This is a genomic window from Pyrinomonadaceae bacterium (assembly GCA_036277115.1).
In the GTDB taxonomy this organism is placed as follows: domain Bacteria; phylum Acidobacteriota; class Blastocatellia; order Pyrinomonadales; family Pyrinomonadaceae; genus UBA11740.
Genome location: DASUNM010000024.1, coordinates 288,357 through 345,505, shown reverse-complemented (window position 1 = coordinate 345,505; position 57,149 = coordinate 288,357). Strand labels below are relative to the sequence as shown.

The 57,149-nt window shown below is 56.5% G+C and carries 54 protein-coding genes (1 of these 54 only partly in view); 33 read left to right on the top strand and 21 right to left on the bottom strand.

The genetic code is table 11. The features are described 5' to 3' along the window. Positions 1–77: 77 nt before the first annotated feature. The 4 genes from VFX97_15010 to VFX97_14995 are packed head-to-tail and all read left to right on the top strand — an operon-like array spanning position 78 to position 3,801. Positions 78–1,070, top strand: coding sequence for an ABC transporter permease (locus VFX97_15010; protein HEX5704508.1), 993 nt, complete (start codon positions 78–80; stop codon positions 1,068–1,070). Further along, positions 1,067–1,882, top strand: a complete 816-nt coding sequence (locus tag VFX97_15005; GenBank protein ID HEX5704507.1) for an ABC transporter permease — start codon at positions 1,067–1,069, stop codon at positions 1,880–1,882. The genes VFX97_15010 and VFX97_15005 overlap by 4 nt, the downstream gene beginning before the upstream one ends. A 12-nt stretch (positions 1,883–1,894) precedes the next feature. Then, positions 1,895–2,980, top strand: coding sequence for an ABC transporter ATP-binding protein (locus VFX97_15000; GenBank protein ID HEX5704506.1), 1,086 nt, complete (start codon positions 1,895–1,897; stop codon positions 2,978–2,980). Then, complete coding sequence (locus VFX97_14995; protein ID HEX5704505.1) at positions 2,977–3,801, top strand: ABC transporter permease; 825 nt, start codon at positions 2,977–2,979, stop codon at positions 3,799–3,801. Before VFX97_15000 ends, VFX97_14995 begins: the two co-directional genes overlap by 4 nt. 88 nt (positions 3,802–3,889) lie before the next feature. Here VFX97_14995 and VFX97_14990 read toward each other — a convergent pair whose 3' ends face one another. Then, positions 3,890–4,945, bottom strand: coding sequence for a VWA domain-containing protein (locus VFX97_14990; GenBank protein ID HEX5704504.1), 1,056 nt, complete (start codon positions 4,943–4,945; stop codon positions 3,890–3,892). Between the two features lie 261 nt (positions 4,946–5,206). Here VFX97_14990 and VFX97_14985 point away from each other — a divergent pair, with 261 nt between their 5' ends. The 6 genes from VFX97_14985 (at position 5,207) to VFX97_14960 (ending at position 10,785) form a co-directional block, all read left to right on the top strand. Beyond that, positions 5,207–5,962: a transglycosylase domain-containing protein gene (locus VFX97_14985; protein ID HEX5704503.1), complete on the top strand. Its 756-nt coding sequence runs from the start codon at positions 5,207–5,209 to the stop codon at positions 5,960–5,962. Between the two features lie 259 nt (positions 5,963–6,221). Continuing rightward, a complete protein-coding gene (locus VFX97_14980) occupies positions 6,222–8,246 on the top strand; it encodes a hypothetical protein (protein ID HEX5704502.1) in 2,025 nt (674 codons plus the stop codon). 354 nt (positions 8,247–8,600) lie between these two features. Beyond that, positions 8,601–8,813, top strand: a complete 213-nt coding sequence (locus VFX97_14975; protein HEX5704501.1) for a DUF551 domain-containing protein — start codon at positions 8,601–8,603, stop codon at positions 8,811–8,813. 141 nt (positions 8,814–8,954) lie between these two features. Continuing rightward, a complete protein-coding gene (locus VFX97_14970) occupies positions 8,955–9,350 on the top strand; it encodes a hypothetical protein (GenBank protein HEX5704500.1) in 396 nt (131 codons plus the stop codon). Positions 9,351–9,387: 37 nt separating this feature from the next. Beyond that, complete coding sequence (locus VFX97_14965) at positions 9,388–9,852, top strand: ASCH domain-containing protein (GenBank protein ID HEX5704499.1); 465 nt, start codon at positions 9,388–9,390, stop codon at positions 9,850–9,852. A gap of 93 nt (positions 9,853–9,945) precedes the next feature. After that, positions 9,946–10,785: a GNAT family N-acetyltransferase gene (locus VFX97_14960; GenBank protein ID HEX5704498.1), complete on the top strand. Its 840-nt coding sequence runs from the start codon at positions 9,946–9,948 to the stop codon at positions 10,783–10,785. A 47-nt stretch (positions 10,786–10,832) separates the two neighbouring features. On the opposite strand, the gene VFX97_14955 is transcribed toward VFX97_14960, so the two are convergent. The 4 genes from VFX97_14955 to VFX97_14940 form a co-directional block, all read right to left on the bottom strand. Beyond that, complete coding sequence (locus tag VFX97_14955; GenBank protein HEX5704497.1) at positions 10,833–12,074, bottom strand: phosphatase domain-containing protein; 1,242 nt, start codon at positions 12,072–12,074, stop codon at positions 10,833–10,835. Between the two features lie 203 nt (positions 12,075–12,277). Further along, positions 12,278–13,021 carry a hypothetical protein gene (locus tag VFX97_14950; GenBank protein HEX5704496.1) on the bottom strand — a complete coding sequence of 248 codons (744 nt, stop codon included), beginning with the start codon at positions 13,019–13,021 and terminating at the stop codon, positions 12,278–12,280. A gap of 285 nt (positions 13,022–13,306) precedes the next feature. Beyond that, complete coding sequence (locus tag VFX97_14945; GenBank protein ID HEX5704495.1) at positions 13,307–13,558, bottom strand: helix-turn-helix transcriptional regulator; 252 nt, start codon at positions 13,556–13,558, stop codon at positions 13,307–13,309. 74 nt (positions 13,559–13,632) lie between these two features. Next, positions 13,633–18,762: a protein kinase gene (locus tag VFX97_14940; GenBank protein HEX5704494.1), complete on the bottom strand. Its 5,130-nt coding sequence runs from the start codon at positions 18,760–18,762 to the stop codon at positions 13,633–13,635. A 229-nt stretch (positions 18,763–18,991) separates the two neighbouring features. Between VFX97_14940 and VFX97_14935 the strand changes: the two genes are divergently transcribed. From VFX97_14935 to VFX97_14920, 4 genes are all read left to right on the top strand, one after another. Beyond that, on the top strand, positions 18,992–19,807 hold the full coding sequence (locus tag VFX97_14935) for a hypothetical protein (protein ID HEX5704493.1): 816 nt from the start codon (positions 18,992–18,994) through the stop codon (positions 19,805–19,807). Positions 19,808–19,935: 128 nt separating this feature from the next. Continuing rightward, entirely contained in the window at positions 19,936–20,310 is a 375-nt protein-coding gene (locus VFX97_14930; GenBank protein ID HEX5704492.1) for a VOC family protein, read from the top strand. Positions 20,311–20,673: 363 nt separating this feature from the next. Next, positions 20,674–22,230: a PQQ-binding-like beta-propeller repeat protein gene (locus tag VFX97_14925; protein HEX5704491.1), complete on the top strand. Its 1,557-nt coding sequence runs from the start codon at positions 20,674–20,676 to the stop codon at positions 22,228–22,230. A 257-nt stretch (positions 22,231–22,487) separates the two neighbouring features. Further along, positions 22,488–22,967, top strand: coding sequence for a protein tyrosine phosphatase family protein (locus VFX97_14920; protein ID HEX5704490.1), 480 nt, complete (start codon positions 22,488–22,490; stop codon positions 22,965–22,967). Positions 22,968–23,193: 226 nt separating this feature from the next. Here VFX97_14920 and VFX97_14915 read toward each other — a convergent pair whose 3' ends face one another. The 4 genes from VFX97_14915 to VFX97_14900 form a co-directional block, all read right to left on the bottom strand. Further along, entirely contained in the window at positions 23,194–23,712 is a 519-nt protein-coding gene (locus tag VFX97_14915; protein HEX5704489.1) for a hypothetical protein, read from the bottom strand. Between the two features lies 1 nt (position 23,713). Continuing rightward, positions 23,714–24,199 carry a hypothetical protein gene (locus VFX97_14910; GenBank protein ID HEX5704488.1) on the bottom strand — a complete coding sequence of 162 codons (486 nt, stop codon included), beginning with the start codon at positions 24,197–24,199 and terminating at the stop codon, positions 23,714–23,716. Positions 24,200–24,442: 243 nt separating this feature from the next. Then, a complete protein-coding gene (locus tag VFX97_14905) occupies positions 24,443–25,330 on the bottom strand; it encodes a hypothetical protein (protein ID HEX5704487.1) in 888 nt (295 codons plus the stop codon). 264 nt (positions 25,331–25,594) lie between these two features. After that, a complete protein-coding gene (locus tag VFX97_14900; GenBank protein HEX5704486.1) occupies positions 25,595–26,356 on the bottom strand; it encodes a hypothetical protein in 762 nt (253 codons plus the stop codon). Between the two features lie 386 nt (positions 26,357–26,742). On the opposite strand from VFX97_14900, the gene VFX97_14895 reads away from it, so the two are divergent. Further along, positions 26,743–27,024 (top strand): DUF2277 domain-containing protein, encoded by a 282-nt coding sequence (locus tag VFX97_14895; GenBank protein ID HEX5704485.1) that lies wholly within the window; start codon positions 26,743–26,745, stop codon positions 27,022–27,024. A 132-nt stretch (positions 27,025–27,156) separates the two neighbouring features. On the opposite strand, the gene VFX97_14890 is transcribed toward VFX97_14895, so the two are convergent. The 6 genes from VFX97_14890 to VFX97_14865 all read right to left on the bottom strand — a co-directional run bounded on the left by VFX97_14890 (position 27,157) and on the right by VFX97_14865 (position 32,684). Then, complete coding sequence (locus VFX97_14890) at positions 27,157–28,590, bottom strand: amidohydrolase family protein (GenBank protein ID HEX5704484.1); 1,434 nt, start codon at positions 28,588–28,590, stop codon at positions 27,157–27,159. A 189-nt stretch (positions 28,591–28,779) separates the two neighbouring features. Then, the gene (locus tag VFX97_14885) at positions 28,780–29,223 is read right to left on the bottom strand and encodes a nuclear transport factor 2 family protein (GenBank protein ID HEX5704483.1); all 444 of its coding nucleotides are present in this window, start codon (positions 29,221–29,223) and stop codon (positions 28,780–28,782) included. Between the two features lie 135 nt (positions 29,224–29,358). Beyond that, positions 29,359–30,264, bottom strand: coding sequence for a prolyl oligopeptidase family serine peptidase (locus tag VFX97_14880; GenBank protein HEX5704482.1), 906 nt, complete (start codon positions 30,262–30,264; stop codon positions 29,359–29,361). Between the two features lie 70 nt (positions 30,265–30,334). Then, positions 30,335–31,306 carry a hypothetical protein gene (locus VFX97_14875; GenBank protein ID HEX5704481.1) on the bottom strand — a complete coding sequence of 324 codons (972 nt, stop codon included), beginning with the start codon at positions 31,304–31,306 and terminating at the stop codon, positions 30,335–30,337. Positions 31,307–31,611: 305 nt separating this feature from the next. Beyond that, positions 31,612–32,058 carry a nuclear transport factor 2 family protein gene (locus tag VFX97_14870; GenBank protein HEX5704480.1) on the bottom strand — a complete coding sequence of 149 codons (447 nt, stop codon included), beginning with the start codon at positions 32,056–32,058 and terminating at the stop codon, positions 31,612–31,614. A 134-nt stretch (positions 32,059–32,192) separates the two neighbouring features. Next, positions 32,193–32,684 (bottom strand): GNAT family N-acetyltransferase, encoded by a 492-nt coding sequence (locus VFX97_14865; GenBank protein ID HEX5704479.1) that lies wholly within the window; start codon positions 32,682–32,684, stop codon positions 32,193–32,195. A gap of 330 nt (positions 32,685–33,014) precedes the next feature. Between VFX97_14865 and VFX97_14860 the strand changes: the two genes are divergently transcribed. From VFX97_14860 to VFX97_14845, 4 genes are all read left to right on the top strand, one after another. Then, a complete protein-coding gene (locus VFX97_14860; GenBank protein HEX5704478.1) occupies positions 33,015–35,042 on the top strand; it encodes a S9 family peptidase in 2,028 nt (675 codons plus the stop codon). Positions 35,043–35,059: 17 nt separating this feature from the next. Further along, complete coding sequence (locus VFX97_14855; GenBank protein ID HEX5704477.1) at positions 35,060–35,521, top strand: hypothetical protein; 462 nt, start codon at positions 35,060–35,062, stop codon at positions 35,519–35,521. An 18-nt stretch (positions 35,522–35,539) separates the two neighbouring features. Next, positions 35,540–35,968, top strand: a complete 429-nt coding sequence (locus VFX97_14850) for a hypothetical protein (protein HEX5704476.1) — start codon at positions 35,540–35,542, stop codon at positions 35,966–35,968. Positions 35,969–36,126: 158 nt separating this feature from the next. Then, complete coding sequence (locus tag VFX97_14845; protein HEX5704475.1) at positions 36,127–36,876, top strand: DUF2071 domain-containing protein; 750 nt, start codon at positions 36,127–36,129, stop codon at positions 36,874–36,876. Positions 36,877–36,922: 46 nt separating this feature from the next. Here VFX97_14845 and VFX97_14840 read toward each other — a convergent pair whose 3' ends face one another. Continuing rightward, the gene (locus VFX97_14840; protein HEX5704474.1) at positions 36,923–37,711 is read right to left on the bottom strand and encodes a class I SAM-dependent methyltransferase; all 789 of its coding nucleotides are present in this window, start codon (positions 37,709–37,711) and stop codon (positions 36,923–36,925) included. Between the two features lie 6 nt (positions 37,712–37,717). Further along, a complete protein-coding gene (locus tag VFX97_14835; protein HEX5704473.1) occupies positions 37,718–38,872 on the bottom strand; it encodes an ATP-grasp domain-containing protein in 1,155 nt (384 codons plus the stop codon). A 156-nt stretch (positions 38,873–39,028) separates the two neighbouring features. Between VFX97_14835 and VFX97_14830 the strand changes: the two genes are divergently transcribed. The 9 genes from VFX97_14830 to VFX97_14790 all read left to right on the top strand — a co-directional run bounded on the left by VFX97_14830 (position 39,029) and on the right by VFX97_14790 (position 48,655). Next, positions 39,029–40,663 carry a 4-coumarate--CoA ligase family protein gene (locus VFX97_14830; protein ID HEX5704472.1) on the top strand — a complete coding sequence of 545 codons (1,635 nt, stop codon included), beginning with the start codon at positions 39,029–39,031 and terminating at the stop codon, positions 40,661–40,663. Positions 40,664–40,712: 49 nt separating this feature from the next. Further along, positions 40,713–41,105: an SgcJ/EcaC family oxidoreductase gene (locus tag VFX97_14825; GenBank protein ID HEX5704471.1), complete on the top strand. Its 393-nt coding sequence runs from the start codon at positions 40,713–40,715 to the stop codon at positions 41,103–41,105. Between the two features lie 100 nt (positions 41,106–41,205). Continuing rightward, positions 41,206–42,630, top strand: a complete 1,425-nt coding sequence (lysA, locus tag VFX97_14820; protein HEX5704470.1) for a diaminopimelate decarboxylase — start codon at positions 41,206–41,208, stop codon at positions 42,628–42,630. 71 nt (positions 42,631–42,701) lie between these two features. Next, positions 42,702–43,112 (top strand): four helix bundle protein, encoded by a 411-nt coding sequence (locus tag VFX97_14815; protein HEX5704469.1) that lies wholly within the window; start codon positions 42,702–42,704, stop codon positions 43,110–43,112. A 3-nt stretch (positions 43,113–43,115) separates the two neighbouring features. Further along, positions 43,116–44,612 carry an amino acid permease gene (locus VFX97_14810; protein ID HEX5704468.1) on the top strand — a complete coding sequence of 499 codons (1,497 nt, stop codon included), beginning with the start codon at positions 43,116–43,118 and terminating at the stop codon, positions 44,610–44,612. A gap of 24 nt (positions 44,613–44,636) precedes the next feature. Further along, positions 44,637–45,584 (top strand): serine hydrolase, encoded by a 948-nt coding sequence (locus VFX97_14805; GenBank protein ID HEX5704467.1) that lies wholly within the window; start codon positions 44,637–44,639, stop codon positions 45,582–45,584. Between the two features lie 12 nt (positions 45,585–45,596). Continuing rightward, positions 45,597–46,475 carry a phytanoyl-CoA dioxygenase family protein gene (locus VFX97_14800; GenBank protein ID HEX5704466.1) on the top strand — a complete coding sequence of 293 codons (879 nt, stop codon included), beginning with the start codon at positions 45,597–45,599 and terminating at the stop codon, positions 46,473–46,475. 57 nt (positions 46,476–46,532) lie between these two features. Further along, the gene (locus tag VFX97_14795; protein HEX5704465.1) at positions 46,533–47,030 is read left to right on the top strand and encodes a biopolymer transporter ExbD; all 498 of its coding nucleotides are present in this window, start codon (positions 46,533–46,535) and stop codon (positions 47,028–47,030) included. Between the two features lie 113 nt (positions 47,031–47,143). Next, positions 47,144–48,655, top strand: coding sequence for a Do family serine endopeptidase (locus tag VFX97_14790; protein HEX5704464.1), 1,512 nt, complete (start codon positions 47,144–47,146; stop codon positions 48,653–48,655). A gap of 71 nt (positions 48,656–48,726) precedes the next feature. Here VFX97_14790 and VFX97_14785 read toward each other — a convergent pair whose 3' ends face one another. After that, positions 48,727–49,062: a hypothetical protein gene (locus VFX97_14785; protein HEX5704463.1), complete on the bottom strand. Its 336-nt coding sequence runs from the start codon at positions 49,060–49,062 to the stop codon at positions 48,727–48,729. Positions 49,063–49,217: 155 nt separating this feature from the next. Between VFX97_14785 and VFX97_14780 the strand changes: the two genes are divergently transcribed. The 3 genes from VFX97_14780 to VFX97_14770 all read left to right on the top strand — a co-directional run bounded on the left by VFX97_14780 (position 49,218) and on the right by VFX97_14770 (position 52,017). After that, a complete protein-coding gene (locus VFX97_14780; GenBank protein ID HEX5704462.1) occupies positions 49,218–50,243 on the top strand; it encodes a radical SAM protein in 1,026 nt (341 codons plus the stop codon). A gap of 137 nt (positions 50,244–50,380) precedes the next feature. Continuing rightward, on the top strand, positions 50,381–50,803 hold the full coding sequence (locus VFX97_14775) for a CBS domain-containing protein (protein HEX5704461.1): 423 nt from the start codon (positions 50,381–50,383) through the stop codon (positions 50,801–50,803). Positions 50,804–50,850: 47 nt separating this feature from the next. Beyond that, the gene (locus tag VFX97_14770) at positions 50,851–52,017 is read left to right on the top strand and encodes a PQQ-dependent sugar dehydrogenase (protein ID HEX5704460.1); all 1,167 of its coding nucleotides are present in this window, start codon (positions 50,851–50,853) and stop codon (positions 52,015–52,017) included. A gap of 70 nt (positions 52,018–52,087) precedes the next feature. On the opposite strand, the gene VFX97_14765 is transcribed toward VFX97_14770, so the two are convergent. Continuing rightward, positions 52,088–52,741 (bottom strand): class I SAM-dependent methyltransferase, encoded by a 654-nt coding sequence (locus VFX97_14765; protein ID HEX5704459.1) that lies wholly within the window; start codon positions 52,739–52,741, stop codon positions 52,088–52,090. Positions 52,742–52,949: 208 nt separating this feature from the next. On the opposite strand from VFX97_14765, the gene VFX97_14760 reads away from it, so the two are divergent. Next, a complete protein-coding gene (locus tag VFX97_14760; protein ID HEX5704458.1) occupies positions 52,950–53,867 on the top strand; it encodes a hypothetical protein in 918 nt (305 codons plus the stop codon). Between the two features lie 82 nt (positions 53,868–53,949). Here the strand turns inward: VFX97_14760 and VFX97_14755 are convergent, their stop codons facing one another. Further along, entirely contained in the window at positions 53,950–55,371 is a 1,422-nt protein-coding gene (locus VFX97_14755) for a transglycosylase SLT domain-containing protein (GenBank protein HEX5704457.1), read from the bottom strand. After that, entirely contained in the window at positions 55,355–55,789 is a 435-nt protein-coding gene (locus tag VFX97_14750; protein ID HEX5704456.1) for an OsmC family protein, read from the bottom strand. The genes VFX97_14755 and VFX97_14750 overlap by 17 nt, the downstream gene beginning before the upstream one ends. A 284-nt stretch (positions 55,790–56,073) precedes the next feature. Here VFX97_14750 and VFX97_14745 point away from each other — a divergent pair, with 284 nt between their 5' ends. After that, positions 56,074–57,149, top strand: the 5' portion of a protein-coding gene (locus VFX97_14745; protein HEX5704455.1) for a YMGG-like glycine zipper-containing protein. Its footprint extends 484 nt past the window's final position; only the first 1,076 of its 1,560 coding nucleotides appear in the window; the start codon lies at positions 56,074–56,076; its stop codon lies beyond the right edge, outside the window.

The following is a 57,149-nucleotide window of genomic DNA, read 5'->3' as shown; positions in this document are numbered from 1 at the left end:
CTGCTTCTTAGAGCCGAGGGCGCCGTAATCTGCTATTATCCGCGCTCGCTCCAAATTTATTCAGCTTTCTTCCAAGCATGAAGCAGAAACTGTTCGGAGTACTGCGCCGCATTGGCTTCCTCGTACTTGTCGTCTGGACGGTGGTCTCGCTGGTCACGCTGTTGATAGAACTCGTGCCCGGCGACCCGGCGATTGCGGTCCTCGGCGAGCAAGCAACACCCGAACAGCTCGCGCAGTTTCGTTCTAAACACGGTCTCGATCGCCCACCCTTCTTTTTTGGATTTCCCGTCGATCAAAGCGGTCAGCGTCAATTCACCTGGCACGGGCTCAATAACCGTTACGCAGATTACTGGGGCTCGATCCTCCGCGGCGACCTGGGCACGTCCTTTCGCACTGAGCGCCCGGTCTTCGAATTAATAGCTGAGCGCTATCCCGCGACCATTCAACTGGCAATTACGGCGATGTTCATCGCTGTCTGCATCGCCATTCCGCTGGGCGTCATCGCGGGAAAGAATCGGGGCACCTGGCTCGACAACGCGCTCTCGGTGATTGCCCTGGTGGGGATTAGTCTGCCCAGTTTCGTCATCGGCCCGATGCTCGTCTACATCTTTGCCGTGAAACTCGGCTGGCTCGCGCCTTCTGGCCGCTTTGATTGGAGCGACATCATCCTGCCCTCATTCACTTTGGGTGCAGCCTTGTCGGCCATTCTGACACGCATGGTGCGTTCATCAGTGATTGAGGAACTCGGCGAGCCATACGTTCGCACCGCGCGTGCGAAAGGCCTCAGTGAACGAACGGTGGTTTACAAGCACGTACTCAAGAATGGCTTGATTCCGGTGGTGACGGTGCTCGGCCTGCAGCTTGGCGTGTTGTTGGCAGGCGCAATCATCACGGAAAAGATTTTTGGCTGGCCGGGACTAGGACTTCTCTTATTGGAAGACGGAATTAGTAAACGCGACTACAGCGTGGTGCAGGGCTGCGTCCTGGCGATTAGCACGACTTACATCATCGCGAACACTTTGACAGATGTTCTGTATCGCTGGCTGGATCCGAGGATTCGCGTGTCATGAGCAGACTAAGCATTGTTGGTTTGGTTATCGTCGTCTTTGTCGTGATCGTCGCGCTGGCCGCGCCATTGATCGCGACGCATGATGTGGGCGAAACAAACCTTTCAATGCGTTACCTCGGACCGTCGGCGGATCATTGGTTCGGCACGGATTCAACGGGCCGCGACATTTTTTCGCGGGTCGTCTACGGCGCGCAAATTTCGCTCAAAGTCGGAATCATCGTCGTTGCCGTCTCAGCGCTCTTCGGGACTTTCATCGGTTCGATTGCGGGTTTTTACGGCGGCTGGATTGATCGATTTCTCTCCGGCTACGTTTTCAATGTATTTCTCGCGTTTCCCGGATTGTTGCTGGCGATTGCACTAGTGGCGTTTCTTGGCGCGGGTCTCAACAAACTAATTTTCGCGCTCTGCATCATTGGTTGGGTTGGTTACGCGCGCCTAATTCGCGCGCAGGTCCTGAAAGTGCGCGAGTACGATTTTGTGCAGGCCGCGCGAGCGCTGGGTGCAGGTGACTTGCGAATCCTGACCATCCACATTCTGCCCAATGCTATTCAGCCGCTAATCGTGCAGGCCAGTCTCGGGATGGCCGGTGCGGTCCTGTCGGAAGCGGCACTTTCATTTCTCGGCTTGGGCGTCCCGCCGCCATCGCCCTCATGGGGCGTGATGATTGAAGAAGCCCGCGACCTCTCAACCTTGCAGGCCGCTCCCCACGCGCTAATCTTTCCCGGGATCGCCATTGCTTTGACGGTGCTCGCCTTCAACTTTATTGGTGATGGGCTGCGCGAGTACCTCGACCCCAAACAACGGCGCAGATAAACTTTCCGCTTCATGGCCGACCAAAACCTCGTCACCAGCGATCAAGCGAACGGGCCTGCGAGCCGAAGCGTTGCCCTGTCGGTCGATCACATTTCAAAGACGTATCCGGTCTCGTTCCTGCGTCTGAAGAAAGCTTTAAAACGGAAATTCAAGCCGCCTGTCGAAGCCGTCCGGGATGTTTCATTCGAAGTTCGCGAGGGCGAGATCTTCGGTCTCATCGGACCGAACGGAGCGGGCAAAACGACGCTCACGAAAATGATTGCCACGCTGATTCAACCGACCGAAGGCGAAGTCACCGTCAAAGGTTACGACAGCGTGCGCGACGACCAGGAAGTGCGGCGCAATGTTGGCCTGGCCGGAGCGGAAGAACGAAGCTTCTACTGGCGGCTGACTGCCGAAGAGAACCTGCTCTTCTTTGCGCGGCTGCACGGGCTCAGCGGCGCGCAGGCGAAGAAGCGAATTGCCGAGCTGCTTCAGCTGCTGCAACTGGAGGATGCAACCCGCCGCAGATTCGCTGAACTTTCCACGGGCAATAAACAGCGTCTGTCGGTAGCGCGCGCAATGCTGGCTAATCCGCCGGTGCTTCTGCTGGATGAACCGACGCGTTCGTTGGATCCCTTAGCCGCGGCGCGCGTGCGAAATACCATCAAATCGCTGGCGCAAGACGCCGGCCAGCCGGTCACAGTTTTCCTGACGTCACACAACCTCGCGGAAGTGGAAGAGTTATGCGAACGTGTAGCGATCATTAGCGGCGGACAAATCAAGGCACTCGACACCCCCCAAAACCTGCGCGCCACGCACAGCAACAACGAAAAGGTTTCGCTTACATTTGCGGTCGAAGATGCGATGCAGGTTGAAGCGGCCCTGCGCGAAGCCTTCACCGATCAGCCGTTTACCATTGGACGAAGCGATGTGAAAGACCACTGGACGTTAAGTTTCGTGCGCCAGGCCAATGATGACGTGCTCGACAACGTGCTGCGGCTGCTCCACCAAAGCGGCGCCGTCATCCAGACGGTTCAGTCGGAACGGGCCACCTTGCTTGAGGTGCTTGAAAGTTATGAAGCGCAAGACGCTGTGCAGGAGGAAAAGATCGGATGAACCCCCTTCTCTTCCTGCGCAGGATTTGGGCGTTCATCGTGCGCGACTGGCGTTTGGAACTCAGTTACCGGATGCAGTTCTTTATCCGTGTACTCTCAATTCTCATTCTGGTAACAACCTTCTTCTTCATCTCGAAGATCTTTACGGGCGCCATTGATCCGCGTTTTGCGCAATGGCGCGATCCTCTGGCGGCGTGGCTCACGGGCTTGGCGGTGCTGAACTACTTCATGACGGGCTTCTCCAGCCTCGCGAATGCGATCCGGCAGGAACAGGTCCAGGGAACTTTGGAAAGCGTTCTCATGTCACCGATCAGCCTCCCGACTGTGATCGTCGCCAGTTCAGCCTGGGCTTTTGTGCAGGCGACATTCTTCTCGTCGCTTTACCTTCTGTTTGGCTGGCTGTTTTTTAATGTCCACTATCGCGGAAATTTCCTGCTGGCCCTCGCATTCCTTCTGCTGACTACGGTGGTGCTGTCGTGTCTGGGAATTCTGTCCGCCAGCTTCGCGATGGTGTTCAAGCGCGGCGATCCATTTGGCATCTTTCTCGGGGCCGGCTCGGCGCTCTTCTCCGGCGTCTTTTTTCCCACTCAACTTATCAGCGATTACGCCGGCAGCCTCGCGCATATTTCCCGGATATTGCCTGCCACCTACGGTCTCGACGGCATTCGCCGCGTGCTGATTGAAGGACAGGGGTTCAGCCAAGTACGCGAGCCTTTGATTACTCTGCTCGTTTTTCTAGCGGTGCTGCTTCCGTTGTCGCTTTGGGTTTTCGGCCGCGCCGTCCGGCGGGCTAAACGCGAAGGGAGTCTGATTCAGTACTAATGAGATCTCAGATCTGAAATTTGAAATCTCATTACGCCCTCCCGAACGGTAGGGCTACTGCCTCGAACCAATCTGCCTGAATCCGGGGCTAATTTTTGTGTGCCAATGACGACGTCGAGAAGCTATCTCGGGTCCTCACCACCATGTTCGGATAACGCACCTTCACTTTAATCGCGCGCTCACCGCCAGCGTTCGCTGAGTGCTTTGAGTAGTACCCCAGACTGTAATGCACTCCCAATTCAGAAGTGATCGCTTCGAATGCGGGACCGACCTGACGCAGATCATCGGCGCGATAAAACCGTCCGCCAGTCTCTTCAGCCAGCGTGCGCAAGTATGGTTCGCTGAGCGCATAGCCCTTCAAGAGACGCTCGCGCACTTTGCGTCGCGCCTTCTCATCTTTTATCCGGCTTAATCGTTCCGGCAGTTGCGGCAGGGTGTTGTATTGGACCGTGTAGACCAGAATGTCCTGCTCGGCGATGCCTTCGAGCGTAGCTTTCATCGTCACGCGACTGTCCTGATCGACGCCATCAGTCATTAACACGATCGCTTTGCGGCCGGGAATTTGGGCCATTCGTTTGAGCGCAAAATCGACAGTGTCGTAGAGCACCGTGCCGTCGGTCACCGCGGGAATGTGCAGTTTGCCACGACGAATCACGGCGACTCGTTCAGGCTGAGTCAGCACGTTCACTTTTCCGTCGAAAGTAATCGCCATCAGCAGGTCGTTCATGCGCAGGCGGCCCACGAAGGTATTTGCAGCTTCGCGAATCTGCGTGAGCTGAAACTGCGTCGAGCCACTGACATCCAATAACAACGCCACCGTGAAAGGCTTTTCGACGGAAGCAAAGTAAGCCACTTCCTGTTCGACACCGTCTTCGTAAATCTTAAAGTCTTCCTGCCGCAGGTTGCCGATGTAGCGGCCGTTGCGATCCATCACCACCGCGGGCACTGTAATCAGACTCGTGCTGACCTTCGCGACGCTACCTTTTCCGACTTCCTCCGCCTGTGAAACTTTCTCGTTTGCGTCTGATGAGGTGATTGGCCGCGTATTCGTACCGCGCAAGACTGGTGGTTGTCGTTGTTCCTGCGCGAGGGTAACTGCGCAGCAGCTTAAGGAAAGAATGGCTATCGAAATTGGTCTGATCATATGTTGGTCCAGAGAGGAGGCCTCAGTTCCGCTACTTCACCGTGAATTAGTTAAAAACGACGAAACAAGGCCGTATTTCAGGGCGTACGGCTGGCGGGGTGTTTCCCCTCTCCGCTCGCGGAGAGGGTGCAGGGGGAGAGGTTAGCGCGCCGCAACCCCAACCCAACCCTCTCCGCTCGCGGAGGGGGCCAAAAAAGTCGTCGCTCTGGACGTTTGCACGCGCTTTACCGCTTTCCCTTTCAGCTTTACTCTCTTATTCAAATGTGGCGGCTCATCAGATATATCACTTACGCCGTAGTCGGCATCCTCGTCGGCGGTCTCATCTTTCAATTAGTCGTCGTGCCAAGTTTCTCAGAGCTCGCTACGCAGAACCCCGCGACCTCTTCACTGATCGAAGCGCGCAATCGAGAAGCACGCCGCAAAGGTGCTGAGCCGAAGCGTTTCCAGGTCTGGGTCCCGCTCGAACGGATCTCACCGCACTTGCAGCGCGCGGTAATCGCCGGCGAGGACTCGAACTTTGCGACGCATAACGGATTCGATTACGAAGCGATTCAACGCGCCTGGGAGCACGCCCAAAAAGAAGCGGACAAAGAGGCGAAGCAGACCGGCGAGAATGATTCGTGGCTGCCGAACCTGCCTGACTTCAAACGCGGCGCCTCGACCATCTCGCAGCAACTCGTGAAAAACCTCTATCTCTCGAGCGAGCGCTCGTTCATGCGCAAAGGTCAGGAAGCCGTCATCACTTATTTCATGGAACGTAATCTTCCCAAGAAGCGCATCCTTGAGGTCTATCTAAACGTGATTGAATGGGGTGATGGGATTTACGGCGCCGAAGCTGCTTCTCAATATTATTTTCATAAGCCGGCGGCGAACCTTAACGCGCGCGAGGCCGCTTTTCTATCCGCGATGATTCCGAATCCGCGCACGGTCTTTAACCCGCAAGTTAATCCAAAGCGCGTTGCGCGCCGGCAACGCATCATCATGCGAGGAATGCCCAGCGTAAAAATGCCTGCGTGATTCGAGGTGATTAAGCGACTCGCTCAAGTTTAGCAATCAGATAAACCACCAGCGTCGCTTGACGAACATCCCTGCAACAGTGAAATACTTAGCGACTCCCCGCATCCCCGAATTTTAGTTAGCACGAATGTAGCCCCCTTTATAGGCAACCAGACATACATAGCCGGCGGAACGAATTCGGCGCTTGGGTTAAAGATATGGCACGCAGCCGATTCTGAAACTTCCCGCGCGCCAAGGGCCGTCACAGGAGTTATAGACATTGCAACATACACCTCGCAAAGACGTCGCTCTATGCGCCGTCGTGCTCTTCACCACGCTTCTACTTACTCCGGCCGCCGCCGCGCAGCCAGGCATCGAACACCTGGACAGCCGCGAGGCATTCAACGCCGCTTCCTCCGGCCTCTCGACAATAGACTTCGGCTCGGTCGCGCCCGCGAAGGGATTCGGCAAATATCGGCCGGAAGAAGGTCTGACCACGGGCGGCGTGACCTTCCGCGCGCGCGGCGGCGCACGGTTCGGGCCGGGCCTCATCTACGTCATTAGCACGCATTACGGCAGCATGAACCCGATGCACAACACGGGCTTGCTTCCCCAGCTCGCCTGGGCTGCGCCGAACCAGCCCGGCAACGCTTACCTGGACGTGACGCTCCCGTCCGGTACGACGGCTGTGGGCGGTGACCTCTGGACGCAGCAGCCTTACGTCTCGACCATCGAAGTCACGGCCACAACCTCGGACGGGCAGACGCAGACGGTCGTCGTCAACACGCGAAACCGGCCCGCCGCATCCTTCGTTGGCTTCATCTCAGACAAGTCAATCGTATCGATCAGCTTCCGTCCCCCGAAGGGAGTGTCGGGTTTGCTACTCGACAACCTCACGTACGGTCGCAAGGCCGAGGGCCGGAGCGTGCGCGCGTCCACACCGGCTGCTGCGCAGACAACTACATCGTCTCCAATCGGCGCGCAGCCTCCCGCTGCGCAGACGAGTCCACCGGCCGAGCCGGTAACGTTGTCTGCTGCCAATGAGTCGCCCGTTTCACCGAGCGCAACGCCAACGCCCACCGGCCGCCCGCGGGAACAGACTGCGTCTAATAACGCGACAGCTCGCGGCACCATTGCATACATCCGCGGCGGCACTGAGATTCGCCTGATAGAGTCGGATGGCACTAACGACCGGCGGCTTTGGACGCACGAGTTTGCTAAAGAAGGTTCGGCTATCCACGGTCTCGCGTGGCGCCCCGACGGCAAGGAACTCGCCTTCTCAAGTAGCCACCTCAACGTCGCCTCGCTTTACCACGCAGACATCTACGGCGTTGGTCCCGACGGCAAAGGCTTCCGCAAGATCACCAATGCGCCCGACCACAGCGAACTCTCGCGCTATCCGAAAGGAGCTGTCAGTGTCACGGTGCGAAACGAACAGCCGCTCTTCAAGCAGTCGCGCGCGACAACGGGCGTATTCTTCGTTTATGTCGTCGGGGCCGACGAGCCGCAGCCAGTCACGATCCCGCCGGGCTCCTCAAAGACCCTACTGTTTAAGAACGTGGCCGACTACGGCGACCACGCGCAGGCGGTCGTCGCGATGTACGGTCAGTACCGATGGTTCATCCCGGGCGTGGACGTGAAGGCCGGGCGGACGATCAAGTCTCCCGACTTCGGCATCAGTGGTGACGGCTATGAACTCTACGGCGCGTTTCGCCCCACCTGGCGCAGCGACGGCTCGCGCCTGAGCTTCCGCAACGGCTTGTGCCTCGTCAACACCGTACCCGCCAAGCCCAATCCCGGTGAGTTCGTCTACCAGCCGCTATTTTCGGGCAAGCACCCCGATGGCGCGTGCTCATGGGACTGGGGCCCAACTCCTGCGCTCGCCGACCAGATCATCTATAGCGCGAACTCCGACGGCGAAGGCTCGAGCATCCACCGCGTGAAGGAAGGTGGTGCTCACCCCGGCAATAAAGTCCACCCGTTCAGTGAACTCGACCTGCAGCTTGTCACAGATCTGCGCTGGCTGCCTGACGGCTCCGGCTTCCTCTACTCATTCCCCGACCTCGCCTACGAGTTCGGTAACATCTTCCGCTATGACCTCGGGACTAAGCGCGCCACTCAATTGACAAAGTTCGAGGGTGACTACGCGCGGGCCTTCGACATCTCGCCCGACGGGGCATGGGTCGTCTTCGAGCGCGCGAAGAAGTGGGACGATGACAAGGACGTTGACCTCTGGATCATGCGAACCGACGGGAGCGAACCGCGCCTGCTTGTGCGCGGCGGCCTCGCACCATCGTGGCGTTGACGGCCAGATTTAGTAGCCTTGATTAGTTCTGCACACGAGTAAAATCCAAGTGATCTCAGGTAGGGCGAAACGGGTTCTGGTCTACACAACTTCGTTATTAACTGCGCCCATGCCGATCATGCCTTTCGAAAAGGGCACGCGTGAGTTTGCCCTTGCGGTTGTCGCATGCGGCGTAGTTTTATCCCTGTCGAGTTTCTATGTAGTGAGCGGTGAGAAAAGGCTTCAATCCCGAAGCCTACTGGGTAAGAAGTTACTGGCTGCGGCAACCATGACACTCTTGTTTGGGCTGTCTATGACTGTCGGCGCAATAATTTATCTTATCCAGTATTAAAGCTGCCTGGTAACAGTCTAACTATGGCATGGATAAAAGTAGCCGACTCGGTGCCACCCGAGAACGAACTCGTCTTGATCTACGATAACCGGAACAACAAGATGGAGATTGGACGCACCATTGACGGCAAATGGTATGTCGAAGATACGGCGGATGGTCAGCTGCGAGAAATTGCAGAAGTCACCCATTGGAGCTGGGTCCTCGATTCCGAAACGTATGACAGCGCAGAGGATTAGCGGGGTCAATGCCATAGCGCCCAACAACTCATGGGGCGGGAGCGGCTGGTTTGATAATTTCGAAATTCGAATTGCGAAATTCGAAATTCTATTGTGGAACACCCTGCAAGATGAGTTCGTAGGTCCTTGAAAGGGGCACAAATGCGAGATTTGACCATTAGTTTGGAGAATCGTCCCGGAGCTTTAGCCGAAATGGGTGAGGCATTGGGAGCGGCCGGCGTGAGCGTCGAGGGCGGTGGGGCTTGGGTCAGCGACGGCCAGGCGATTGCGCATTTTCTGTTTGCAGACGGGGCAGCGGCCCGGAGAGCTCTCGAAGAAAAAGGGATTGAAGTTCTTTCGGACCGCGAGGTTTTGGTACAAAAACTCAAACAGGATCAGCCCGGACAATTAGGAAAACTTTCGCGGCTGATGGCAGAAGCCGGCGTCAATATCGAGGTCATCTACAGCGATCATCAAAATCAACTCATCCTTGTCGTTGATGATCTGGCAAAAGGTCGCGCGATTTCTGAGGCGTGGAAACGAAATGCGAATCTATAACGGCGCTCTGGTTTATAGATTCGTTTGAGGCGAGCGAATGGACGCCCGAGTACACGATTACTGGCAACGATTTCTCTCCACGCGCGAGGATGCGGCCGACCTTCAATCGCGCGGATACGTAGTGGATACCTTTGGCGACAGTCCGGAAATGGCCAGTGAACTCGCCTCGCTAATTGTGGCCGGGGTAAAGACCGCGACGTGCTGGAGCGTTTGGGAGTGGGACGATACGGCCAACCCGATGCCTCGGGAAGGACTGCTTACGGTCGTGGTCGACGGAGCAGGTGCGCCAAGATGCATCATTGAGACGGTCAGCGTCGAAACGGCTACATTCGAGGCCGTGAACGCCGAGTTCGCCTACGCGGAAGGCGAGGGCGACCGCTCACTCGAGTATTGGCGGCGCGTGCATTGGGACTACTTCTCGCGAGTATTACCAAAACTCGGACACGAGCCATCGTTAACCATGCCGGTCGTGTGCGAACACTTCCGTGTGCTGTACCGGTAGGTGTGCGGTACCAGCCGATCGAGTTGAGATCTTAAGGCGGACTTCGCCCTGATTACGAGCGGTCAACTCAACCCTTAGAGCGCTAAGCGACTTATGTCTCCTGACGTGCGCATCGGCTATCTAGTAGATCATCCGGAGGCATTGCCTACTCTGGAACGGTTGTTTGAAAGCGAGTGGACCACGTACTACGGCACTGCCGGCCCAGGCGACGCACACAGGGACCTCGTAGCTTATTCAAACCGCGATCAACTACCAGTCGGACTGGTTGCGTTTTTGGGCTCTGAGCCATGTGGTGTCGCTGCGCTCAAAGCCGATTCAATCTCTACCCACAAGCATCTCACTCCGTGGATCGGTGGCGGCATGGTGGCGCCGCAGTTCCGGCGTCACGGCATCGGCGCGCGGCTCGTATCCGCCCTTGAAGATGTCGCCCGCAATCTCGGCTTTACCACTGTGTACTCGGGCACAAGCACTGCGAATAGCCTGCTGATCCGGGAAGGCTGGCAGCTCATGGAAGTGGTCCAATACGACGGTGAGGCGGTCTCGGTTTATGAAAAGGCGCTCTCACACCCCGGAGGAATGACAATGTCTAACCATCACATTTTCGCGATGAAATTTGCGAAGGTCTATCCGCTGTATGTGCAAAAAGCGGAACGTAAGAATCGTACGAAAGAAGAAGTTGACCAAATCATCTGCTGGTTGACTGGCTATGACCAAGCGGGTCTAGAGCAGCAAATCGAACAAGAAAATAACTTTGAGACGTTTTTCGCGCAAGCGCCGGAGATTCATCCAAATACTTCGCTCATCAAAGGCGTGGTGTGTGGTGTGCGCGTGGAAGAAATAGAAGATCCGCTGATGCAAAAAGTACGCTATTTAGACAAGCTGATTGATGAGCTCGCCAAAGGAAAAGCGATGGAAAAGATTCTCCGGCAGTAAGTCGTTAAACCGGACTCGCCATCAGCGAGCCTTCGGAAGTCGTTGCGTCAACTCCGGGGGCAAGCCGGATTCCGTACGTATTCCTCTTTGTGATGCTCCTGCATCTTTTCCAACAGTTTTTCGAAATGCTTGTCGTCAACGCAGACGATGGGGTTAACCGGGATCACGGTCATCCCCGTCAGCCTGAAGTTATTTACGGCGTTATCGTTGATGAGGTCTCGAATCCGGATTTCCTGAACCTGGGCCGGCCGTTTCTTTCTGATTTCGTTGTAGACCTCCGGGTCAATTTCTCCTGAGTCTCCGACCAGGATGAATTTTCTCTCGGGAAATCTGTTCATCAGTTCGGTGATCTCGCTGAGCTTGTGTCTATAAGTCACCTCCAATGAGCTCCCCAGAAACTTCATGAGATTATTCGTCGATTCCAGCGAAGGATGGGTCGAGAAAAATTTCAGATGAAACGTCCCTTCCGGAAAGGCGCCCGGACCAGTGATCAGAAAATCATAGAGCGGCCCAAACAACTGCTCGGGTCCGCCCGAAACGTAGTGGACGGGAATATCGCCGAGCGCTTTGTACGCCGCGGCCATGTCGGGGACCACGACGCTTTTGAAATCAAGACAGAAAGTATTGTGTAAGACCGTGTCCTTACCAGCAGGGACTTCGGTTGCCTTGATCGTATCGTCGATGTCAGAGATGAGGGAGATTCCATTTGGATCAGATTCGATTAACCTGACTCGTCCCAAACCGGTATGGTCCTGCGACACGGCGCGAAAGGTTAACCAGCCATTGGGTGATTTCTGTTGTTCGAGCAACCGCTTCGCCTCGTCGTCAGTCAGCACCAAATCAAGTCTGACGATTCCATCAGACGAGCTCCTGGTGAACTCATAGGCTCTGTCCTCAGGATCAGAGTCGAACTTCACCAGAACCCTTTCCGAGGTTTTGTTGTCATCGACAAAGTCGGCTGAGCGCGATCGAACCGTAGTCACTTCGGCGTCGTTGCATTTGGCGGCCAGTTTCAGGAGCTTAACCACGCCCTCTGCCCGATGTTCCCGGTCTTCATGAACCCAACCACGTAATTGCGCATTCCAGTTCGTGCCGGCCCGGTAGCCGTAAGTTGGATAGAAGGTGACCTCTTTTTCCGTTTGCACTTGCAGCCTGGCCGGCGCGGCCGGCTTCAATGACTCCGCCGGCGTGAGGTTTGGCGTTGGTGATGGCCCACCGTTACCACACCAACCGGAAATCAGCGCGGCCATGAAAATGACAAGAGACGCCAGGTGAGTATGTAATCTCATCGATGACCTTCTTTCGGAAAACCAAAGGGCCTCACGGTTATATTCAGTCAGGAAGAGCGGCTTGCCGCCGCTTGAACATTAGGCGGGGCAAGCACGGGGTCCCCAACCGACATCTCGGCTGGGGTGGAGTCCACATTCATGACATTTACCTTCAGATGGCTGACTAGACGCCTAATTGAGATGACTTAGTCCGCAGGAATATTTCACACCCACTGCGTAATCCACGTGGCGAACGCGAGCCAGGCTTGCGTGCCACCGATGACCATTCGCAGCGGGTGCGAGATCACGATGAGCGCGCCGCCTACCAAAGTCGCTCGATGCGGCTTTCCGCGGGTGATGATGTCGAAGATGAGCAACGGCAGGATGAAAAGATCGCTGACGCCAAAAAAGACCAACGGTCCGCCGGTTTCGATGAACCTGAACGGCAGCCGCGCCACCGCGGCCGGAAGGATGGCGATCGTCGACAGTAACATCAATCTTTTGTGAGTGTCGGCGCGCCGTCGAAAATACAATGCGGCGCCGACCAGAATCCCGAACAACAGCATGTCGCCCAGCGGTATCGTCAGGAACGCCAGCGGATTTACGTCAGGAATGGGTGACGGTCCCTTGGCGCGCACGAGTGATGTGTACACGCCAATAATAAACATGAGACCCGCCAGCACGCCTCCCGCGATTCCTAAACGCATGTGGATTCGCGTGCGCTTCGCCGCAACGAGCGTCGTCTGCGTCAAGAACAGAATGATCCAGGAAGAGAAGATAATTCCGTGCGCGATCAACAGCGGGAGTAGGGGTTGCGTCTGAAAATACGGTCGCAGAAAAAACGTCCGCGAGAAGCCGGCAAAGACTGTGATCAGAAATAGAACCGACATCGCCGTGTAGAAGATCCGTTCGGCGCGTCTCTTATCGATTGAGGTCCGGGTGTTAAAGACTTCGGCGCGTGCAGCCATTCTTCTTTTCTCCTCTAAACTCCTGACTATGCCCAGCTCAATCCGTGCTTCGACAACGGGAGCGAACGGATTGCTTGCCTTTCTGTGGCTGCTTCTTTAACTCAGGCGAACGAGAAATTCAATAGCAAAACCCGCTGCGAGCGTACCTGTGCTCCCGGAGGTTGGAGCAGCATAGAGCGAGGCCTTCTATGAATCTGCGTTTGTCATCCCAAGGCATTCGCTTCCGCTCGTTGAGACAATTTCAACGTCTCCGCGCTTGTGAACTTTTGGTACCCGTCCCAGGCTTTACGGCAACTTCGCAGGCAGATCCAATTCATCATCAATCAACACATCAACCGGGACCCCCGCCACACGCGCGTAACGTAAGAGGATCAGCAAGGGCGGCTCGCTTTGACCGATCTCATATTCTGAAATGTATGAACGTGTGATGGCGTCTTCAACGTCCAATCGCCTAAGCATCTCGCTCTGCGATAAGCCAAGACTCGCCCGGACCTGGCGTAGCTTTTCCGCCAGCCGCTTCGGTTTGTTTGCTTCCATTTTTCGCCTCCAACGAAAGAGATTCGCTAGACATTTCCAGCACCAGATGCGGGCAGGATGCCCGCGCTCCCGGGCTACGGAATTGTTCGATCGGTGCCGCGAATTAGATCTCTAAAGCGCGGATCGGAACGGAGGTTCTCAAGATGAGGATCGACGCGGACAAACGTGAAGCCGACGGCGTGTTCCTGCTCAGCCTGCGCCAGCCACTCAAATCCTTTATCGCGGTCTCCTAACAACGAGTAAATGATCGCAATCTCATATGCCGTCACCCATTGCTCGTCGCGTTTCGCAATAATCTCTTCGAGAATCCGGCGCGCTTCTTCCTGATGACCGGTCGCCGCCAGCACGTGAGCTCGTTTCGCGCGCGTCGTGGGACTGTCGCCGGCAAAACTGCGTTCCTGTTCATATGCCGCCAAAGCTTCGGCGACCATTCCCTTCCGCTCATAAGCCCAACGCAGCACGGTGTGCGCGGCCACGGCGCCGGGATCGAGTTCGAGCGCCTTGCGACACTGGGCAATCGTGTCGTCGAAACGACCGGCGAGAAACAACACGTTGGCCAGCGCCGTCGCGATCACCGCCGACTGTGGCGTTATCTCTCGGGCGCGTTCAACCTCGCGGTAAGCTTCGTCGTGCCGCCCCATCGCCGACAAACTGTACGCATACCACCGATGCGAAACCTGGTTGCGCGGATTCAACACAATGGCTTTTTGAAGTTCGCGTTCCGCGCCTTCCCAGTCTCGGTCGAAATGCAGCCGGACAAAGCCGAGCGACGCGTGCGCTTCCGCCAGATTCGGATCCGCTCTGACTGCGCTTAAGGCCGCGTGCTTCGCGCGTTGCCACGCGTGGGCCGGTGGCGGCTCGACGTACCAGTTCAGCAACGCGTAGCAATCAGCCAACTCAGCATAAGCGACGGCGTAATCCGGTTTGAGTTCGACTGCGCGCTCGAGCCTCTGAATCGCTTGCCGCAGGCCTTCGGCGGTGCGGCGAGTCGCGTAGTAGCGGCCCGCAGTAAAAAGCTGGCGCGCTTCTTCGTCTTCGCCGGGTGATGTTTCCGGAGCGGGCGTGGCCACTGCCGATGTTTCCAATGAACGCGCCGCGGCGGCGCCTTTCGCGCGTCGCGCAATGACCGTTTGCTCGCTGAGGGATGTTTGCGGCGCCGGGTTCCTGGTCTTGCTGAGCAAGTCTTCGAAGACCGGATCGCCGCGCACAACGTCCCACGCCGGTTCCACTCCGATCCAACACAACCAGCCGTCGTTGACACTATGCGCTTCTTGCAGCAGGGCGAGGGCCTTGTCGTATTCGCCCAGGTGCACATGGACTAGTGCGGTGTGATACGGCGATACATATGCCCGCGCCGACATCTCTTTCAACCGACGCAACGCCGCGCGCGCATCATCGACGCGACCCGCGGCCGCATATGACTGGCCGAGGCCCGAGACGAAAAATTGTCCGCCGCCGGATACCTGCAAAGCTTTCTCGGAGACTGCGACGGCCTCAGCCGCGCGACCGGCGGCGCGCAAGGCCCACGCGTAAGTCGCCACTCCAACCGAAAAATCCGGGGCGACCTCGAGCAAGTTTTCATGCGTGGCAATCGCTTCTTCGTATCGACGCGACTGGTAATAACACCAGCCCGTCGCCTGCACCACGCTCGGCGACAGCGGATCGAGTTCGCGCGCACGCAGAATTTCGCGCAGCGCGTCATCGAACCGCCCGGTCATGGTCAAATGAAAGCTGTACCAGTGATGCCCCGTGGCGTAATTCGGATTAATTTCGATGGCGCGGCGGTGATGCGCTTCAGCGACTGACCAGTCAAAGTCGTGCGCAATCGTGGCAAACCCGAGCGCGCTGTAGGCTTCCGCAGCTGACGGATCGAGATCGACGGCCTTTTGCGCTGCCTCCTTCGCCGCGGCTGTACATTCGTCGAACGACTTTACGCCGAACACGCCGAGCCAGTTGTAGTAGTCGGCGATGCCGGTGTACGCGAGCGCATAGTTAGGATCGAGCTTGATGGCGTGGTGGTAGCATTCAATCGCGCGCGCCAACCCTGATTCGGTGTACGTGTTCCAGTGATAACGGCCGCGCAGATACCATTCAAACGCTTTCGGATTTACGGTGCCGCGTTTCGAAAGCTGCACGCGATCGTCGCCAGTCAGTTGCGGCAACAGCGCTTTCGTCACGCGCTCAGAGATCGAATCTTCGATTTGCAGCACGTCCTTCGATTCTTCATCGAACTGATCGGCCCAGCTGGTGACGCCTTCGGCAACGTTCATCAGTTGCGCCGTCACGCGCAAGCGCTCGCCGACGCGACGCAGACTTCCATCGATAACGTATTCGACGTGCAGATCGCGACCGGCTACCAGCGGGTCAACCGCGACGCCGCGATAGCGCATGACGCTGCTCGTCGGCCGCACAACCAATCTCCGCACGTTGCTCAGACGGGTGATGAGCGCGTCAGCCAAACCTATGCCTAGATACTCGTCGCCCGTGTTTTCAGTCGGTTGCGTCAGAATTTTGAACGGCAACACCGCGATGGACTCCTGCCCGAGGTGCGTTTCAATCGGCAGCGTCGGCAGCGTCGCGAGGCGGTGATTCAACTTCCGCAGCAATGCGTCGAACCGCGGATGGCCGTGCAGACGGTCCAACTCAGGATCGACCGCGGCATAAAGGACCCAGGCGTCTTTGATTTCTACCGCGCGCTCCAGCATTTCAAGGGCGGCTTCAGTGCGACCCAGCGCGCTATGAACCAGCGCGAGGTGATAAGGCGAGATAAAGCGACGCCCGGCAACTTCACCCATCTCTTTCAGAATGGCTTCCGCTTGCTCGATCTGTCCGGCTTCGGCGTAGGCGGTGGCGAGGCGCCCCAGCGTGCGCGACGCTTTTCCTACTGACGCGACGCAGCGCTCTGCGTTGGCAATCGCTTGTTCGTGCTGGCCCTGGGCGCTCAACATGAAGCTGGCCATGTAGACCAACATCAGGTTGTCCGGGTCTGCGGTCAGATACTCACGGCACAGCTCAAGTGCGGCTTCGAATTGACGGGCGTGGTAGAGACACCAAACCCGGCAAAAGCGCGTGATGATTGAAAAGGGGTCAAGCAAAGCTGCCGCCTGCGCTTCGCGCGAGGCCTCAGTGAAACGCCCTTCCATGGCCAGTTGAAACGCATACCAGGTGCGCGCCGGGGCATAGTTCGGATTCAGTTCAATAGCCCGGAAGAGTTGCCGTTCGGCTCCGTCCCACGCAAAGTCGCGACAAAGCTTCGCCTGGCCCAGGGCGCAGTGAGCTTCGGGAAGGAGCGGGTCGATGGCCACCGCCGTCGCGGCTGCCTCATAGGCGGCGATGCCACACTCATTCGAAGGCAGGACAGAATAGATTCCGAGCCAGTTGTAATACTCCGCGATAGCGGCGTGCGCAACGGCGTAATCCGGATCGATGGCCGTTGCCTGGTGATAACAAACGATTGCCTTCGCGAATCCTTCTTCCGTGAACTTGTTCCAGTAAGAACGACCGCGCAGATACGCCTCGTGCGCCTGTGGATCATTCGTGCCGCGCTTGGCCAGTTTCAACTTCTCGTCCGCGCTCAGGTGCGGCAAGATGGCTTCAGCGACGTGCGAAGAGATCGTGTCTTCCAGCGCCAGCACGTCTGTGAAGTTCTCGTCGAACTGACCGGCCCACGCGGTAGTGCCGTCATTGACGTCCAACAACTGCAAAGTCACGCGAATGCGCTCTCCGGAGTGACGCACGCGCCCGTCGAGCACGAATGCGACGCCAAGTTCCCTTCCCGCCTGCAACGGATCAGCTTCCGCGCTGTAACGAAGGACGCTGCTCGTCGGACGCACCGCAAATCTTTGAATTGTGCTTAACCGCGTAATCAGCGCGTCCGTGAGTCCCGCACCGAGGTAGTCAGAGCCTGAGTCGGAGCCACCGGGTACCTCGATCAACTTCAAAGGCAGAACCGCGAGCGCCGTGTCGGACGAAGCCGGACTCGGCCTCATCTGACTCGCATACGGCGCGTCGGGAAGACTGGAAAGCGGCCGGCCCTCCAAAAACGAAGTGACGTCTTCCCCCAACTGCTCGGCGGACGGGTAACGCCACTGCGGTTCTTTCCGCAACGCACGCGACACGATGTCTTCCAGGACACCCGACAGGTCGCGACGCAAAATCTCGACGGTTGCTCCGCGCGCGAGATAAACGTTCTCGAGCGTCGTCGCCTCATTCCCTGAAGGCAGCAGATCGTGCGGACGCGTGATGATGATGCTCAGCGGCGCGGGCGGCTCTTCACAAATCACGCGCGCAATCTCATGCGGCGCGCGATTGAACAAACGATAGGGCCGATGACCACTCAGTAATTCATAAAGCAGAACGCCAAGCGAATAAACGTCGGTCGACGGCGTGATCGGCGCGCCCTGCACTTGCTCCGGCGAAGCGTATTCCGGCGTCATCAAGCGCATCGCCGTGGCGGTTGGATCGTGAGTGATGTCGCCGGCCAGCTCCGGATTCAAAAGCTTCGCAATACCAAAGTCGAGCAGCTTCGGCACGCCGTCGTTTGTCACCAACACATTCGAAGGCTTGATGTCGCGATGGACGACCTGTTTCTGATGGGCGTAATGAACGGCGTCGCAGACCGCGCTAAACAGCTTCAGGCGTTCGCTTATGCTCAGCTTCCGGTTGTCGCAGTATTGGTAGAGGGGCTGGCCGCCTTCGATGAACTCCATGACGAAGTAAGGCAGTCCGTCGTCGGTCGTGCCGCCATCCAGAAGCCGCGCGATGTTTGAATGGTCCAGGGCGGCGAGAATCTGTCGCTCTTTGCGAAAGCGCCGCAGGATAAAATCGGTGTCCATGCCACGCTTGACCAGCTTGATTGCCACGCGCCGCGTGAATTCTTTGTCCACGCGCACGGCTTCATAAACCGCACCCATGCCGCCGCGGCCGATCTCGCGCACAATCTCATACGCGCCGAGCCGTTTCCCGATTAAAGGATCGACATCTTCACCGAAAGGATCGAAACGCTTTGCTTTGATTTCTTCGGGCACGAGGTCTTCGAACGAGTAATCGCCGGTTTCATGACTGGCGAGCAGACTGACAACTTCCTCGTGCAGGGTGGAATCGGCGCCGCAAGCGTCAGACAGATACGTGGCGCGTCTTTCCACAGGCAGATCGAGCGCGGTCTGGAAAATGTCTTCAACTTGTCGCCAGCGTTCGGGGGTCATAACTCACCAGTGGCAAGCGTTTACGAACTTCGATTGTTTGGGAGAACCCGTTAGATTCGAGGATGCACGCCTCACAACAAATTTCGACGCAAACTGGGTTTCGCAATCCTAGACGACGAGCAGAAAAAGATCAACGCAACTAATCGGCAAGTTTTTGGATTTGCGCCGTCAGCAACATTGGGTTTAGAAAAGTAACGCTCGCAGAATTCAATTCACCGATCGGAGAGATATGTCCCGCTCAATAAAAATCCTTTGCCTTTTCGTTCTGCTCTTTTCGGGCCTCGTCTCAGGCTGCAAAACAACCGTCAGGAACGGCAACGTAAATACATATCCCGTTGGCGCAAACTCAAACGCTTCGACTGTTTCATCGGGCAAGCCCGATAAGGACGGTCTAATTCATTCGGGGACCGGCGTCGAGAAAGAAAAGCCCGCCGCCGGCACCGCGAATGTGCAGGGGAAGGTCCTGTTCAATGGCAAGCCCGCGCCTGATATCGAGGTGAAGTTATGCGAGAAGTTCAATCGTTACCTGGGCGGGTGTCAGGGCCGGACGTTCACCACAAAAACCGGTGACAACGGCGAATATTTGATTAAGAACGTGCCGCCCGGGCTGTACGAAGGATTGACGGCCAAGGTGTTCGACACTCCGTACTACGTCTTTGCGACGTCAGGCATCATCACCGCAGCCAAGTACCAACTGGAAGCCGACCAGACGTTCTTTGCGCCCGATTCAAATCTCTTCAAGAGTGATTTGAAAGTTGCTAATCCAAAAGCCGGTGCGAAAGTAAGGCCGGACAACATCGAAGTGAAGTGGGCGGACTATCCCGACGCGGCGTACTACAAGTTCAGCATTCACGGTGACAGCGCGAGCGGTGCGGAAACGAATTATGACTACATTAACAAACGCGTCGATGGGACATCGTATGCTTTGGACAAGCCACTCGCGCCCGGGTCGTATCGCGTGATCGTCACCGCATTCAACGGCAACGACATCAAACTGGCGGAAAGCGCAAACGACCTGAAGTTCACGGTCACAGCTGGAAAATGAGTGGAGTAAGCGGCCTTATTTGTGATCACGAAGTTGCTCCAGCACCGCGACGAATCGAGAAGAAAATTGTAATCGCGACACGATGTACTCCGGCTCGTCATCAGGTATCAATAATGCGGAGGTGTTTCATGTTAACGACGAGCAAGGCTTTTTCGAGTTTCTCAGTTGATGATCTTTCGAAAGCGAAGGATTTCTACGGCCAGACATTAGGGGTGAAAGTATCTGAGTCCGACGAAGGGCTGGAACTGAAACCGTCAGGCGACGCCAGCGTGTTTCTTTATCCCAAACCAAACCACAAGCCTGCGACGTTTACGGTGCTGAATTTCATGGTGGATGACATTGAAGCCGCCGTCGACGAACTTAAGAAAAGCGGCGTAACTTTTGAGCAGTATGAAGGCGAAATTAAGACGGATGAAAAGGGCATTCATCGTAACGGCGGTCCGACAATCGCCTGGTTCAAAGATCCCGCGGGCAACATCCTGTCGGTGATTGAAAACGAGTAGCCCGTATTGCAACCCGAAGGGTTGACAGAAAGTAGCCGGAGGTCGGAGCGAAGTGGAGACCTCCGGATCGGCGCGTTCGTTAGTTGCACCCTGTAGGGGTGCCAGTTAAATCCGCGAATTCTTGCATCCCTTCAGGATGCCCAAATCACTCGGGCGCGGTTCCGGTGGTCTTCGACCACCGGCTACTATCTATCAGCCCTCCGGGCTGAAGAAGTAGTCCAACCTTAAAGGAACCTTTGAGTCAAAGCATGCCCACCCACTATTGATTTTCTTTAAGTTGAACTAAAATCCCGCCGTCTCTTCATTGTTGTTTCTCTGGATCCGAATCGCCTGGGCTCAAGCCCGTCAGAATTAACAACAGCCATGCCAACAAACAAACTATTCGCCGGCTTAATCAGCGCCGCCGTTGCTTCGCTGCTCGTCTTAACACACTCGTCTGCCGCAAAGCCCACGCTACTTTCCAAAGCGGCCACTGAGTGGTCTCAATTTCGGGGACCGAATGGTACCGGTGTCGCCGAAACTACCGGGCTGCCCGTCGAGTTCGGACCAACAAAGAACGTCCTGTGGAAGACTAATTTGCCGCCGGGTCATTCGTCACCTGTGCTTACGCGCGACCGAATCTTTCTCACGGCTTACAGCAAAATTCCCACGGCCACCGCCAACCGGCGGGCCCATGCCTTCCAGGCGAGTCCGATTGAAAAGGAGAATTACAAACTCCTGGTGATCGCACTCGACCGCAAAAGCGGAAAAATTGTTTGGCAGCGCGAGGTGCCGCGCGCGAGTAAAGGCCGTTTGCAGAACGTGAATAATCCGGCTTCGCCCAGTCCGGTCACTGACGGCGCCAATGTGTATGTTTTCTTCCAGGAATTCGGTCTCATCTCTTACGACCGTGCGGGCAAAGAGCGTTGGAAGCTGCCGCTGGGGCCTTTCAGCATGTTCTACGGTTTCGGCGCTTCCCCGATTCTGGCTGACGACAAGATCGTCCTGCCTGTCGATCAGGATAATCCCGTCTCATACCTAATCGCGGTCGACAAAAACACCGGCAAAGTAAGTTGGAAAGTTGACCGGCCAGGCGTCATCTCGGGTTACTCAACGCCAATCGTCTACCAACCCAAACAAGGTGCGAAGCAGATCATCGTCCCTGAATCATTTCAGCTCTCAGCTTATTCAGTAGCCGACGGCAAACGAGTCTGGTGGGTTAAGGGTCTGGCGTGCGAAATGAAATCGATTGCCAGCCATGATGCCGAATATCTCTACATCAACGGCTGGGGCTTTCCGCAGAACCAGCAAGGTCAGCAGATCAAAACCATTTCTTTCGACGAGGCCCTGCCTATTTACGATAAGAACAAAGACCGGGAAATCGCCAAGTCTGAAATCTCCGGAACTGAAAAAATGGACCGGATGTTGAGCAATGCTTTCGAGGCGTTCGACATGGATCGTGATGAGAGGCTGAATGCACGCGATTGGGAAGTATTTCGCGCGATGATGGCTTCTGAAAATGGTCTGCTCTCGATCAAGATGGGCGGCGAAGGGGATCAAACCGCGACGGCCGTCCGCTGGCATTACTACAAACCGGTGCCCCAGGTTCCTTCGACGCTGCTCTACAAGGGCGTGCTTTACATGATTAACGACAGCGGCATCCTGCTGACTTTCGATCCGGCGAACGGCAACGTGATCAAGCAGGGCCGGTTGATGGGAGCGATTGATAAATACTTCGCGTCCCCGGTCGCAGCTGACGATAAAGTTTTCGTCATCGGCCAGGGCGGTCAGGTTTCAGTTCTGAAAGCCGGCGGCGAATGGGAAGTCTTGAAGATTAACGAGATGGACGATGAAGTTTACGCCACGCCGGCGATTGCCGATGGCAGAATCTACATCCGCACGAGAAGCGCGTTGTATAGTTTCGGGAAGAACTCATCTTAGGTTCGAGGCAAATCTTTGCACAAAAGAGGCAGTGAGAGCGGGGGCAAGCCCGCCTTCCTGACCTTGAGCTGATTAGATCTGAGATTAAGATCACCGATAAAATAGCTTTCAACGAGACGGATTCGCGCAAGGTTTAGAAGTCTCAGGGTCGGGAAGGCGGGCTTGCCCCCGCTCTTTCGTAATGTCTGACACTTTTGCCAAGCTTCGCTCAACAAATGATTAGGAAAACTATTCTTTTCTTGCTCCTCCTCTCAGCGATGCCAATCGCAGCGCAGCAGGAAACTCCTCCCATCAGGAATTTTGTGCGAGTCAACAAAGAATTCTGCACGGGGGGCCAGCCGCGACTGGAACATCTGCAGCAACTAAAGGACGAAGGCGTTAAGTCGATTATCAACCTGCGTGTCGCGAGCGAGCATCGGGCAGCCGAAGAGGAATCCAAAGCCAAAGAACTCGGCCTGCGATATTTCAACATTCCGGTCGTCTTTGGTGAACCGAAGGATGAACAAGTCGCCGAGTTCCTGAAAATCACCGACGACCCGGAGAATCGTCCGGCGTTTATTCACTGCACATCAGCGATTCGCGTGGGCGCCTTTTGGCTGATCCGCCGGGTGCTGCGCGATGGTTGGACGGTTGAAGCGGCCGAGGAGGAAGCGAAGAAGATTGGCTTAAAAGAAAGTCCTCACCTGAACGAATTCGCCCGCCGCTACATCGAGCGAAATAAGAAGCCAGGATCCTGATACGCTTGATTCGGGCGTGTCCCATTGAGGAGTCTCGTCCCAAAAACTCTGTGGTTCTCTGTGTGACCTCCGTGCCTCTCTGTGGTGGGTTTTAAGCTTTTCACCACAGAGACACAGAAAACCACAGAAGTTCGCACAGAGAATGCTTTCTTCCACAGACTCCTTTAGAGATTGAATAACGATTACGAGACAAACGCGCAGCACCGATTAAGAGTCCCGCCGCTGTTCACTCACCACACCCGAAATTAATCTTCTTTCGCAAACTCCCTTTCTGTCCGACGATTCTCGCGATGAGCTCGACCGGATGACAACCGGTGTCGTAGAGCCAAAACGCGGCGAAGAACTTGTAGTCCGAGCCAATGTTGATCGTCATCGTCTTGCTGAAGAAGGCCGGCTTGCCATGATCGCTTCGGTCAGCGATTCGATACCGCGCGGTTAACTGCACCTTGCGGTTTCGCGGAAGCCACCCCTCGCCTTCCGATCGGATTTCAACGACGACGAGCATCGATTCCGAGGCGCCTTCGCGCGAAGCTCCCTCGATCGTCGTGTTCCACAAGTTCACCTGATTGGTAAAGACATCGGGAGAGAACTTGCCGGTGTTCTCGAAGAACAGCATCGCCTGCATGTTTGCGAGCCGCAGCGTCTGCGGCCGTCTCGGTGTTTCGCCTGATTGCGCGTAGCTGCTGGCGGACAGGATCCAGACGAGGCCCGCTATCAACACGCTGCGATTTATCAGCTTTACCATCTCAACAATCCGACCCGCCGACGGCTTGAACAATTCGCACCCTGCTGCCTCTTCGCAAAGTAATCTTCATTTTGCTCGTATGCTCAACGGCACCCGCCGGCGGCGTGTACTCTTCAACTTCGACAGTGATGCGAACACCACGGTAACGATAGAAGTAACCACGAACTTTTCGATTTGCACCGACGCCAGATTTGAATTGGAGCAGGCGCACGTCGCGCCCGTTCAGATTCATCCACGCATGACTGCCATCACCGCGTGAAAGAAAAACGTAATTGGCAGTCGTCGACTCCGAGTCCGCGGCTTTGTAGAAATAAAGATTGCCGCAGCCAACCATCAAGCCCGTCGCCGGATAGTCCTTTATGGTTCCGACACGAGGCAATGACATCTGAGCCTGTGCTTGGGCGCCAACGGAAAACAGGCAAACGAATACGGCGCTGAGAATGACAGCCATGTGTTGGGGTCGCAGTTTGATGTTGGAGGATGTCATGAAGCTAATGACGCATCTCGACCAAGAAGTTGCGAATTGTGCCCTGTATATTGCGGAGCGTAAAGCGAACTCGCGGCTCTGCCGCCGCACATTGCGGTAAGCCTCTGGCTTACCGGCCAGCTGGACACAAGAAACCTACGCCCTGAGGCTCAGCCTCAGGGCGTCATACTTTCAAAGGTCAAAGCCGGAAAGGCAGAGCCATTCCGCAATGTGCTGCGGCCTAGCCGCATAAGGTCTCGGCCTTCACTCAATCCTAATAATCTTGATCTGCAGCATGCGGCTCCAACGCCGCTCGGTCATTTGCCTGCGCACGTCGGACATGACGCTGAACACGATTGTTCGTTCGCCAGACGTCTCGTGAAGTTTTTCCAGTTCTGGAAAATCGGACAGATTTAGCCAGTCGATCCCCGCCGAGTAGTGAAATTCAATATGCAATGGCGGCACCAAACGCAATTCAATCTCTTTGTCGCCGCGAACGACCGCGCGATACGTCCGCCCGGCCTCCACGGTTCCCTCATACGGCTCGATAACGTGCTGCACGTCTTCAAGGCGACGAACCTCAAACAGATAGCGAAAGTATCCGAAGTACTTACCCGGATCCCGCAGCGTGCCGACTGCCGTAACTATCGCCCTGCCCCCGTATTCGCGCAACAGCATCTTTGAAAGATTTGGATCCTGGCTGTTGAGCCACCCAGTCGCGATTTCATGCCGAAACTTCGTACGGCAGCCGATGCCGTTTAAGTACGAAAATTCATGGCCCTGTTGCCACGTGGCCTTGATACGTACTGCCCTACCGAAAAACTGTTGCGGCTGTCCGACGATGTCACAGAAGTCGACGTCGCGAACGGTTTCGAGAGGCGCGATATCTTCAAAGCGAAAGATTTCAAACTTCAGGGCCGGACCTTCACCCCGAGTCGGATCCCGCATAGCTCCCACGACGGTGATCTTTGCGCGACCGTCGAATTCGCGTGACTGCACTCTTGAGACATTCCATTTGATCGCGTCGTTCTGTGCATCGGAAAAAATCGTACCAAGTCTTTCAATGTATTCGGCGCGGCAGTGAATGCCATCCAGATACTGGTTTTGCCCGACAATCTCCCAGTTGGCGGTGATGCGAACTGTCTGGTTCATAAAGCGATACGGCTGCTTGATTAACTTGCAAAAATCGACCGTGCGGAGTGTTCCGGGATTGGAGATTGGCCGCCAGTTGGATCCGGTTTAGTCTGAGCTGTCAGCGCAGGGTTGAAGGCAGACATCTTCAGGAGGAAGGCAAAAATAATGAGCTTCGCGATAAGAGTCGCGCGGCGTGTTGGCATGTCCTCTGAACGCGCAATGCTGAGGTGACTTGCGATGATTAGCCGATCGGATTTGTGTCACGCAAGCAAATCCGGATTCCTATTCAATCAGAAGAATTTTCAGCCGGAATGTGCGGTTCCAGCGATTTGGCTCGACTGGGTTGAGCTTGTCTTCCATCACCCTGAAAATAATTTGCTTTTCACTTTGTGCGCTCAGTCGCTGCAGCAAGGGGAATTCCGTCAGATTTATCCATTCCAAACTTACGGCGTGATGGGGCGGAATGCGCACCGGGGACATTAGCGCCAGACCTGAAGTCTCGTCCGACTTCACTCTTCCGCGGTACGTAATGCCCTTTTGCAAACTGTCAGAGTAGCTCACGATCCTCTCCGTCACATCGTCGCGGATATCTTCAAAGCGAATAATGTCGAATCGGTAGCGATACCAGGCGAACGAACGGCGTGACTGATTGCGCAAACGGCCCACCACGGTGACGCGCGGCTGGGGGCCGAATTTGCCCGACCTGATCTTTCTGACCTCGGTGTTGATGAGTTTCGTGTGTGTCTCGTCCCGTGGTTCGAACCCAACGCCAATCGAGTCGTCGTGGCTCCGCACACAAAGGACGTTATTCAAGTTCGATCCTTCGACACCAAGCTGGTATGCAGCGGTAATGCGGATTGTCCGGTCAAAATAGAGCTCCGGATGTGTGACCATTTCACAGAAATCCACCGTTGGAACTTCTCCGGTCGCTGAAGATTGTTTGGGGGTCGGCTGAGGCTGGGGTTGAGCTTTTGACGATGAATGGATGGCCAGAAACAAGGCCAGGATCAGGATGTTCCGGAGGAGCTTCGAACACAGCAGCATGTTCTCTGAACGTGCATTCGGATAGGACTTGCAGCTGGAAGAAGCCCAACCCCTCAGCGTGCGGAGCACGCGACAGCATTAAGCCTGGGGTGGAGCGACAGCGGAACCCCAAGTAAGCGCCCGAACAAACCGTCAGTCCGCGACGCGGGCGGCAGACCTAGCCTGCGCGGCTCTGCCGCCGCACAGTGCGGTAAGCCTCCGGCTTACCGGTCAGTTGCCCATCAATTACGACCTGAGGCTCAGCCTCAGGTCGAGTTCAGGAAAGGTGAGCGCCGGAAAGGCATAGCCTTTCCGCCATGTGCTGCGGCGAAGCCGCGAACCTTTGCGCGAAATTGCATCCCATTGTATCGTCGGATTAATCCCAATCAGGCAAGGACCTAAAGATTATGTGTCGCAATATCAAAACCCTGCACAACTTCGCACCACCAGCCACTGAAGACGAGGTTCGCGCGTCGGCAATTCAGTTTGTGAGAAAGCTCAGTGGCTTTAACAAGCCTTCAAAAACCAACGAAGCCGCTTTCAATCACGCAGTCGATGAAGTCACCCGAGTCGCTACCGAACTTCTCGACTCGCTCGTCACCAACTCACCGCCGCGTGATCGCGAAGTCGAAGCCGCCAAGGCCCGCGCCCGCACGGCGCTTCGCTTCGGCGGGGCGCCGGCAGTGTGACCTATAATGGCTGGCGTCGTAGGATAGCGGTTTCATTCAATGCAACTGTTCAAAAGCTTTCTTCGCGTGAGACGCGAACTTAACGTGCTGTTAGCGGTTGCGCTAGCTATAGTGCTTAGTATGGACCGAGGCCTACCTCACCCCCACCAATCCCTGCACACTCAGAATCAGCTTCTCTGTGTCATAGCCAATCCCGTCTTTGAAAACGATCTCGACGTTTTCGATGTCGGTGATCTTCAGAGCGGGGTTGCCTTTCACGATCATCAGATCGGCTTGCTTGCCCACTGCGATTGAGCCGATGCGGGAATCTTCCCCCATGAACTTCGCGCCGTTGAAGCTCGCAATCTTGATTGCTTCCACGGGAGTGAAGCCGGCTTCGACCAGCAACTCAACCTGGCGCAAATCGCCAAAGCCGGCGACGACGCCGCCGTTCCCGGTGGGGTCGAGCCCGGCGATCAGCAAACCACCGGCGGCGACAAAGGCGCGCTCGAATTCCATCGTCTTGCGAACCAGGATTGGCGTCGGCGAATCGGCAGAGATGCGCGCACGCGCGTTCAGGTAACGCACGCGCGCGTCGTGATTCATCACATTCAGCACGCGTGGATTCAGGACGGCACTGGCGGCGCCAATTCCGGTTTGGGTTAGTGGCGCACCCGCTTCGAACACGGGCAACGTCGACGTGATCGCCACGTTCTTCGCGACCAGCACCCGAATCGTTTCCTTCACCGGCTCGCTATTGATATCGAGTGTGCGCAGACTCTGGGAGACGCCACTGGGACACTTGTCGGGCTGCTTATTCGGAACGTATTCAGAGTTCGCGAGCAGGCCGTGTTCGAGATTGTCTATGCCAATCTCAGCCGCTTCGCGATAGCCGACTGAACACAGGTGGCCGGTGACTTTCAGGCCGCGCTTGTGCGCTTCTTCCACGGCCGCGCGCAACTGTTCGCGCGTGATGTTCATGTAGGCTTTGAAAGAAGTCGCGCCCTGGTCGGCCCAGTAGGTCACCAGCCGCCGCGCGTCCTCCGCGTCCTTGAGCTGACGCATCACCGGAGTGAATGCGCCGGCGCCTTCGAGGTAAGGCGCGGTGACGTGCATCTTCGGCCCGATCATGCGGCCGCCGTCGATCAGCTTCTTAATTTCCAGATCCAGATGAGGCTGGACGCTGCCGGTGGTGCGAATCGTCGTGACGCCGAGCGCGAGATAGAGCCGCGGAAAACTGGTGCCCATGTTCGAATACATCGGCGGCGAACCACCCATGGGAAAGAACATGTGATTGTGCATGCCGACCAGACCGGGCAGGACCGTGTAGCCGTTCAGATCGACAACCTTGACGGTGCCGGTCACCTTCGCATCGTCGGCCGGACCAACCCACTCAATTTTTCCGTCGCGAATGACGATGGTTTGGTTTTCGCGCGCCGGTGCGCCCGTGCCGTCGATCACGCGCACGTTGGTCAGCGTGATGAGCGGCGCGTCATAGCGAATGAATTGTTGGCGATCGGATTGCGGTTGAGCGGAAGCACAAAAACAGAGTGTCAGCAGCAGAAGGCAGGCAGATGTGGTTTTCATGAGCGGGGATTATAGAGTCTTCGTGGCTCTCCGTGGAACTTTGTGTCTCCGTGGTTAATGGCGGGGTTCACCACAGAGTCAGAACCGCCTGCGGTAGCGGGCGGTTGATCTTGGATTCGGCACAGCCCAATCAGGTAACATCAATCACCCGTCACCGCAGGTGGTTCTGACAGGCGCTGCGAACACCTTTCACCGTCCAACGGACGGCATCAGGATGCTGACGATCTTCCATTCACCGTTTAGCTTGAGCAGAGAGAGATATTGCGCGTGCCGCAGTTCTGCGTGCGGGCCGTCGAGCGACAAACGGTCAGTCTCGACCTTCACCACGGCGCCATTTGCAAAGATATCTATATTGACGATCTTCTGACGAGGAGCGCGGGTTGTGGCTCCCTTTGGCATCTTGCCAGCGGGCTTCGAGGTCGCCGTCGTGACCAGCTTCCCGTCCGCATCTACTCCCAGGATCTTGGCGCCAGAATCTACCACCCGCGCGACCTTGGCGCGGTCTTCTTCGTAGAGATAGGTTTCGACGGCGATTTTGATCGCGTCATGTTCGCTATCGGAAGTCTGAGCACGCACTTCCGCGAGGCCGGCAAACGCCACCAGCGAAAGAAGAATCGCGGATATGACTTTCATGGGCGAAAATTATAGAAGTCACGGAGAGGATTTCAACCGGTGGTGAGCCTGGTCCAACCTCCAAGGTCCAACGTCCAAGGTCCACGCAAAGGACGACTTTGGACTTGGACGCGGGACGTTGGAGCCGCTGCCTACCTATTGGATGACTTTCTGTTTACGTAACCAGTCAACGATGTCGGGCCAGTATTTCAAGTGCTTACCCGTAGAGTAGTGCTCAAGGTTGTGATTTCCGTCCGGATAAACTTTCACGGTGAATGGTGATCCCTTCGCCTGAAGTTCAGTGACAATCCTCGCGCTGCGTTGCGCAGGTATGTCTATGTCCCGCTCGCCGTAAAGCCAAAGGGTAGGAGTCCTCATGCGCGTGAGAAGCGGGAGCGGCTCATATCCAGCCGGCCCGCTGTAACTGTTCAATCTCTCTTCTATCTGCTCGACATTGAGTCCCGAACCGGCGCGAATTCCTTCGCCCGTGAGCGAGCTGAAATACATTTCAAGACCGTAGGATGTTGCCGGTCCCGAGAGAATCACGCTGAACGGGATGTCCGGCTGGACGTCGCACGCAATTGGGATGATCCAACCGGCCTGGCTCCCGCCGAACAGTCCGACGCGGTTGGGATCGACCATGGGATGCTTTTTAAGAAACGCAATACAAGCCAACACATCGTCCGCGATCGCGCGAAGTTGTGGTTCGCTGGAATCAGTTCTCACCTCTTCGAAGCGACCGTTTGACTGACCTACGCCCGGCTTGTCATAGGTGAGAACCACGACGCCTTCCGGCACAAGGTTGCGCCAGACGATCGTCAGGTCCTGTGCCTGGCGAGGCCCGGAGCTATGCACAGCCACCACGGCCGGGAACGGGCCTGAGCCCCAACGCGGAAGTGAAACGGTGGCAGCCAGTTCAGCACCGCGAGAAGAGATTCTGACTTGTTCGTGACGAACTGTGTGGAGGCCGGTGAGGTAGGCGTAAACGCCGAACGCCGAACCCAAAAGCAGCAAGGCGATTATGGCCAGCAGCTTTTTAGTCCGGCGTTTAGGCGACTTCATTCAGTGAATCCTGCGACTTGAGCCGCAAGTTTTCAAGAGTCAGTCCGCCGCAAAGGACTGAATCCAGCGATCAAATGATTACCGTACGAGCTCGGTTGCGCGGCGGTCGTGGCGGCCGCGGCGCCCTCGACACGCCGTGTTTCTTTTGCACCAGGCTTTCGACGGTCAACGGAACGCCTTCGCCTTTCGCCTTCCGGATAAACTCGCCGTTGATATTGAAGATGCGCAGCTTCACAACTTCTTCTATGGAAAGATCCGTTAGACCCTCGTTGCGAACTTCGGCAACAAATTCAGGTGTCACCTTGAAGATGCTCATCTTCACCAGGTTTTCAAATCCCTGATTAGCAAAGCCCATCTCCGTGGCGCGTTTCACAAAGGCAGCATCGATTTTGAAGATGCGCGCCTTGACCAACTCTTCCATACCGAGGTTCGGGAAGCCGGTCGACTTCATTTCGCGCATGAACGCGCTATCGATCTTGAAGATGGCCGCTTTGAAGAGATCGCCAACATCGAGGTTGGGGAAGTTTGCTGAGCGCAGGTCGTCAGCCAGCGCCGTGTTCACATTCAACACCGCGGCCGTGAAGAGTTTTTCATCGAGCGAACTTTCCTGTTTCGACTTTGATTCGTGCTGAATGCCTGATTGCTTTTCAAAGTCGAACCCGCGCGTCTTCATCGCGGCGAGAAAACCCGTGTTGCCGATGAAGCGGTACGTGCCGGTTCCCTTCTCGTTTACAAAAGTGCCTTCGCCTTCGATCGTGCCGGCTTCGCGCGTCAGCCTGAAGCTTACGGGCCCGCCGTTCAGCACCTGTTCCCGGTTCAAGCCAATTTCGGAAAACTCAAAGGTGTGTCCGATGCTGTGATTCCATTTCTTCTCGCCATCGGTTTCGCGACGCATCGCGAAATTCAGGTTGACCTTGGATTTGTCTTTAACGAGCGAACCCTTCCACTCGCCGGTCAACGATTGGGCTGAGGCGCTCAGGCCAATCACACCCAGCGCGACGAATAAACTCAGGGAAAGGACTGTCAATTTTCTATTTGGCATTGGAGATCTCCTCGGTTACAGGAATTGGACAGACACGAGTTCTCTTGTAAAAACGCGCCGACTCGGGCTTAGTTCCCTAAAACTTGGCCATTTATCCCTGAAAAGTGTCCATTCCCCTGAAAGTGCCCTCATCCGCCGGTTACTTGCTACCGAGACCCATGGGGTCGATGGTGCTAATGTGTTTTCCTCGGTGCCGCCCCTGTGTCTCTATGGTGTTGTTTTTGCTGAAGATAATTTCACCACAGAGAGACAGAGCTCGACAGAGTCTCACGGAGACTTTGAAATTATTGCAACGCCCTTTGAATCTACGGTTTTGTTTTCGGCGCAGCGTAGAAGACCTTGTTTACGATTTTCCACTCGTCGCCGACTTTCAGCAGCGACATGTAGTCAGTGAACGTCACCGCCGGATAGTCGAGAACGATTTTGCCGACTCCTGCGTTTCCGGTGATCTCAACACTCTCGATCCGGCGTTTGCGTTGGGCTTCATCGGGCGCAGGTTTGCCGTTGAAGCGGGAAGCAAACTCTTCGGCCGTGAGATTGGTGAGCTTACCGTCGCGAAAAGCCATTATCTTCGCGTCGGTATGAAACGCCTTGCGCATGAAATCGCCGTTGCCCGTGGCGTGTCCCTGGATGTAGTTCTCGAGCGGCACGCGCGCCGCCGCGTCGGACTCCGACTGCGATGCACGGCTGGTCCCAGCCACCAAAGCTACGGTTCCGAGAATTGCGACAAGTATGATTCCTAAAATCTTCATAGAAACTCTCCTTCATATTTCACGTGACGTATTACAACCCGGAGGGTTGACAGAAAGTAGCCGGTTTCCGGTGGTCTGCGACCACCGACTACTCTCTTTCAGCCCTCCGGGCTGAAGTTTCAAATCTCTAAACCTCAACCTTCCGGCGCCCACTCCATCTGAAAATGCGTGCCGGTTTCGCTGATGCGCTGAAAGCCGAGGCGCTCGAACAGTGGAACGGCGCGGCTGAAGCGAATTACCTGCAAACGCAGTGGCTTCTTTTGCCGCTTCGCCTCGCTCTGTAGTTCGCGCAGCAATTGCGCGCCAATGCCTGCGCTGCGATGGCGCGGCTGTAAAGCGATATCTACGCAACGGATTTCGTGCTCGCGCGGCTCAAACACCAACCGGCCGATGGGCTCGCCGTCTCGCATAATGATTTGATCCACGGGCCGCCGGTATTCGTTCGCATGAAAACGCTGCTGCGCTTCATACTGCATGTCGAGGAATTCGCTCACGCGCTCCTCTTCCCAACCAAGCCCGCGCAAATCGTCGCCGCGGCTGCTCTTGTAAAGCGTGAGCAGGAACGGCGCGTCTTCCGTGGTCACCGGACGCAGATTGATCGAGTTCGCCGAGGTCCCTTCTGACATCGCCCGCGATTCTAATCGAAGTGATCGGATTTGAATACGGCGGGAGGCTGCTCATCTGCGTGAGTTCAAGTCTGACGTTGCATTGCAGACTGCCGTAGCCTTGTTTGCGTGGCGCTGAGCTTGGGGCAGTAGCCCGACTGTAAAGGAGGGCTCCAAACGCGTGATGTAATGAGCCCTCCCTAACGGTCGGACTACTGCCCCGCGTCGACTCGCGCTAATCTCCATCAGCATTGCGCCCTACGCACTTCCCGCGAGTCGCAAAGGCCAAATAAAAGTGACATAATGCGGGCGCTTTCCCAGGACAAATCAATTTATTCGGAGAGAGGTTTTATGAAGCGTTCTCTTGGTATTTTTGTGACTGTGCTGGTGCTCGTGTCTGCGGTCGTCGCGCAAGGGCAACGGTTTACCATCGACGATCTGATGAAGGTGCGGCGCCTCAGCGACCCGCAAGTTTCGCCGGACGGTCGTCAGGTAGCGTTCGTAATTGGTGACGTGCAGTTCGATGACAACCGGACCGTCAATCAGATTTACGTCGTGCCCATCGGCGGTGGCGAGCCGAAGCAACTGACCAAAGGCGGAACTTCTTCGAGCCAGCCGCGCTGGTCGCCGGACGGAAAAAAGATCGCTTACGTCACCGGTGGTCAGATTTGGGTGATGGACGCCGACGGCGATGACAAAGAGCAAGTCACAAAACTCTCCACGGGCGGTAGCGGGCCGGTTTGGTCTCCGGACGGCAAGTGGATCGCGTTTGCCTCGGACGTTTATCCGGAGTGCAACGACGACGCCTGCAACCAGGCGAAAGAAGACGCGGCTGAGAAAAGCAAAGTTAAAGCGCACATAACCGATCGGCTGCTGTTCCGTCACTGGGTTGAGTGGCGCGATACGAAGCGGACGCACACGTTCATCATTCCGAGCAACGGCGGCACTGCGCGCGATCTGACACCGGGCGATTTCGATGCGGCCCCGTATGCGGTCGCCGGCGACATCGATTATTCGTTTTCGCCTGACTCCAAAGAAGTCGCTTTCCTGAAAAATCCGGACAAGGTCGAAGCCATTTCGACGAACAGCGATGTTTGGGTCGTTTCGGTGAATGGTGGCGCCGCGCGAAATATCACAGCGCAGAACCGGGGTTACGAAGACAGTCCGATCTATACGGATGATGGCAAATCAATTCTCTATCGATCCCAAGCCACGGCTGGTTTCGAAGCTGATCGCTGGCGGCTGATGAGCTATGACCGCGCGACCGGTACGAGCCGCGAACTCCTGCGCGGATTCAATCTTAGTGTTGAGGACGTCGTGCCGTCTCCCGACGGAGGCACGATTTATTTCCTCACCGGTGAACGCGGACGTCACAACGTTTACAAAGTTCCGGCCAGCGGTGGCGCTCCCCAAAAAGTGCTGAACAACGTCTTCGCTACCAATCTGGGAATTACCTCGGATGGACGCACGTTGGTGTTCGCGAACAGCACGCTGGCAGCGCCGCCCGATGTTTACCGCGCGAATGTCGACGGCAGTGGCTTGACGCCAATCACGCGCGTGAACGCGGACGCGATGTCTCGTGCGGATATAAAACCTGCCGAAGAAATGGAATGGACAGGCGCGCTCAATCAAAAGGTGCACGGCTTTCTGCTCAAGCCGCGCAACTTCGACAGCACCAAGCGCTATCCTTTGCTCGTCCTGATTCATGGCGGACCGCAAGGCGCCTGGAACGACACGTGGAGCTATCGCTGGAATCCGCAGATCTTTACCGACGCGGGTTACGTTGTGTTCATGCCGAACCCGCGCGGCTCGACCACCTACGGCCAGCAATTCACAAACGAGATCAGCGGCGATTGGGGCGGCAAAGTCTTCATCGATCTGAAAAATGGTATTGCTGAAGTTCTGCGTCGCAACTCGTACGTCGATCGCAATCGCATCGGCGCCGCGGGCGCGTCATACGGCGGCTACATGGTCGATTGGATTCTCGGTCACAACACCGATCCGCGGTTCCGCTTCAAGGCCCTCGTGTCACACGCGGGCGTTTACAACCTGACCAGCATGTACGGCGCGACCGAAGAACTCTGGTTCCCCGAATGGGAATTCAAGGGGACTCCGTGGACTAACAAAGCCATGTACGAGCGGTGGTCGCCGCACAACTTTGCCGGCAACTTCAACACGCCGACGCTGGTGACGGCGGGCGAGCTCGACTATCGCGTGCCTTACACGGAAAGTCTGCAGCTTTACACGGCGCTGCAACGCCGCAACGTGCCGTCCAGGCTGCTGATGTTTCCGGACGAAGGTCACTGGATTCTTAAGCCGCAGAATTCAAAGCTGTGGTACAACACGGTGCTGGATTGGCTGGATAAGTACCTGAAGTGAGGTTGCTCGAGTAAGTTATGGCAAAACGTACCAAACGTATTCTGATCGCAATTGGGGCATGTTTACTCCTATTTGCCGTTGGAGTGGTGGCGGCGGGAGTCGGCCTGGCGATTTATGGCCACGGTCAGGCCGTCATATCAGGCAATGAAGAAGCTACCGCGATGAATCTCAAAACGATCTCCCACGCTCAGGTCCAGTACTACACCGAACACGGAAACTTTGGCACGTTCGACCAATTGGTTGAGACAAGCTTTCTCAGTCAAAGATTCGCCGGAGCTAAGCCGATTGTTTATGGTTACGTTTTTGATCTGAAAGTAAGGCCGGCCAGCGCGGGCCAGAAATCGACGTTCACGGTAAACGCGGATCCCGAAAGTCGTGAGACGGGAACCAGGCATTTCTATATCGACGACACAGGCTCCACCATCCACGTCAATCGAGATCGACCGGCAAATGCCAATGACGCACCTCGTGTAAGATAAGGCTCGGGAGATACGCTTATGCCTGGCTGGCTCAAAGTCCTTCTAATCATCCTGATGGTTGGGATTCTGTTGGTGGTCGGCGTTATTGCCGCCGGCGGTATCTGGTTCTATCGCAACAAGGACGCGTTGAAGGGGAAGCTCGATAACATCACCACGGAAGCGCGCGACTTTGGCAAGAACACGGACAATCAGGGCTGTGTTAACGAGACAATTTCGCGCTACAAAGCTGAGAAGGGATTTACCTCAGCCATGTCGAACGCGATTTTCGTGCGCATCTGCCTCGACAACAGTCGCGAGACGCCGGGGTTCTGTGAAAGCGTGCCAAAGCAAAGAGAGTTCATGAAGACCGCGCAATGGCGGAAGGAGCAATGCCAGCAGGCCGACCTGGCAGGTGATAGCTATTGCGAGAGTCTCTTCACCCCCGTTCAGCAATTCTGTGAAAAATAGTCTGGAAGATGAGTGGTCGGGTCAGTGTCCGTACCGGGAGCGGACCGGGTCCCCGCGCGGGCAGCCCGCGTGGGGTGGTGGATGCGACCGGATCAAGAAAAAAGCATTACGTTGACTCCTGATCCCGTCGCTACCGCTCCGGATACTGACACACAACCATGAAAGATCGAAAATACCTCACCGACCTCGAGCGTCTCGCGATCCGCGAGCGCCCCAGCGGCCAGCCTTTAATGCATCAGACCTGGGGCAAGCTCCTCTTCATGCATTGGCGCATTGAGGAAAAACTTTTGCGTCCGCTGATTCCGGAGCAACTTGAAATTGACACTTTCGATGGCACGGCGTGGATCGGAATCATTCCCTTCACGATGTGGGACATTCGCGCGCTCCCGCCGTTCGTGCCGCCCGTGCCGGGTTTAAGTTCGGCGCATGAACTAAACGTCCGCACTTACGTTCACTACGATCGCGTGCCCGGCGTCTGGTTCTTTTCGCTCGACTGTAACAGTGTCGCAGCGGTGCTGGCCGCCCGCGCGTTTTATCACCTGCCGTACTTCAACGCGGACATCGATCTCGAACAGCGGAGTAAGACGATTGATTACGCGCTCGAGCGCACCGATGAACCGCCCGCGCGTTTCAAAGGCTCGTGGAATGTCGGCAAGACGGTTCCCTACTCTCATCCCGGCTCGCTCGAGTTCTTTCTAACTGAACGCTACTGCCTGTATTCCGAAGATGATGGCGAGCTCTACCGCGCGCGCATTCATCATCCGCCTTGGCCTTTGCAGAAAGCCACGATGAACGCCTATTCATCTACGATGATCGAAACGTTGGGATTGCCTTCGCCTTCGGGAGAGCCGGTGTTGAATTACGCGGAAGAGTTGGAAGTGGACATCTGGGGGATTCACCGGGTATAGCTACGCGGGCCTCCGGCCTGCTTAGCACGCCAGAGGCGTGCGTACCTCAGACACGGACTTCCGACACCACAAACAATTCACGCGAGCCAAGCTTGAACGGCTCACTCTTCAGCGAACCGAAGCAATTCAAAATCTCGAATCCCGAGCGCTCCAGCATCCTGCGAATTTCCGCGACTGTGTAAATCCAGTGCTTCGCTTTGCGTGAGTCGGTCTCGCCGTTGCGCTCAAAGATGTATTCGCTGTCGACGCAGCTTTCCTCAGCGACGTATCGTTCTTTAATCGTCATGACGATGTCGCCCATTTCGTGACAACTCTGCTCTTCAAAATCCGGCAACACGGATTCGGCAGCCATTGCGGTGTTGACCAGGAACCGTGCACCGGGTTTTAGAGCACGCGCGATGCCGGCCAGAAACTGCTCCATGTCGGCGTACTCGAGAAATCCGAAGCTGTTTCCGAAGCAGAACGCGCCATCGTAAACGCCAAGGCCCTCGATACGCCGCATGTCGCCTAGAATGAACTCAACTGACGCGCTGAGGTCAGAACCACCTGCGTTAGCGGGTGGGTTTGTAAGTTCAGCCGTGCGCGCACGTGCCTCTTCTATAAACTCCTCCGCGAGATCTATCCCGGTGACTCGATAGCCACGATTCGCCAACTCAAAAGCCAGCCGGCCATTGCCGCACGGGACGTCCAGTACGCGCGCGCCCGGCTCACACTTCAGGTTTTGAATCAGGAAGTCAGCTTCAGCCGTTGCCTGTTCCGGAGGAATCGCCCGGCGCCAAAGGTCGAGCGTGATACCGTGGAAAAAAGTTTCGAACCAATGGGGCGGGACGGACATGGGGAATCACTCAGGCCTCTCAAGCGGCGGCAGTACGGCGATGAAATCGTTTTCGAAGCGACGCGCGTAATCGTTGAGTAGCTCAGTCACGCGCTCCTCGCTCTTCGAGCGCACGATCAATCCGGCGTGATGCTTTTTCTTCACCCGATAGGCGATCTCCGGATCATCATAGGCTGACGTGTCGGGAAACTCCTGCTTCGCGAGCGAGAGAACGATCCCGGCGTGTTCCCGGCGCGGGCGCAAACGTGTTCCGTGACTGGCGCCGTTGACCTCGAGCTTCGCCCATTCGCGCCACAAATTTATTCCCGAAGCCGCCTCTAAAACGTCGGCAATGTAGGCGCCGCCGACGCGCGAGGCGATCTCAAGAAAATAGAACTCGCCATCGGCTTCGCTCTGGATGAATTCGGCGTGCGTGGCTCCGATCTCCATGCGCATCGCTTTGATCAAGCGTCGATTAATCTCTAACAGTTTTTTCTTTTCGCGCGAGTTGTGCGGAATAGTCTGCGAAATGTACGCGCCGCCGCCGTGAGCAACTTGCAAAGGCGGCCGGCCATATTTGTTCACGCCGGCGAAAGCGACACGTCCATTGCTGACCAGCGAATCCACGTGAAAGACTTCGCCCGGGATGAAACGCGCGAGCACGTGATACGAAGCCCGCTCGCGCAAAGCTTCGCGCTGGTTCAGTTCATCAATGGCCTTCCAGGCGTCGTCAGCGTTGTCGAGTTTGCGAATGCCAATCGCGGATACATCCGAACGAGGCTTCAAAACCCACGGTGGCGGCACCCGCTTCAGGTACTCGGCAATCTCATCGTGGTTGATGGCCGGCACGAACTCGGGAACTGTCAATCCTGCTTCGCGCGCTTTACAGGCCATCGAATACTTGTCGCGGAACGTTTTCGCGATTGAGCTACTCATGCCCGGCAGGCACAAGTGCTCGCGCGCCAGTGCCGCCACGACTACGTCAAACTCTTCCAGCGCGACAATGCGATCGGCCGGACGCGTCTTCGCGAGGTGGGCCACCAGATCGAGAAACAACTCGACCGGCGCATCGTTCGGCAGCGCGAACACTTCATCCAGCACCTCGCGCGGCCAATCCTCGTTCAGCATCTTCTCTTTCGTGACGAGGATGACGTTGCAGCCCTGCGCCTTGCACTCGGACATAAAGTCGCTGCCCTTGAAAAAGGTCGCGAAACAAATGATGTTAAGTGGTCGGTCAGCGCGGGCCATGATTTGAGTTGCGACACTATACATCTTTGCTGCCGTTTGGTCAGCAGAATCGTGTATAGTGGCGCGGCTTTCGTCTTGGAGTGCGGCGGCTTGACGCCGCTTTCTAAAGCCGATGCGCAAAACAAAGCGCCGTCAAGCCGGCGCACTCCGAACATGATTTTTCGCGGACCATATCCTGACGTCACGATCCCTGAAGTTTCCCTCACCGATTTCATCTTCGGCTCGACGCAGCAGATCAAAGACAAGCCGGCGCTTATCGACGGCCCGAGCGGCCGCGTGCTCACCTACGGACAACTAGAGGACGCAGTCCGCCGCGTGGCCGCCAGCCTGGCGCAGCGAGGATTCAAGAAGGGTGACGTGCTGGGGATCTTCAGCGTTAACTGTCCCGAATATGGCGTTCTGTTTCATGCGGTCGCCATGCTCGGCGGCATCAACACGACACTGAATCCGCTGTACACCGCCGAAGAGGCCGCGGCGCAACTGAAGAATGCGGGCGCGAAGATCCTGGTGACCGCGCCGCCATTCATTGAGAAAGCGCGCGAGGCAGCCGTAACCGCAAACATTGAAGAGCTGTTTGTGTTTGGCGAAGCGGAAGGCGCGCAGCCGTTCGCGGCGCTGCTTGAAAGCGACGGCAATCCACCCAAAGTCGAAATCAATCCCCGCGAGGACCTGGTGGCATTGCCTTATTCCAGCGGCACGACCGGTTTGCCAAAAGGCGTGATGCTCACGCATCACAACCTGGTGGCGAACATGCGTCAGATGGACGGGCTCGATTACTTTAATCGGGACGACGTTCTGCTTTGCGTGCTACCGCTCTTTCATATCTATGGTCTCGTCGTCGTGCTCAACATGGGCCTGCATATGGGCGCGACCGTGGTGACGATGCCGCGTTTCGATCTCGAACAGTTCCTCGACCACATTCAAAAGTATCGCGTGACGCTTTCGCACATCGTGCCGCCGATTATTCTGAAGCTGGCGAAGGATCCGGTCATTGACAATTACGACTTCTCAACTTTGAAGACCATCTTTTCCGGGGCCGCCCCGCTGGGCGCCGAGTTAACGCGCGAATGCATCGCGCGCATCGGCTGCACCATTCGCCAGGGTTATGGTATGACTGAGACCAGTCCCGTGACCCACAGCAGTCCGGCTGATTCGTCAAAGATGAAGCTGGGCTCGATTGGTCCGCCCGCGCCCAACACTGAATGCAAACTCGTCGATCCGGCGACCGGCGCTGAACTTGGTCCGAATGAGGAAGGCGAAGTGTGCGTGCGCGGTCCGCAGGTGATGATCGGCTATCTCAATAATCCTGAGGCGACCGCGCGCACGATTGACAGGGATGGCTGGCTGCACACTGGGGACATCGGTTACGCCGATGAAGACGGGCACTTTTACATCGTCGATCGCGTTAAGGAACTGATCAAATACAAGGGATTCCAGATAGCGCCGGCGGAACTCGAGGCCGTGCTTGTAACGCATCCGGCGGTTGCTGACGCGGCCGTCATTCCCTTCCCGGACGATGAAGCGGGCGAAGTGCCGAAAGCGTTTATCGTGCTGAAGACCGAGGCCTCGCCTGAAGTAATAAAGGACTACGTCGCCGCTCGCGTCGCACCGTACAAGAAGATTCGCGAGATTGAGTTCATCGATCAGATTCCGAAGTCGCTTTCAGGAAAAATCCTGCGTCGCGTCCTCGTGGAAAAGGAGCGCGCGAAAACACAGCCCGGCTGAGCGGTGCGCGCGCGTCTCGCGCGCAATGCAGATACGCGGAGAAGAATTGATGTCCGAACAGGTTGACCCGGAAAGAGTCTCACGCGCCGTGCGCGCATACTTCTTGGCGATTCGCGCCATGGACCCGGAAGCCATCGCCAACACTTTCGCCGCAGACGGCACGACTTATGATCCGGTGGGCTCGCCAGGCGTCACCGGACGGGATGCGATTCGCGAATTCTTCAATTCCATCTTTAAGAACTTCAAGAGCGCGGCTTTAACCGAAGATTCCATTTTCGTAGCCGGCGATGGCGCAGCCGTTAAGTGGACAGGAAAAGGGACGAGCGCGAACGGCAAGAACGTGAACTTCGAAGGCGTCGACGTGTTTGAAGTAAACGCAGACGGAAAGATTCAAACGGTGCGCGCCTATTGGAATCCCGCAGAGATGATCGCGCAGTTGTAAGCTGCGAAGTTTTAAATTCCAGGTTTCAAGTCTTAAGTTTGACCGGCGAACTTGAAACCTGAAACTTTAAACTTGAAACTGAACTCTTATGCCATCAGTAATGACAGCGCCTGCCTGGACGATTCCAGGATTTCTCGAAGCGCGCGAGAACAATCACCTTTTCATTAGCGGCGTTGACGCCACCGCGCTCACCCACAAATACGGCTCGCCTCTGTTTGTCTTTTCTGAGCCGCGCATTCGCGCCAACATCGCACGTCTGCAGGCGGCGGCAAAAACAGTCGATCGGCCCATCAAGTTTTGCTACGCCTCAAAAGCAAATTCCAACATGTCCGTGCTGGGCGCCGTGCGCGACGCAGGCATCGACATCGAAGTGAATAGCGGTGGCGAGCTCTTTAAGGCCCTGCGCGCCGGTTTTCGTCCCGACCAGATTATCTTCAACGGCACGAGCAAGACGGATGAAGAACTGGACGAAGCAGTGCGTGCGGGCATCTACGCCATCAACGTTGATTCGATTTACGAGATCGAGTTGGTCGAGGACGCCGTGCGGCGCGCGCGCTCGGAATTGAACTCAGGTCTGCCGCCCGCGCGAGTCGCGCTGCGTCTGGTGCCGGAGATTGGCACACGCTCGCATCTTGGATTACAGACTGCGTTGCTGACTTCAAAGTTTGGCATCTCTTCGTCAGAAGTGCTCGACGCGTTTCGACGCGGCTTACAGCATCCCGATCTGGTTCATGTTTGCGGCATTCACATTCACGTGGGCTCGCAGACGCCGGACGTTGAGCCATTCGCCGAAGCTTTCAAGAGCATGTGGAACCACCTGATGACGATTTATCGCGAGACCGGCCACACGCTCGAGCACATCAATCTGGGCGGCGGCATTCCGGTGAATTACTTACGCGACCGATCACACTCTGATGAATTGCCGGAACATGAGCGCGACATGCTGGGCGCGGACCTCGAACCCTCGGCTGTTTTGACTGAGGCGTTGCGCGTGGCTCGCGAGTCCGCACGCGATGTCGAGGCGGAACATCTGCTCGATAAAGTCACGATCCTCTTAGAACCGGGGCGTAGCATCATTGCGGACACGGGAGTCCTGCTGACGAAAGTCCGCAACATCAAACAGCGTCCGGAAACGGGCGACGTGTGGTTGCTGACTGACGCGGGCTACAACCTGCTTTTGTCGATGAACAATTACAAGTGGTATTACCACCTGGTTTCGGCGTCGCGTGCGTGTGATGCGCTGGATGCGCAGTACAAAGTCGCGGGTCCGCTATGCGATTCCGGTGATGTTTATTTCGACATCGAACGACACGGCCGCCTGCCTGACTACCGCCGGCTGCCGCTCGAAGTGAAGCCCGGCGAAGTGCTCGGTCTATTGAATGCGGGCGCGTACTCGTTCTCGCAAATGTTTCCGTACAACGGCCGGCCACTGCCCGCGGCGGTGATGGTGCGCGCCGGGGGCCAAGCGGACGTAATTCGAAAGCGGGACTCGTACGAAGATCTGCTATTTAACGAGGTGTGGTAACTAAGTTTCAAGTTCCAAGTTTCAGGTTTCAAGTTAAGACTGGCATTTTCATCCTTCTCCCGAGGTGTTCTATGTCAACGTTTAAGAGATTTGAGGACATTGCTGCCTGGCAAAAGTCTCGCCAACTAACGAAGGAAATTTACGGATTGACGTCGCAGAAAGAGTTTTCGAGAGACTTCGCCCTAAAGGATCAAATCCGCCGCGCAAGTGTCTCAATAATGTCGAACATTGCGGAAGGTTTCGAGCGAAATGGTTCCGGCGAATTCACCCGCTTTTTAGCTATCGCAAAAGGATCAGCAGGAGAAGTCAGATCCCAACTCTATGTAGCGCTCGACCAATCGTATATAACTCGAGACATCTTCTCCACGCTAAATCTTACTGTCACTGAAATCAGCAAGATGCTGGCTGGTCTCATGGACTATCTGAAAAAATCCGGTCTGAAAGGAAAGGTTCAAGGAGCGAACTTGAAACTTGAAACTTGAAACTTGAAACCTACTAACGGTCAATTAGTGCGCGGCTTGACGCTGATCGCGGCGATGTCAGTCGTCGTCGGCAACGTCATCGGCACGGGCGTCTTCCTCAAAGCGCGCGTGATGACTTGCAACGTCGGCACGCCGGGCCGAGTCCTCGGAGTGTATGTAATCGCCGGGCTGCTTTCGCTGGCGGGCGCGCTCAGTTACGCCGAACTGTCCGCAATGATGCCGCGCGCGGGCGGCGAATACGTCTTCATGCGCGAAGCGTACGGCCGGCCATGGGCGTTCCTGTACGGCTGGATGTCATTCTTCATCGGCAAAGCCGGTTCGCAGGCTGCGCTCGGAGTGCAACTCGCGCTTTTCCTCAACACGATGATCGGCGGACGCCTCGGCGGCGATTTCTTTTCCGCAAATGTGTTCGGTTACGCGATTCCCTTCGGCAAGGTTCAGATCATCGCGCTTGCTTCAATCCTGATCGTCACCGGAATCAATTGTCTGGCCGTGAAAGTCAGCGGCGGCGTCGCTTCGATTCTCTCTGCCGTCAAAGTCGCGCTCGTGCTGGTCATCGGCATTGGCGCATTTCTGTTGGCCGACGGCGCAGACTGGTCGCATCTGACAATGGCGAACGCCGGGGGGACTTGCCAAAACGTGAGCGCGGCGGCACAGATTGGATTTGGCGGATTCATGGCGGCGATGCTCGGCGCGCTTTGGTCTTATGACGGTTGGAACAATGTCACGCTCGTTTCCGGCGAAGTGCAGAACCCGAGCCGTAATCTTCCGCGCGCGCTGATTGGCGGCACGCTTCTGATCATGGCGCTTTATCTGTTTGTGAATCTTGCGTACTTCTACGTCATGTCGCCAACTGATGTCGCGAGCGTTTCGACCAGTTCGTCGGTAGCTACCGAGGTTGCGCGCCGGTTCCTCGGCCCTGTCGCGATTACATTCATTGCTGCGGCGTTACTCTCTTCATCATTCGGCACGCTGCACACATCGATTCTGACGGGCGCGCGCGTACCCTACGCGATGGCGCGCGACGGACTGTTCCCCCGCAGCCTTTCACACGTCTCGCCGCGCACGCATGTGCCGACTGGCGCACTAATCGTTCAGGCAGTTTGGGCTTGCATCCTCGTTATCGTCTTTTCATCCTCGTTCGACACGCTGACGGACTACGCGATCTTCGGGCTGATGATCTTCTACGTGCTCTGCACCGCGGGCGTGTTTGTGCTGCGCCGCAAGATGCCGGACGCCGAGCGACCTTATCGCGTGCTGGGTTATCCGGTGGTGCCGATCCTCTTCATCTTGTCCGCTACTTTGATTTTGGCGAGCACGCTTCTCGGCGCGCGTGGAGACTTTGTAAGCGGGTTGAGTTCGATCGCGAGCGGTAACGTGCTCTCAGGCCTTGGCGTACTCGCTCGCAATCCGGCGATCTCCGGCGTCGTCTTGATCGCTGCCGGACTTCCCGTTTATTGGCTATGGACGCGTTTGGCTCAACGCGGCCAGGGCGAATAGCTTCCCCCTTTACAGGTAACAACAATGAAACGCATCAAAACTACCGTTGTTTTGTCACTTGTCTTAACCTCTTTACTCGCCCGTCCCCAGAGCGGCCCGGCGCAGGCGCCGCCAAAACCGCAGACACCGCAGGCTCTGGTCGATGAAGCGGCGCGGGTGACGCTGGCTAAGTTCGCGGACAAAAAGCTTACTGAGAGTCAGCTTTCGATCACGTTGATTGACCTGCGCAATCCGCAGAAACCCGTGACCGCGAGCTTCCGCGGTAACGAACGAATCTATCCCGCCAGTGTCGTGAAACTGTTTTACTTTGCTGCCGTGCACCGGTGGCTTGAAGACAAGAAGATTCAGGAGACCGACGAACTCAAGCGCGCGGTGCGCGACATGATTGTCGATTCGGGCAACGAAGCGACGCAGTACGTCCTGGATGTCCTGACGCAGACGACGAGTGGTTTCGAATTGCCGCCCAAGGAAATGGAAGAGTGGCAGCACAAACGGAATGCGGTGAACCGTTACTTTACGTCGCTCGGCTACACGAACATCAACATCAACCAAAAAACATTCTGCGAAGACGCGTATGGGCGCGACAAAGTCTCGCGCGGCCCGAAGGGCGAGAACAGAAACAAGCTCACGACTGATGCGACCGCGCGTCTGTTCGCGGAAATCGTGACCGGCCGCGCCGTCACCCCAGCCCGCAGCGCACAAATGATGGAACTCCTGAAGCGCGATTACGCCGGCGCGACGAAAGACCAGGATGATCAAGGGCATGGATTCACCGGCATTGCTTTAGAGGGCATCGCCGGTGCGAAACTCTGGTCAAAAGCGGGCTGGACGAGCACCACTCGTCACGATACCGCTTACGTCGAGTTGCCCAACGGCGCGAAGTTTGTGCTGACGGTATTCACCGAAGGTCACTCGAACGAGCGCGAGATCATTCCGACCGTGGCGCGAGTTGTGATCGATGGTATGAAGTGATGCGTTAGCGCCATGACCTCGGATCTCTCAAAGCGTCACCGGCCCGTCACGGATCTATTCGCGCTGCCATCGCGGGCCGATGATTGGAATCAGTACCGCCTCACTGACGATCAAATTCAGTTCTTTCACGCCAACGGCTACCTCGCCGGCATCCGCGCCCTCAACGACCAACAGATCGAAGCGCTGCGGAGCGACCTAACAAAGCTGGTCGATCCGGGCCATCCGGGCCATCGTCTCTTCTACGAATTTAATTCAAACGAATCGACGGATCCTTCGACGGTGCTTTTTCACGCGTTGGGTGCGTGGCGAATCTCGCCCGGCTTTCACGATCTGCTTTGGAACCCGGCGGTCGTGATGCCTGCGTCGCAACTCATCGATGGCGCAGTCAGATTTTGGCACGACCAACTTTTCTGCAAACCGGCCGCTCATGGCGGCGTGGTCGCGTGGCATCAGGACTACTCGTATTGGACGCGGACGCGGCCGATGGCGCACTTGTCGTGTTGGATCGGCCTCGACGATTCAACCGTTGAGAACGGCTGCGTTCATTACGTCCCCGGCAGTCATCTCTGGAATCTATTGCCAGTCACCGGCCTCGCGAACGACATGAACGCGATTCAGTCCGTGTTGAGCGCCGAGCAGAAGTCACAATTTAAGCCGGTCGCAATTGAACTGAAGGCCGGCGAATGTTCTTTTCATCATCCGCTGATGGTGCACGGCTCGTTCGAGAATCGCAGCCACCATCCGCGTCGAGGCGCAGTTCTCAACGTGTTTCGCGATGGAGTGTGTTCAGCTTCCGACACTCCTCTTCTCCAGGGCCTGCCGCCAATTCCGTCCGGCGAAAAGATCGACGGGCAATTCTTTCCGCTTCTGTTCGATCCCCTTGCCAGTTGAAAACGGGAACCTCTCTGTCACGCTTGTGTCTAAGTAGAAGATCGGAGGACACACCGAATGCTAACGAACGCCTCGACAGGTGAGAGGGATAACTCTGCCAAACCCAACATCAATGTCACACCGTTAATCGATGTTCTGCTGGTGATGCTAATCATCTTTATGGTGGTATCGCCGCTGAAGCCCTCACGGTTTTTAACGAAGACGGCTTCCCGGCCGGACGAAACGCCCGCCGAACCGCCGAAGCTGGGACTAGTCGTGACGATTAACCGCGACGGGACGCTCCTGCTCAACCGCACGCCTAACATGGGCTCGGTGTTTGACACAGCTAAGTTGAGCGGGGCGCTTCACGATGTTTTCGAAGAGCGTCTGCGCAATCGCGCCTTCCGTTACGAATTGCGCGATCGAAATGATTTGCCCGACAACGATCGCGTAGAAAAGACCGTTTTCATTAAGGCCCCGCGCGCGATTCTCTATGCTGACGTCATGCGAGTGCTGGATGCTATCAAAGGCGCCGGCGCTACGCCGGTAGGTTTACAAATTGACGATCTGAATTAACATCCACGGACCCACCGCGACTGGCTGGACCTAACTACTCCCCCTAATCTCTCATCTGTTAGAATCGGGCTGCATACTTCTAAATTCATAAAATCGTTCCGGGGAGATGAGTTATGACATCATTGGGCCTTTCGCGTTCAGTTCTTCTATTTCGCCAACCGATTGCGACTAAGTTCGGCGTCGCCGCAATAGCGGTATGCCTCTCAGTTTCTTCAGCCGCCTGCAAAGGCTCGCAGGGTGCGCCGGCCATAAATTCGGCGCCCGTGGCAGACGCCCCGCCGCAGAACTCCTATGCGGACGCAGTCGCGCGGGTGGCGCCGGCAGTGGTGACGATTAAAGCGAACAAGCGCGTGCGGCGCTCGCAACAATTTCCGTTTCTCGATGATCCATCGCTACGCGACTGGTTTAACGATCGGCGGCGCGATCAGCAGCCGCAACAACCACGCGAGTCGCTCGAGCGCGCGCTTGGTTCAGGAGTAATTGTCAGTGCGGATGGCTACATCATCACAAACCATCACGTGGTCGACGGCGCCGAAGACATCAAAGTAGACCTGACTGATGGTCGCACCCTTGATGCGAAGCTCGTCGGGTCAGATCAGCCGAGCGATATAGCAGTGCTTAAGGTGACGCAAACGAGCCTTCCGTTCTTAGCCCCGGGCGACTCAGACAAAGTTCGCGTCGGCGACGTGGCCCTGGCGGTCGGGAATCCGCTCGACGTCGGTCAAACGGTCACGATGGGCATCATCAGCGCGAAGGGCCGTTCGACGCCGGGAACCGGCAGCGGCAACTTCGAAGACTTTCTCCAAACTGACGCGCCGATTAATCGCGGAAACTCCGGTGGCGCGCTCGTAAACACAAACGGCGAATTGATTGGCATCAACTCGCAAATCATTGGCGGTCTGTCCGGCGGAAACATCGGAATTGGTTTTGCCATTCCTTCGAACATGGTGCGCTCGGTCATGGATCAGCTCATCAAGACGGGAAGCGTGCGCCGCGGACAGTTAGGCATTAGCGTGCGCCGAGTTGATTCGGACATGGCGCAAAGCCTCGGCATGTCTGAGACGAAAGGCATCATCGTCAATGAGGTCTTCAAAGCCAGCGCCGCCGAACGCGCCGGAATTCGTCAGGGGGACGTGATCACTGCGCTGAACGGCTCGACGGTGAATGAAAGCAATGCCTTTCGAAATCTAATCGCAAATATGGCGCCGGGCACGCAGGTGACTTTGACGCTCATCCGCGACAGCCGCGAACAAAAAATCACGGCGACGCTGGGAGAGTTCAAACCTGAAACCGCGCGTAACGAACAAGAAGAGTCGATCAAACCCGGCTCAACGAATCAAGGAAAACTAGGGCTGACCGTGATGCCATTGACAGCGGAAATAGCTTCAGAGTTGAGCCTGCCCGCGGGCACACAGGGCGTCGTCGTCGAGACTGTGGATGCGGCGGGGCCGGCGGCTGCGGCAGGGTTGACGCGCGGTGACGTGATTCAGGAAGTAAACCGGCAACCGATTCGTTCCGCAGTGGATTTGAGCGGCGCCATCGAGAAAGCCGGAAATAGACCTGCGCTGCTGCTCATCAATCGGCGAGGCAGTCCGGCATACGTGACGGTGAGGCCGCGGGCGTAACCCGCATCTGAAGATGCTTTCCGAGTCCGACAGGCTGAGAAGCTTGTCGGACTTTTTTGTGATCGAAAGAATTAATATCGGGGCGGCAAGTATGCCGGAGGTTGCTGAGGCGCGAAGTATCCTTGACTCGCAAAATCGAATCCGCAAAAACCGCAGAGACGCGCGTGCGCGTGAGACGATTGCTGACAAGTCGGATTCGGACAGCGTCGCAACGGCGGAAGGCAAGCCATCACGATCAATGTAATCAACAACCCTACCGGATGAACGGCGAACCAGAACCAATGCGGCGAACGATTCTTGCGCCTCGCCATGTTCACTCCCAGGACGATCAGCCCGACGTAAACAGTCAGGACAACCATCGAAATCACCAACACCGCAATTAGGCCAACAATTTCGTCGTCTCGCATGTTCGAGTCCCTCTCCCGGCTGCCGTCTCGCGATAACCCCGCGAGATTTGTGACCTTCTATCCAGTTCGCGCACCTTTGTCAACGGTCCCCGACCCTTGAAAGTTTCAGTTCGAACGTTTATGCTGCGTTTCACCGATAGGACACGATTGCAGACATGCGTTTCATAGCAAACCCACCGAATCCCTGGCTTAGTCACTCGGTCGAATGGATTGGCGAGCCGCCGCCCGCGAAGATCGAAGTCTACGAAGAAACTGAAACCCGTTCGATCATCAGCCACAACGACAGTCCCGACGTGGCGTTTGATCACTCAATCAACTGTTACCGGGGTTGCATTCACGGCTGCACGTACTGTTTCAGCCGGCCCACGCATGAATATCTCGATTTCGGCGCCGGCACCGATTTCGAAAGGAAGATAGTTGTAAAGGTAAACGCGCCGGTTCTTCTGCGAAAAGAACTGATGAAGCCTTCATGGAAAGGGGAACAGATCGTTTTCTCGTTCACATCGGATCCGTACATTCCGCTCGAAGCCAATTACAAATTGACGCGCCAGTGTCTGGAAGTTTGCGCTGAGTTTCGCAATCCGGTCGGCATCGTTACAAAGTCCGCTCTGATTCGACGCGATGTTGATGTGCTCCAAACCCTGGCGCGAGACGCGAACGTGGGAGTGTACTTTTCAATTCCGTTTGCGGACTACGACACCGCCCGCGCCGTCGAGCCGTTTGCGCCTTCACCGAATGCTCGTTTCGAAGCGATGAAGATTCTCGCCGCTGCCGGCATCCAGGTGGGGATTGGGATCGCGCCTACGATTCCCGGATTGTCCACAGACATTCCGGGACTGCTCCAGCGCGCGAAAGACTGTGGCGCGACGAAAGCCTTCATCAACATGCTGCGCCTGCCGGGCAGTGTGGGTCCCTACTTTGAACAACGTCTGCGCGAAAAGCTTCCGACCAAAGCTGATCGGGTCCTGAATCGCATCCGCGACGCGCGCGGCGGCAAAATCAACTCGAGCGTCTTCCACGATCGCATGCGCGGTAAGGGCCAATACTGGAATGCGCAGGAAAAACTTTTCGAGGTTTATTGCCGAAAGCTCGGCTTTAACGAGCATCGCGTCGGCAGCGAAACGCACGCGAACACCAACACCTTCCGCCGGCCAACGGCGCAGGGCTCTCTGTTTTATTAATCGCTTGTGAACTACTTCACGCAGCGAGCGACGAATCCGCACTAATTTGTTCTAACTTTGCTAGAGACAGCGCGGCGCACATCTCTTATAATGCCGCTCAAGCCTGACAACTAGTTTCCCAACAGGAGGGCGCGGCGATGCTGATCAAAGATGTCATTCGCGACCGTGAGCCTTATTCCATGAACGCTTCGGCGACAGTCATGGAGGCGGCTGAGTTCATGGCCGGGCGCAAAATCGGTGCGGTCTGCGTGATGGATGACGAAGGCCGTTTAATCGGAGTCTTCTCTGAGCGCGATTTGCTGAACCGCGTGGTTGTGTTAAAGCACGACCCGACCACGCTGAGGCTCGGGGATGTTACAAGTCCGCTGCGCGCCGTGATTCGTTGCGATGAGACGCCGCACCAGGCGCTCGACATCATGGAGCAAATTGGCAGCCGGCACCTTCCCGTCGTGGATGGCGAGAAGTGGGTCGGGATGCTTTCGATGCGTGACTTGCTGCGCGTTGAACTGAGTGAGCAAGGTGACGAAATCAAGCTGCTGCACGAATACATCAGTATGTGAGCAGTGAGCAGTGAGCAGTGAGCGTAGCCCCCAAGCGCAAATGAAAAATGACAGATGGAAAATTGAAAGTGATTTTTTCAGCGTTACTATCAATCGCCTTCTCCTTCCTCGCCGCGTCGTGTAGCAGTGCGCCTCCCGGCCGTGGCGCCGGCGAAATTGAGAACTCGCCACAGTCACAAACCAGCTTCAAGGTTGAAACCGTGGTCGGCAATTTGGAAGTGCCCTGGTCGATCGTCTGGGCGCCGGACGGCCGCATGATCTTCACCGAACGACCGGGGCGCGTCCGCGTCTTTCAAAATGGTCAGCTCCAAGCGCAGCCTTTGTTCACGGTTTCTGACGTGGAGTCCAGAAGCGAAGCCGGTTTGATGAGCGTCGCGCTGCATCCACAATTTGCTTCGAACCGATGGATCTATCTCTCGTACGCCTACAGCGGAGACGGACTACAAGTAAGAGTTGTCCGTTATCGCGAAACCCCCAGTGGGTTTTCCGAGCGGAAGGTCATCATCGAGAACATTCCCGCGGCGCCGGCTCATGCCGGCTGCCGTTTGCGCTTCGGGCCTGATGGAAAGCTGTACATCACGACGGGGGATGCCACCGATCGCAATCTGGCGCAGCAGCTGAATTCAGTCGCGGGAAAGATTCTGCGTTTGAATGACGACGGCACGATTCCATCCGACAATCCTTTTGTTGGTCGCAGCGATGCGCGGCCCGAAATCTTCGCCTACGGAAGTCGCAACGCGCAGGGCATTGATTTTCAACCCGGCACGAATCTTTTGTTTGAGACGGAACACGGCCCGAGTGGCTTTGACGGTCCCGGCGGCGGTGATGAAGTAAATATTATCGAGCGGGGCAAGAACTACGGCTGGCCGGCGATTCACCATCGACAGACGCGCGCCGGGATGGAAGCACCTCTGCTCGAGTACACGCCGGCATGTGCGCCCGCCAGCGGCATGTTTTATCGCGGCTCACAGCTGCCACAATTCAAAGGGAATTTTTTCTTTGGCTGCTTGCGGGGCACGAGGATGATTCGCGTCGTGCTCGACGGCCGGCGTGTGGTTAGCGAAGAGAATCTGCTCGAAGGAAAGTATGGCCGCATTCGCGATATCGCCGAAGGACCAGACGGATTCATTTACTTCTCGACTTCTAATCGTGATGGGCGGGGAAAGCCGGCAAGTGATGATGACCGCATCATGCGGCTCGTGCCGGTGAAGTGAGTGGCACAGACTTCAGTCTGTGATTTCAATCCGCACCCCGAACTACACAGACTAAAGTCTGTGCCACGGTTTAGATCTTCTTTCCGAGAACCGCAGTCTTACTCCACCCAATAATCTGAAATCTTGGAAAGCGATAGTGGCTGACGACTTTGAAGTGTCGATTTGTCGTCTCAGAAAGTTCTGCGGGCGGGTGTGCTTTGAATCTGAACAATAGTTCGAGGAAGCGGGTCGCGACCGACGGGCGCATCGGCAGGTTCAAAAAATAACCGCCCGGTGTGATCACGCGCGCGAGTTCGCCAAAGCCTTCATCGAGCGGCACATATTCCAGCACGCCACTCGTCACAATCAAGTCAAACGATTCGTCCGGAAAAGGCAGCGAGAGAATGTTGCCTTGCATGAACTCGACCTTTTGTTCGCGATGCTTTTGCTTGCTCACGTACTTCTTTGCCGTGGCCATCGAAGAAGCCGAAAGGTCGAGCGCCGTCAGCTTTACCGGGACCTGGAGGTTCCGGAGCATCGCCAGCGTCAGCGTCCCGGTGCCGCAGCCTGCGTCCAGAACGCGCGCGCCTGGAAATACCGGCAGCGGGTGTTCGTCGAAATATTGATCGAGCGAGCGGCCGTAACCATTAATTTTGAAGGTGAAGTCGTACAATCGCGCGATGCGATCGTAAAACGATCCGGCGCGCGCTTCGGTTTTGGTCGCTGTCAGAACATATTCCGCCATTAATGAACCCTCTTGCTGGCGCGCAGTCAAACTGCGCGCGGCTGGCTGGTATGAGAACCGCGCCATTCTAGCCTGCTGCCGCCGATTTTCCAACACGATTTCCAAACATTCTGCTTGTGACAGCGCAATTTCCGCGCAAGTGGGTGAAGTTAGGCCCGTTCTGACCAATGGGTAACTCCAATTCCTCGGCGCTAAGGAGAAGAAAAACATGCAAAAGAGAGTTTTGGTTGGCTTGGCAGTGGGTTTGAGCTGTCTGTTTCTTTTAGCTGCGGCCGCGATCGAATACGGTTCGCCCAGCGTTTTTGCTGGTTACATTACGACCGCTCGGACAGAAGCAGTTGTCGAACCGCTCGCGGAAGTGAATGGTTTCTCGGTTGAAGTCTTAATCGACGGCCGCCGGACCACTGAGTACGCGGCGCGCGGTCGCCGTTACATTGAGGCGCTGGAGAGGGCCGAATACGAACTGCGCATACACAACCCGACCGGAACTCGGGTTGCGGTGGCTCTGGCAGTTGACGGCATGAACACAATTGACGCGCGGCACTCGAGTGCGTGGGAAGCGCGGAAGTGGGTGATTGAGCCGTACGGAACGATTCACGTTCGTGGATGGCAGATGAGCGCGGATAACGCGCGCCGGTTCTATTTCACGACTGAGCGTGATTCGTACGGCGCAAAGATTGGTCAGACACAGAACCTCGGCGTGATATCGGCTGTGTTCTTCCGCGAGCGCCGACCGGTGACGATCATGCCGGTGACACCGGGTGGTCGCGAAGAACGGCCGACCTACAAAAGGGGAGATGCGAACCGCACTGAAAGCTCGCCGGCTGAGTCGGCGCCATCAGCCGGCGCTAATCGGGATGCCGCCAAGCCGCGCAGCACGACACCGTATCCACCGCCTGACGACGAGTCCGCGGCGACGGGAATCGGCCGCAACGTTCCGAACGGAGTAACTTGGATCAAAATGGATCTCGATCAGCGGCCGGTGGCCGAAGTCACGATTCGGTATGAATATCGTGAGGCGCTGGTGCGTTTGGGAATTCTTCCGCGGGATTATGCCAGACCGAATGTTTTGGATCGTCGCGAACGGGCAGAAGGGTTTGAACCGAAGTACTGTCCGCAGCCTTAAGGGCAAAGAGGCGAAGGGCAAAGCGCCAAACATACTACGCGCGACGCTTTGCCCTTACCGCTTAGCTCTTAACCCTTAGCTCTTAGCCCTTTGCAGTCGAGCGCGGATTCAGCTTCGCGTCGTACAGCTGTTTGTACGCGCGATAGTTGCTCATTACTTTAAAGACGTAGTTCTTAGATTCCGTGAAGCCGACTTCCGAAGCGAACACACCGTCGTCGTTTCGGTTTGACCGTGCCAACCAGCGAGCCACGTTGTCTTCACCACCGTTATAAGCCGCCGCCATCGCTTCCGGCAGCCCCGCGAACATGCGTGAAAGCTCGCTCAGGTACTCCGCACCAACTGCGATCGAAAAATCAGGACGATAAAGCATGTCCTCAGTCACGTTTGAATAGCCGGCTCGCTTGCCATACCTGTTCGCAGCGTCAATCGTCAGTTGCAGCAGGCCGCGAGCCGCCGCCGGCGAACGCGCGCCGGGTTTGAACTGACTCTCCTGCTTCATGATTGCGAGCATTAGACGCGGATCGAGACCGCGCTTGCTGGCTTCTTTCACAAGTTGGAAACGGTAAGGGGCCGGAAAGTCATTCGCCATCCTGGCAATCGAAGCGTTCACTTTTGCCGCGCGCTCCTGTGCGATCTGGTTCGCCGTGGCATCGCCTGAAGTCCGCAACCGCGCCGTTGCTAATCCGCCGTAGTACGAGTTCGGGCCGTCGGGAATCAGCATATAGGTGCGGATGGCATCGTCCCGGCGACCGGCGCTTTCCAGAGCGTGCGCCTTCAGATACAGCACCTCGTCAACGGTGGTGTTGGATCCAGCCAACCTCGACCGCAACAGGTCATCAGCAGTCGCGACCGCGTTCGGCCAATCTTTGGCGCCAATGTCCACTCGCAGTCGCGCGAATGTGGCGTTGCGTTCGATGGCAGTGCCTGCAAATCTTTGTCGCGTCCGTTCTACCCAGGTGATTGCGTCCTGCAAACGGCCCGATTCGCGATATCCGTCGATCGCGTTCAGATGCGCCGTGTCGATGCGTTCGCCGTTCGGATATTTTTCGATGTACTCAGCGTAACGTTCAGCGGCTTGCGCGCCGCGGCCCATGCGCAGCAACGACGACGCTGAAAAGTTCAGGCCTTCCCTGCCCTCTTTCGTGTCGGGATAAGTCCGCGCAAGCCGCTCGTAAACCTTGCGCGCGTCATCGTAACGGCGCTCGACGTAGTACGAACGGCCCATGCCCAACAGCGCTGACGGCACACCCGGATCGTTCGGATAATTCTCGACCAACGCTTCCCAGTGTGCGCGCGCATCAGAAAACAGACGGTTCGCCAGATAAATGCCGGCCCGCCGCAAGTGTTCCGCGGGCGGCAACGCGACCTTGCTCTTCGAGGCGCGTTCAGCCCGATCGCTCGAACGGATTGCACTCAACGCCGCATCATTCGTGGACTGAGCCGGCGCGATGGCCGCGAGGGTCGCGATAACAACAAAAGCGAAAAAACTATTCCGGTGATTCATCTTCGATTATTTCGTAAGTCGTCACTATTTCAGCGGACCCGCGCAGCGTCGCCGCAACGCTACAGTACTTCCCGTCAGAGAGCTCGATCGCCTGCGCGACCGCCTGGGGCGTCACGCCGCGACCGTGCACGATGTGCTTAACAAACATCCTCGTATAAGCGCGCGGATGGTCTTCGCGACGCTCGCCGCTTACTTCGATGCGGTAATCCGTGACGCGCTGTCTCTTCTTTTTGAGAATTGAGATCACGTCGACGCCGGTGCAGCTTCCCAACGCGAGCAACAGTAACTCCATTGGCGTGGCGGCAATGCTCCGTTGCGAATTTGTCTCGACAACCTGGGCATGGCCGGACGCGCTGACACCGACGAAAACGTCGTCGCCGGCGAACTGAATGGTCGCTTTATTTTGCGTCTCAGCCATTAATAAGGACCTGAAAGCAATCTCAACGAAAGAATAACACGGCTGTTTTTAAAACGCCTGATGAACGATGATCGTACTCAATGTCGCAAGACAAACGTCATCTGCACTAGCTTTGCAATAAAGCTTTCGACAACGCCGCTGCTCTTTTCCCGAATCGCATCATAGGCCTCCAACCGCTTTCTAATTTTCTTCACGCCTTCTGCCAAGTGGTACAGCATTTGAATGACTACCCACTGGCCTTGGGCCCTCCCCGATTCAATCGCGATTAATGAGGAGGAAGTAAGATGAGACGACGCTTGATTGCAACCGCTTTATCGGTGACCTGCCTGCTGCTGATACCTTTCGCAGCGCAGGCACAAACAAAAACTTACAGAGGGACTTTCCAGACGGTGCGGCGACTGATTGTTCGCATTGAAAATCGATCCGCCAATTTCAGCACTAGCTTGCAAAATTGGGCCAGGCGGAACCCGAACGCGACATACTCACCGGCGGCCGGTGAAGACATCAACCTTTTCGTCAGTGACTTTGATGAGAGCGTGCGCCGTTTGCGCGACCGCTTCGACGCGCGGCAGGCCACGGACTCCGACGTTCAGGACGTGCTGAACCGGGCTGCGCGGATAGATGTTTTTCTGGGCCGCCACACGATTAATGCCCAAACGCGGAACCAGTGGACGCTGCTGCGAACTGATCTAAACCAGCTCGCGACCGCATTCAACGTGCGGTGGCCGCAGGTGGGCACGACGTATCCGCCCAACAACACCTATCCGCCATACGACAACACCCAGGGTCAGTTCCGCACCGGTCTGACGGGCACGTATCGCGTCGATGTCTCGCGTAGCGACAATGCGCGTGACGCGGCAGAGAGAGCGACTCGGAATTTAGCTCCGAGCGAACGCCGCCGCGTGCTCGACGCAGTGACGCAGCGACTTGAAGCGCCGGACGAACTGGCGCTTGATGTACGCGGACGCAACGTGACGATCGCTTCGACTCGTGCGCCGCAGATTTCGTTCGTGGCTGACGGCCGTGAGCGGGTCGAAACCGGCTCAACGGGTCGGACCATTCGCTCGCGCGCCACCGTGACGGGTGTTCAGTTGATGGTTAGCACCACGGGCGACCGCGGCAATGACTTCAGTGTTACGTTCGACTCGGTTGATAACGGCCGTCGATTGAATGTGACGCGACGGGTTTACGTGCAGGGTCTGACCTCGGCTGTCGTGGTCCAGAGTTCGTACGATAAGACATCGGATGTCGCGCGGTTTGACATACACGATCCGCGGAATACTCCGGGGTCAACGGCGGGCGGCGGTTTCGTCGTACCTGACGGCACGCGTATCGTCGGAACTTTGGAAAACACTCTTTC

Coding starts and splice junctions, on each gene's coding strand:
- VFX97_14940 (HEX5704494.1), bottom strand. CDS start 18,762: ATGACCCCCGAACGCTGGCGACAAGTTGAAGACATTTTCCAGACCGCG.
- VFX97_14760 (HEX5704458.1), top strand. CDS start 52,950: ATGCAAAAGAGAGTTTTGGTTGGCTTGGCAGTGGGTTTGAGCTGTCTG.
- VFX97_14870 (HEX5704480.1), bottom strand. CDS start 32,058: ATGAAGATTTTAGGAATCATACTTGTCGCAATTCTCGGAACCGTAGCT.
- VFX97_14970 (HEX5704500.1), top strand. CDS start 8,955: ATGCGAGATTTGACCATTAGTTTGGAGAATCGTCCCGGAGCTTTAGCC.
- VFX97_14770 (HEX5704460.1), top strand. CDS start 50,851: ATGACAGATGGAAAATTGAAAGTGATTTTTTCAGCGTTACTATCAATC.
- VFX97_14800 (HEX5704466.1), top strand. CDS start 45,597: ATGACCTCGGATCTCTCAAAGCGTCACCGGCCCGTCACGGATCTATTC.
- VFX97_14865 (HEX5704479.1), bottom strand. CDS start 32,684: ATGTCAGAAGGGACCTCGGCGAACTCGATCAATCTGCGTCCGGTGACC.
- VFX97_14965 (HEX5704499.1), top strand. CDS start 9,388: ATGGACGCCCGAGTACACGATTACTGGCAACGATTTCTCTCCACGCGC.
- VFX97_14795 (HEX5704465.1), top strand. CDS start 46,533: ATGCTAACGAACGCCTCGACAGGTGAGAGGGATAACTCTGCCAAACCC.
- VFX97_14755 (HEX5704457.1), bottom strand. CDS start 55,371: ATGAATCACCGGAATAGTTTTTTCGCTTTTGTTGTTATCGCGACCCTC.
- VFX97_14860 (HEX5704478.1), top strand. CDS start 33,015: ATGAAGCGTTCTCTTGGTATTTTTGTGACTGTGCTGGTGCTCGTGTCT.
- VFX97_14920 (HEX5704490.1), top strand. CDS start 22,488: ATGCCAATCGCAGCGCAGCAGGAAACTCCTCCCATCAGGAATTTTGTG.
- VFX97_14990 (HEX5704504.1), bottom strand. CDS start 4,945: ATGATCAGACCAATTTCGATAGCCATTCTTTCCTTAAGCTGCTGCGCA.
- VFX97_14880 (HEX5704482.1), bottom strand. CDS start 30,264: ATGAAGTCGCCTAAACGCCGGACTAAAAAGCTGCTGGCCATAATCGCC.
- VFX97_14790 (HEX5704464.1), top strand. CDS start 47,144: ATGACATCATTGGGCCTTTCGCGTTCAGTTCTTCTATTTCGCCAACCG.
- VFX97_14780 (HEX5704462.1), top strand. CDS start 49,218: ATGCGTTTCATAGCAAACCCACCGAATCCCTGGCTTAGTCACTCGGTC.
- VFX97_14935 (HEX5704493.1), top strand. CDS start 18,992: ATGTCCCGCTCAATAAAAATCCTTTGCCTTTTCGTTCTGCTCTTTTCG.
- VFX97_14850 (HEX5704476.1), top strand. CDS start 35,540: ATGCCTGGCTGGCTCAAAGTCCTTCTAATCATCCTGATGGTTGGGATT.
- VFX97_14960 (HEX5704498.1), top strand. CDS start 9,946: ATGTCTCCTGACGTGCGCATCGGCTATCTAGTAGATCATCCGGAGGCA.
- VFX97_14910 (HEX5704488.1), bottom strand. CDS start 24,199: ATGACATCCTCCAACATCAAACTGCGACCCCAACACATGGCTGTCATT.
- lysA (HEX5704470.1), top strand. CDS start 41,206: ATGACAGCGCCTGCCTGGACGATTCCAGGATTTCTCGAAGCGCGCGAG.
- VFX97_14775 (HEX5704461.1), top strand. CDS start 50,381: ATGCTGATCAAAGATGTCATTCGCGACCGTGAGCCTTATTCCATGAAC.
- VFX97_14895 (HEX5704485.1), top strand. CDS start 26,743: ATGTGTCGCAATATCAAAACCCTGCACAACTTCGCACCACCAGCCACT.
- VFX97_14765 (HEX5704459.1), bottom strand. CDS start 52,741: ATGGCGGAATATGTTCTGACAGCGACCAAAACCGAAGCGCGCGCCGGA.
- VFX97_14985 (HEX5704503.1), top strand. CDS start 5,207: ATGTGGCGGCTCATCAGATATATCACTTACGCCGTAGTCGGCATCCTC.
- VFX97_14875 (HEX5704481.1), bottom strand. CDS start 31,306: ATGCCAAATAGAAAATTGACAGTCCTTTCCCTGAGTTTATTCGTCGCG.
- VFX97_14890 (HEX5704484.1), bottom strand. CDS start 28,590: ATGAAAACCACATCTGCCTGCCTTCTGCTGCTGACACTCTGTTTTTGT.
- VFX97_14975 (HEX5704501.1), top strand. CDS start 8,601: ATGGCATGGATAAAAGTAGCCGACTCGGTGCCACCCGAGAACGAACTC.
- VFX97_15005 (HEX5704507.1), top strand. CDS start 1,067: ATGAGCAGACTAAGCATTGTTGGTTTGGTTATCGTCGTCTTTGTCGTG.
- VFX97_15010 (HEX5704508.1), top strand. CDS start 78: ATGAAGCAGAAACTGTTCGGAGTACTGCGCCGCATTGGCTTCCTCGTA.
- VFX97_14855 (HEX5704477.1), top strand. CDS start 35,060: ATGGCAAAACGTACCAAACGTATTCTGATCGCAATTGGGGCATGTTTA.
- VFX97_14925 (HEX5704491.1), top strand. CDS start 20,674: ATGCCAACAAACAAACTATTCGCCGGCTTAATCAGCGCCGCCGTTGCT.
- VFX97_14995 (HEX5704505.1), top strand. CDS start 2,977: ATGAACCCCCTTCTCTTCCTGCGCAGGATTTGGGCGTTCATCGTGCGC.
- VFX97_15000 (HEX5704506.1), top strand. CDS start 1,895: ATGGCCGACCAAAACCTCGTCACCAGCGATCAAGCGAACGGGCCTGCG.
- VFX97_14785 (HEX5704463.1), bottom strand. CDS start 49,062: ATGCGAGACGACGAAATTGTTGGCCTAATTGCGGTGTTGGTGATTTCG.
- VFX97_14930 (HEX5704492.1), top strand. CDS start 19,936: ATGTTAACGACGAGCAAGGCTTTTTCGAGTTTCTCAGTTGATGATCTT.
- VFX97_14900 (HEX5704486.1), bottom strand. CDS start 26,356: ATGCTGCTGTGTTCGAAGCTCCTCCGGAACATCCTGATCCTGGCCTTG.
- VFX97_14840 (HEX5704474.1), bottom strand. CDS start 37,711: ATGTCCGTCCCGCCCCATTGGTTCGAAACTTTTTTCCACGGTATCACG.
- VFX97_14950 (HEX5704496.1), bottom strand. CDS start 13,021: ATGGCTGCACGCGCCGAAGTCTTTAACACCCGGACCTCAATCGATAAG.
- VFX97_14955 (HEX5704497.1), bottom strand. CDS start 12,074: ATGAGATTACATACTCACCTGGCGTCTCTTGTCATTTTCATGGCCGCG.
- VFX97_14845 (HEX5704475.1), top strand. CDS start 36,127: ATGAAAGATCGAAAATACCTCACCGACCTCGAGCGTCTCGCGATCCGC.
- VFX97_14945 (HEX5704495.1), bottom strand. CDS start 13,558: ATGGAAGCAAACAAACCGAAGCGGCTGGCGGAAAAGCTACGCCAGGTC.
- VFX97_14805 (HEX5704467.1), top strand. CDS start 44,637: ATGAAACGCATCAAAACTACCGTTGTTTTGTCACTTGTCTTAACCTCT.
- VFX97_14815 (HEX5704469.1), top strand. CDS start 42,702: ATGTCAACGTTTAAGAGATTTGAGGACATTGCTGCCTGGCAAAAGTCT.
- VFX97_14750 (HEX5704456.1), bottom strand. CDS start 55,789: ATGGCTGAGACGCAAAATAAAGCGACCATTCAGTTCGCCGGCGACGAC.
- VFX97_14915 (HEX5704489.1), bottom strand. CDS start 23,712: ATGGTAAAGCTGATAAATCGCAGCGTGTTGATAGCGGGCCTCGTCTGG.
- VFX97_14825 (HEX5704471.1), top strand. CDS start 40,713: ATGTCCGAACAGGTTGACCCGGAAAGAGTCTCACGCGCCGTGCGCGCA.
- VFX97_14905 (HEX5704487.1), bottom strand. CDS start 25,330: ATGAACCAGACAGTTCGCATCACCGCCAACTGGGAGATTGTCGGGCAA.
- VFX97_14885 (HEX5704483.1), bottom strand. CDS start 29,223: ATGAAAGTCATATCCGCGATTCTTCTTTCGCTGGTGGCGTTTGCCGGC.
- VFX97_14835 (HEX5704473.1), bottom strand. CDS start 38,872: ATGTCCGAGTGCAAGGCGCAGGGCTGCAACGTCATCCTCGTCACGAAA.